The organism is Niallia taxi (assembly GCF_032818155.1).
Lineage (GTDB): Bacteria > Bacillota > Bacilli > Bacillales > Cytobacillaceae > Niallia > Niallia taxi_A.
In genome coordinates, this window is sequence record NZ_CP102589.1 from 420001 (window position 1) to 477671 (window position 57671).

The 57671-nt window shown below is 38.5% G+C and carries 47 protein-coding genes, 7 tRNA genes, 3 rRNA genes, 1 other RNA gene and 1 other annotated feature (2 of these 59 only partly in view); of the genes, 35 read left to right on the forward strand and 23 right to left on the reverse strand.

The window, feature by feature from the left end:
* From recR to tadA, 5 genes are all read right to left on the reverse strand, one after another.
* Positions 1-527: the 5' portion of a recombination mediator RecR gene (gene recR / locus NQZ71_RS02190; RefSeq protein WP_127743016.1), read on the reverse strand. 70 nt of this gene lie to the left of the window's left edge; the window shows 527 of its 597 coding nt (coding positions 1-527); it begins with the start codon at positions 525-527; the stop codon falls past the left edge of the window.
* Between the two features lie 11 nt (positions 528-538).
* Positions 539-859 (reverse strand): YbaB/EbfC family nucleoid-associated protein, encoded by a 321-nt coding sequence (locus NQZ71_RS02195; RefSeq protein ID WP_127743018.1) that lies wholly within the window; start codon positions 857-859, stop codon positions 539-541.
* 82 nt (positions 860-941) lie between these two features.
* Complete coding sequence (gene dnaX, locus NQZ71_RS02200; protein WP_144458496.1) at positions 942-2648, reverse strand: DNA polymerase III subunit gamma/tau; 1707 nt, start codon at positions 2646-2648, stop codon at positions 942-944.
* 168 nt (positions 2649-2816) lie between these two features.
* An RNA gene (gene ffs, locus NQZ71_RS02205) (signal recognition particle sRNA large type) lies at positions 2817-3081 on the reverse strand.
* Between the two features lie 76 nt (positions 3082-3157).
* The gene (gene tadA, locus NQZ71_RS02210) at positions 3158-3679 is read right to left on the reverse strand and encodes a tRNA adenosine(34) deaminase TadA (protein ID WP_144458495.1); all 522 of its coding nucleotides are present in this window, start codon (positions 3677-3679) and stop codon (positions 3158-3160) included.
* A 109-nt stretch (positions 3680-3788) separates the two neighbouring features.
* Between tadA and NQZ71_RS02215 the strand changes: the two genes are divergently transcribed.
* From NQZ71_RS02215 to NQZ71_RS02230, 4 genes are all read left to right on the forward strand, one after another.
* Positions 3789-4352, forward strand: coding sequence for a cysteine hydrolase family protein (locus NQZ71_RS02215; protein WP_144458494.1), 564 nt, complete (start codon positions 3789-3791; stop codon positions 4350-4352).
* Between the two features lie 39 nt (positions 4353-4391).
* A complete protein-coding gene (locus tag NQZ71_RS02220; RefSeq protein WP_275009716.1) occupies positions 4392-5675 on the forward strand; it encodes a glycoside hydrolase family 18 protein in 1284 nt (427 codons plus the stop codon).
* 209 nt (positions 5676-5884) lie between these two features.
* Positions 5885-6544, forward strand: a complete 660-nt coding sequence (locus tag NQZ71_RS02225; RefSeq protein WP_144458492.1) for a deoxynucleoside kinase — start codon at positions 5885-5887, stop codon at positions 6542-6544.
* Positions 6522-7190 (forward strand): deoxynucleoside kinase, encoded by a 669-nt coding sequence (locus tag NQZ71_RS02230; protein ID WP_144458491.1) that lies wholly within the window; start codon positions 6522-6524, stop codon positions 7188-7190. The genes NQZ71_RS02225 and NQZ71_RS02230 overlap by 23 nt, the downstream gene beginning before the upstream one ends.
* A 117-nt stretch (positions 7191-7307) precedes the next feature.
* On the opposite strand, the gene NQZ71_RS02235 is transcribed toward NQZ71_RS02230, so the two are convergent.
* The 4 genes from NQZ71_RS02235 to guaB form a co-directional block, all read right to left on the reverse strand.
* A tRNA-Ser gene (locus NQZ71_RS02235) sits at positions 7308-7400 on the reverse strand.
* Between the two features lie 110 nt (positions 7401-7510).
* Complete coding sequence (gene serS, locus NQZ71_RS02240; protein ID WP_144458490.1) at positions 7511-8785, reverse strand: serine--tRNA ligase; 1275 nt, start codon at positions 8783-8785, stop codon at positions 7511-7513.
* A gap of 83 nt (positions 8786-8868) precedes the next feature.
* Positions 8869-9096 (reverse strand) — a binding site (T-box leader).
* A 256-nt stretch (positions 9097-9352) separates the two neighbouring features.
* Entirely contained in the window at positions 9353-10675 is a 1323-nt protein-coding gene (locus NQZ71_RS02245; protein ID WP_311201039.1) for a D-alanyl-D-alanine carboxypeptidase family protein, read from the reverse strand.
* Between the two features lie 168 nt (positions 10676-10843).
* Positions 10844-12310, reverse strand: a complete 1467-nt coding sequence (guaB, locus tag NQZ71_RS02250) for an IMP dehydrogenase (protein ID WP_144458488.1) — start codon at positions 12308-12310, stop codon at positions 10844-10846.
* A gap of 114 nt (positions 12311-12424) precedes the next feature.
* Between guaB and NQZ71_RS02255 the strand changes: the two genes are divergently transcribed.
* The gene (locus NQZ71_RS02255; RefSeq protein ID WP_144458487.1) at positions 12425-13375 is read left to right on the forward strand and encodes a YaaC family protein; all 951 of its coding nucleotides are present in this window, start codon (positions 12425-12427) and stop codon (positions 13373-13375) included.
* 70 nt (positions 13376-13445) lie between these two features.
* Here NQZ71_RS02255 and rrf read toward each other — a convergent pair.
* The 13 genes from rrf to dnaA form a co-directional block, all read right to left on the reverse strand.
* Positions 13446-13562, reverse strand: a 5S ribosomal RNA gene (gene rrf / locus NQZ71_RS02260).
* A gap of 117 nt (positions 13563-13679) precedes the next feature.
* Positions 13680-16613: ribosomal RNA gene (locus tag NQZ71_RS02265) — 23S ribosomal RNA — on the reverse strand.
* A gap of 230 nt (positions 16614-16843) precedes the next feature.
* Positions 16844-16919: transfer RNA gene (locus NQZ71_RS02270), tRNA-Ala, on the reverse strand.
* A 24-nt stretch (positions 16920-16943) separates the two neighbouring features.
* Positions 16944-17020, reverse strand: a tRNA-Ile gene (locus tag NQZ71_RS02275).
* 81 nt (positions 17021-17101) lie between these two features.
* Positions 17102-18651, reverse strand: a 16S ribosomal RNA gene (locus NQZ71_RS02280).
* The 16S, 23S and 5S rRNA genes sit together here with 2 tRNA genes alongside, the layout of an rRNA operon.
* Positions 18652-18940: 289 nt before the next feature.
* Positions 18941-20017 carry an HD-GYP domain-containing protein gene (locus tag NQZ71_RS02285; protein ID WP_144454959.1) on the reverse strand — a complete coding sequence of 359 codons (1077 nt, stop codon included), beginning with the start codon at positions 20015-20017 and terminating at the stop codon, positions 18941-18943.
* A gap of 197 nt (positions 20018-20214) precedes the next feature.
* Positions 20215-22725, reverse strand: coding sequence for a DNA gyrase subunit A (gene gyrA, locus NQZ71_RS02290; RefSeq protein ID WP_317011235.1), 2511 nt, complete (start codon positions 22723-22725; stop codon positions 20215-20217).
* A 73-nt stretch (positions 22726-22798) separates the two neighbouring features.
* Complete coding sequence (gene gyrB / locus NQZ71_RS02295; RefSeq protein ID WP_127739116.1) at positions 22799-24724, reverse strand: DNA topoisomerase (ATP-hydrolyzing) subunit B; 1926 nt, start codon at positions 24722-24724, stop codon at positions 22799-22801.
* Between the two features lie 73 nt (positions 24725-24797).
* Complete coding sequence (gene remB / locus NQZ71_RS02300; protein WP_127738794.1) at positions 24798-25046, reverse strand: extracellular matrix regulator RemB; 249 nt, start codon at positions 25044-25046, stop codon at positions 24798-24800.
* Between the two features lie 15 nt (positions 25047-25061).
* A complete protein-coding gene (recF, locus tag NQZ71_RS02305; RefSeq protein WP_144454961.1) occupies positions 25062-26180 on the reverse strand; it encodes a DNA replication/repair protein RecF in 1119 nt (372 codons plus the stop codon).
* Between the two features lie 17 nt (positions 26181-26197).
* On the reverse strand, positions 26198-26410 hold the full coding sequence (gene yaaA, locus NQZ71_RS02310; protein ID WP_127738796.1) for a S4 domain-containing protein YaaA: 213 nt from the start codon (positions 26408-26410) through the stop codon (positions 26198-26200).
* A gap of 230 nt (positions 26411-26640) precedes the next feature.
* Positions 26641-27774 carry a DNA polymerase III subunit beta gene (gene dnaN, locus NQZ71_RS02315; protein ID WP_144454962.1) on the reverse strand — a complete coding sequence of 378 codons (1134 nt, stop codon included), beginning with the start codon at positions 27772-27774 and terminating at the stop codon, positions 26641-26643.
* A 186-nt stretch (positions 27775-27960) separates the two neighbouring features.
* Entirely contained in the window at positions 27961-29301 is a 1341-nt protein-coding gene (dnaA, locus tag NQZ71_RS02320; protein WP_213084035.1) for a chromosomal replication initiator protein DnaA, read from the reverse strand.
* Positions 29302-30054: 753 nt separating this feature from the next.
* Between dnaA and rpmH the strand changes: the two genes are divergently transcribed.
* From rpmH to NQZ71_RS02370, 10 genes are all read left to right on the forward strand, one after another.
* Positions 30055-30189, forward strand: coding sequence for a 50S ribosomal protein L34 (gene rpmH / locus NQZ71_RS02325; protein ID WP_127738799.1), 135 nt, complete (start codon positions 30055-30057; stop codon positions 30187-30189).
* Between the two features lie 191 nt (positions 30190-30380).
* Positions 30381-30731: a ribonuclease P protein component gene (gene rnpA, locus NQZ71_RS02330; RefSeq protein ID WP_127738800.1), complete on the forward strand. Its 351-nt coding sequence runs from the start codon at positions 30381-30383 to the stop codon at positions 30729-30731.
* A gap of 98 nt (positions 30732-30829) precedes the next feature.
* Positions 30830-31609, forward strand: coding sequence for a YidC family membrane integrase SpoIIIJ (gene spoIIIJ / locus NQZ71_RS02335; protein WP_127738801.1), 780 nt, complete (start codon positions 30830-30832; stop codon positions 31607-31609).
* Positions 31606-32229 carry an RNA-binding cell elongation regulator Jag/EloR gene (gene jag, locus NQZ71_RS02340; RefSeq protein ID WP_144454963.1) on the forward strand — a complete coding sequence of 208 codons (624 nt, stop codon included), beginning with the start codon at positions 31606-31608 and terminating at the stop codon, positions 32227-32229. The genes spoIIIJ and jag overlap by 4 nt, the downstream gene beginning before the upstream one ends.
* Positions 32230-32598: 369 nt before the next feature.
* Positions 32599-33984, forward strand: coding sequence for a tRNA uridine-5-carboxymethylaminomethyl(34) synthesis GTPase MnmE (gene mnmE, locus NQZ71_RS02345; protein ID WP_275008125.1), 1386 nt, complete (start codon positions 32599-32601; stop codon positions 33982-33984).
* 48 nt (positions 33985-34032) lie between these two features.
* The gene (gene mnmG / locus NQZ71_RS02350) at positions 34033-35913 is read left to right on the forward strand and encodes a tRNA uridine-5-carboxymethylaminomethyl(34) synthesis enzyme MnmG (RefSeq protein WP_144455158.1); all 1881 of its coding nucleotides are present in this window, start codon (positions 34033-34035) and stop codon (positions 35911-35913) included.
* 93 nt (positions 35914-36006) lie between these two features.
* Positions 36007-36726 (forward strand): 16S rRNA (guanine(527)-N(7))-methyltransferase RsmG, encoded by a 720-nt coding sequence (gene rsmG / locus NQZ71_RS02355; RefSeq protein ID WP_144454965.1) that lies wholly within the window; start codon positions 36007-36009, stop codon positions 36724-36726.
* Positions 36727-36970: 244 nt separating this feature from the next.
* Positions 36971-37858, forward strand: a complete 888-nt coding sequence (gene noc, locus NQZ71_RS02360; RefSeq protein WP_144454966.1) for a nucleoid occlusion protein — start codon at positions 36971-36973, stop codon at positions 37856-37858.
* A gap of 422 nt (positions 37859-38280) precedes the next feature.
* Positions 38281-39042 carry a ParA family protein gene (locus NQZ71_RS02365; protein ID WP_127738806.1) on the forward strand — a complete coding sequence of 254 codons (762 nt, stop codon included), beginning with the start codon at positions 38281-38283 and terminating at the stop codon, positions 39040-39042.
* The gene (locus tag NQZ71_RS02370) at positions 39035-39892 is read left to right on the forward strand and encodes a ParB/RepB/Spo0J family partition protein (RefSeq protein ID WP_144454967.1); all 858 of its coding nucleotides are present in this window, start codon (positions 39035-39037) and stop codon (positions 39890-39892) included. Before NQZ71_RS02365 ends, NQZ71_RS02370 begins: the two co-directional genes overlap by 8 nt.
* 29 nt (positions 39893-39921) lie before the next feature.
* On the opposite strand, the gene yyaC is transcribed toward NQZ71_RS02370, so the two are convergent.
* A complete protein-coding gene (gene yyaC / locus NQZ71_RS02375) occupies positions 39922-40542 on the reverse strand; it encodes a spore protease YyaC (protein ID WP_144454968.1) in 621 nt (206 codons plus the stop codon).
* A 313-nt stretch (positions 40543-40855) separates the two neighbouring features.
* Here yyaC and NQZ71_RS02380 point away from each other — a divergent pair, with 313 nt between their 5' ends.
* The 20 genes from NQZ71_RS02380 to NQZ71_RS02475 all read left to right on the forward strand — a co-directional run.
* Positions 40856-41716: a mechanosensitive ion channel family protein gene (locus tag NQZ71_RS02380; RefSeq protein ID WP_144454969.1), complete on the forward strand. Its 861-nt coding sequence runs from the start codon at positions 40856-40858 to the stop codon at positions 41714-41716.
* Positions 41717-41730: 14 nt separating this feature from the next.
* Positions 41731-41928 (forward strand): DUF951 domain-containing protein, encoded by a 198-nt coding sequence (locus NQZ71_RS02385; RefSeq protein ID WP_144454970.1) that lies wholly within the window; start codon positions 41731-41733, stop codon positions 41926-41928.
* Between the two features lie 148 nt (positions 41929-42076).
* Positions 42077-43177, forward strand: a complete 1101-nt coding sequence (ychF, locus tag NQZ71_RS02390) for a redox-regulated ATPase YchF (RefSeq protein ID WP_144454971.1) — start codon at positions 42077-42079, stop codon at positions 43175-43177.
* A 261-nt stretch (positions 43178-43438) separates the two neighbouring features.
* Positions 43439-44590: a glycosyltransferase family 4 protein gene (locus tag NQZ71_RS02395; RefSeq protein ID WP_317011238.1), complete on the forward strand. Its 1152-nt coding sequence runs from the start codon at positions 43439-43441 to the stop codon at positions 44588-44590.
* Positions 44591-44736: 146 nt separating this feature from the next.
* Positions 44737-45027 (forward strand): 30S ribosomal protein S6, encoded by a 291-nt coding sequence (gene rpsF / locus NQZ71_RS02400; RefSeq protein WP_127738813.1) that lies wholly within the window; start codon positions 44737-44739, stop codon positions 45025-45027.
* A gap of 55 nt (positions 45028-45082) precedes the next feature.
* Positions 45083-45595, forward strand: a complete 513-nt coding sequence (ssb, locus tag NQZ71_RS02405; RefSeq protein ID WP_144454973.1) for a single-stranded DNA-binding protein — start codon at positions 45083-45085, stop codon at positions 45593-45595.
* A gap of 42 nt (positions 45596-45637) precedes the next feature.
* On the forward strand, positions 45638-45874 hold the full coding sequence (gene rpsR, locus NQZ71_RS02410) for a 30S ribosomal protein S18 (protein ID WP_182102925.1): 237 nt from the start codon (positions 45638-45640) through the stop codon (positions 45872-45874).
* Between the two features lie 301 nt (positions 45875-46175).
* Complete coding sequence (locus NQZ71_RS02415; protein ID WP_144454974.1) at positions 46176-48149, forward strand: DHH family phosphoesterase; 1974 nt, start codon at positions 46176-46178, stop codon at positions 48147-48149.
* Positions 48146-48595, forward strand: a complete 450-nt coding sequence (rplI, locus tag NQZ71_RS02420; protein WP_144454975.1) for a 50S ribosomal protein L9 — start codon at positions 48146-48148, stop codon at positions 48593-48595. The genes NQZ71_RS02415 and rplI overlap by 4 nt, the downstream gene beginning before the upstream one ends.
* A 138-nt stretch (positions 48596-48733) precedes the next feature.
* Positions 48734-50098, forward strand: a complete 1365-nt coding sequence (dnaB, locus tag NQZ71_RS02425) for a replicative DNA helicase (RefSeq protein ID WP_127738818.1) — start codon at positions 48734-48736, stop codon at positions 50096-50098.
* A gap of 253 nt (positions 50099-50351) precedes the next feature.
* Positions 50352-51644 (forward strand): adenylosuccinate synthase, encoded by a 1293-nt coding sequence (locus NQZ71_RS02430; protein ID WP_127738819.1) that lies wholly within the window; start codon positions 50352-50354, stop codon positions 51642-51644.
* 173 nt (positions 51645-51817) lie between these two features.
* A tRNA-Lys gene (locus NQZ71_RS02435) sits at positions 51818-51893 on the forward strand.
* A 10-nt stretch (positions 51894-51903) separates the two neighbouring features.
* A tRNA-Glu gene (locus NQZ71_RS02440) sits at positions 51904-51975 on the forward strand.
* A 22-nt stretch (positions 51976-51997) separates the two neighbouring features.
* Positions 51998-52073, forward strand: a tRNA-Asp gene (locus NQZ71_RS02445).
* A 57-nt stretch (positions 52074-52130) separates the two neighbouring features.
* Positions 52131-52203, forward strand: a tRNA-Phe gene (locus NQZ71_RS02450).
* 493 nt (positions 52204-52696) lie between these two features.
* Positions 52697-53407 (forward strand): response regulator YycF, encoded by a 711-nt coding sequence (yycF, locus tag NQZ71_RS02455; RefSeq protein ID WP_317011239.1) that lies wholly within the window; start codon positions 52697-52699, stop codon positions 53405-53407.
* Between the two features lie 9 nt (positions 53408-53416).
* Positions 53417-55249 (forward strand): cell wall metabolism sensor histidine kinase WalK, encoded by a 1833-nt coding sequence (walK, locus tag NQZ71_RS02460; protein ID WP_127738821.1) that lies wholly within the window; start codon positions 53417-53419, stop codon positions 55247-55249.
* Positions 55246-56568 (forward strand): YycH family regulatory protein, encoded by a 1323-nt coding sequence (locus NQZ71_RS02465; protein ID WP_260055178.1) that lies wholly within the window; start codon positions 55246-55248, stop codon positions 56566-56568. The genes walK and NQZ71_RS02465 overlap by 4 nt, the downstream gene beginning before the upstream one ends.
* On the forward strand, positions 56555-57367 hold the full coding sequence (locus NQZ71_RS02470; RefSeq protein ID WP_127738823.1) for a two-component system regulatory protein YycI: 813 nt from the start codon (positions 56555-56557) through the stop codon (positions 57365-57367). The genes NQZ71_RS02465 and NQZ71_RS02470 overlap by 14 nt, the downstream gene beginning before the upstream one ends.
* A 7-nt stretch (positions 57368-57374) precedes the next feature.
* Positions 57375-57671, forward strand: partial view of an MBL fold metallo-hydrolase gene (locus NQZ71_RS02475; RefSeq protein ID WP_144454978.1) — the start only. 492 nt of this gene lie beyond the right edge of the window; only the first 297 of its 789 coding nucleotides appear in the window; its start codon is at positions 57375-57377; its stop codon lies beyond the right edge, outside the window.

Consider the following 57671-nt stretch of genomic DNA (forward strand, 5'->3'; position numbering starts at 1 on the left):
ACTGGCAATCCATGTGCTATTCTTGTAATTTTAATTCCTGATGGCTTTAGTAACCGAGAAATGTACATAGCTGTAGCTTCTCCCTCGATATTTGGATTGGTAGCCATTATTACCTCTTCCACATCACTTTCCTGAAGGCGCTTGATGAGGGAAGGAACGTTGATATCCTCAGGACCTATACCATCCATCGGGGAAATCGCACCATGTAAAACATGGTATAAGCCATCAAATTCCTTCATTTTTTCCATTGCAATAACATCTTTCGGGTCTTGCACTACACAGATTATTTGGCGGTTTCTTCTTGTATCCTCACAAATATAGCATGGATCTTGATCTGTTATATGACCGCATACAGAACAATAAGTAAGGTTTCTTTTTGCATTGACGAGTGCTTTCGCAAAGTCTAATACAGTGTCTTCTTTCATATTTAATACAAAAAACGCCAGTCGAGCAGCCGTTTTCGGGCCGATTCCTGGCAATTTCATAAAGCTGTCTATCAGCTTCGATATTGGTTCAGGATAATGCATGGAACTCCTCCTTAGAACATTCCAGGAAGGTTAAGTCCTTTAGTAAATTGCCCCATTGTTGAGTTTGTTAACTCATCCGCTTTCTTCAATGCATCATTTGTAGCTGCCAGCACAAGATCTTGGAGCATTTCTACGTCTTCCGGATCTACAACCTCTTCCTTTATCACTACATCCACTATTTCTTTATGTCCTGTTACGACTACTGTTACCATTCCGCCGCCAGCAGAACCTTCAATTCTTTTGTCTCCAAGCTCCTCTTGAGCTTCCGCCATTTTCTTTTGCATTTTTTGCATTTGTTTCATCATATTTTGCATATTACCCATTCCGCGCATAAGATTACCTCCATTAAATTATAATTATTTATTTCATTTACATATTTTATATAATATGCAAATTTCTATTTCCGTTCAACAATCAGTCCTTCACTTCAAGCAATTCTTCACCAAATAATTTTTTGGCTTCAGCAACAATCGGGTCTTCCGCTTGGTTTTCACCATCTTCTTCGCCCTCACCTGAATGATGGGAGCTATTCAAGAAATCTTCCCTTATTTTTAACCACTGCTCTTCAGGGACTCCTACTAATTTATACCTTCTTCCCAAAAGCTGTTGAAGGGATGACGTAATTGTCTCTATAAATTTAACATTATCTAATGCCATTTGACAGTGGATTTCATATTTAAATTTAATAACAATTGAATCCGTCGAAGCAGCAACTGGTTCCGCTTCATTCAAGAGAGCCGCTTGTGATCTCATCTGATTTTTAACGAGTTGTCCGAGCATATTTCCCCAATTGCTCTTTATATTTTGAAGCTCTTGTTTCGTTGCAGCTTTAAGTATTTCATTGATTTTCCCAGTAGGTGCCTGGAATCCCTTTCGGTTTGACCTCACCTTTTTCTGAGGAGCAGCCTCCTCTGGCGAGCTACTTACACCTGACTGTCTTATTCTTGCTAGTTCTTCTTCTAAATTGTTTATTTTAGAAATAAGTCCCTGTATTTCACTACTTGATGGGGCGCCAGCACTTGCCTCATTTAATGTAACTGCCATTTGGCATAACTTAACGATGGCTACCTCTAGAAAAATTCTGGGATGATTTGTCCACCGCATATCCTGCTGTGTTTTGTTCAACAAGCTGATAAGCTCATATATTTGTTCCTGTCCATAAAGATCAGCTAAGTCTCTGAATTCATCATCAAGCATGACTCTTTCCAATGACTCTTCCAAATTAGGTGCAGTTTTATATAACAGCATATCTCGGTAGAAGAAAATAAAGTCTTCAATAAACCTGGAAGGGTCCTTTCCTGAAAACAGCAATTCATCCAATGATTGAAGTCCTTTAACTGTATCTTTTTCATAAATTGCTTTCGCCAGTTCATTTAAAAACCCTTGTGAAACAGCACCTGTAACAGTTAATGCATCTTCTACAGTAACAATATCTTGACTGTAAGAGATGGCTTGGTCCAATAGACTCAAGGCATCCCGCATTCCTCCATCGGCCGCGCGAGCTATCATCTGAAGAGCCTTATCATCACAGGATATACCAGATTCATCTATGATAAGTCTCATTCTCTTTACAATCGATTGAGCTGTAATTCTTCTAAAGTCAAAGCGTTGACATCTGGAGATAATCGTTAATGGTATTTTATGCGGCTCAGTAGTGGCCAAAATGAAGATTACATGCTTTGGTGGTTCCTCTAATGTTTTTAATAATGCATTGAATGCTCCAATAGAAAGCATATGCACTTCATCTATTATATAAACCTTATACGGGACAGAGCTCGGGGCATATTTCACTTTGTCTCTTATATCCCTTATTTCTTCTACTCCATTATTGGAAGCAGCATCTATCTCTATCACATCAGGAATGGAGCCGTCTGTAATTCCTTTACATGCAGCACACTCGTTGCATGGCTCGCTGATTGGAGCTCTTTCACAGTTTACCGCTTTTGCTAGAATCTTCGCAGCACTTGTTTTACCTGTTCCTCTTGGGCCTGAAAACAAATATGCATGCGTTGTTTTTTGCTGAAGAAGGGCATTCTGGAGTGTTTTTGTTATATGTTCCTGACCTACTACATCAATAAATTGCTGCGGTCTCCAAACTCGATATAATGCTTGGTAATTCATGCTTGCCCCCCTTTCTTTCCGCTCTTATTATTATATCTTATCTATATGTATTTTTACATTAAAACAGTGGTACAAACTTTTATACTAAAAAGTAGTATGGCTTGTAATAATTAAAAAGACTCACTCTTTATCAAAAGAATGAGTCTTTATTATTATAAAGTTAAACTGCCGTGCACCTTTCGTCGACTAGCACCCATAAGCGTTACTTAAGCAGTTAGCTCAGTCCAGGCAACCCTGCGGCACATGGGGGTGTCCACTTAATGCTGCTTCCTTCCGGACCTGACATAGTTCATGGATTCCCATTGCGCAGGACCCGGACGTCAACACCACTTGCTTAAGGCAGACCCTACAGGATACTAGCCTCAGAAAGGAGTTCAGCCTCGCTAGAGCGGATTGCGAGTACAGGGCACCGCTACCTCCCCGCTTAGCACGACAAACTTGATACCAATTTTAATGTGTCATCTTGGACACAAACTAAGTATACTTATATTCAACCAAAAAAGCAATAATTATAAGCTGTTAATTTTTGTAATATCATTTTCGGCTCTTTTTTGTTTCTCCGCTTTCTTTCTTTTACGAAGTTCTCGGAAGAAGTTTGTTAAAAGTTCGCCGGTTTCCTTTTCAAGTACTCCAGGTACTAGCTCACACTGATGATTGAATCGGTCATCCTGAAGAAGATTCATGAAGGTACCCGCACAACCTCCCTTAGGATCACTTGCGCCGTAGACTACCCTTTTAACCCGAGAAAGAAGAATTGCACCAGAGCACATTGCACAAGGCTCTAATGTAACGTACAGCACAGCGTTATCCAATCTCCAGCTTCCTGTTTCTTTACAGGCTAAATCTATTGCCAAAAGCTCAGCATGGGCAATTGCTCTCTGCTCTGCTTCACGCAAGTTATGTGCCTTCGAGATTACTTCCCCATCTAGCACAACAACAGCCCCTATGGGAACCTCTCCCAGATTACCTGCTCTTTTTGCTTCAGCTATAGCAATTCTCATAAAATAATTATCATCTTTTTCTACATTCATTTATTTATCACCCTGTGCTCACTATTGTTTTTATAAAAAGTGTAATTTATTTTCTTAAGTTACTTAAACTAAAGACACATTTGTTATTATTTTAAAAAAGGGGTTACATATGAATAATTCATCTAAAGCACTCTTAATAATCGACATGATCAATGACTTTCGATTTGACCATGGATCCATTTTAGCTGAAAAAGCTTCATTAATTGCAAAAAATATATCCACATTGAAAAATTATTGCCACGAATCTGAGATCCCTGTAATTTATATCAATGATCATTATAGCTTATGGAAAGCAGATTTAGACAAAATCATTGATTATTGCTCTAATGAATACAACGATACTCTTTTTACCCTTCTTACTCCAAAAGAGCAAGATTACTTCTTAATAAAACCAAAGCATTCGGCTTTTTATGGAACTGCTCTAAACACACTGCTTCATCAGCTAAAGGTGGATGAGCTTATTCTAACAGGTATTGCCGGCAATATTTGTGTTCTCTTTACTGCTAATGATGCTTATATGAGAGAATATTCATTGATTGTTCCAGAGAATTGCATTGCCTCAGTAGATGAGCAAGATAATAAATATGCCTTGACCATGATGAAGAATGTCATGGATGCAAAAATATTTAAGTATGATAAAAATAGTATCATGTCATCCCCAATTAACACATAGACTGCAATAAGGAATTTTAACAGCAGGAGGGGATTTCCCATGCAGATACATGTTGTGCAGGCAAACCAGTCATTGACAGGCATTGCTCAAGCTTATGGAACTACTGTAACAAACATCGTTGAGGCGAATGAATTACCTAATCCTAATAGGCTGGTTATCGGCCAAGCGCTTGTCATCCCAATTGTTGGACGGTTCTATTGGGTTCAGCCAGGGGACAGCCTATTTTCTATCTCCAGAAGATTTGGTATTTCATATCAGCAGTTAGCTAGTGTTAACCGCATATCACCAAACAGCCCATTAGCGGTAGGAACCCGCTTATATATACCACAGCAACCGAAAAGAGCAGGAGAATTCAATGCATATGTTGAGCCGCGAGGTACTACAGTAGCTCCTGCGCTTGAATCTTCAGCAAGAGAAGCAGCTCCATACTTAACCTATCTTGCCCCATTTAGCTTCCAAGCACTTAGAAATGGACAACTGAAAGAGCCTCTGCTTGGCAATTTCCCTACTATCGCAGCAAATAATAATAATGTATTGATGATGGTAATCACTAATCAAGAAAATGATCAGTTCAGTGATGAGCTAGGAAGAATCCTATTAAATGATCAAGCAATTCAAAATACCTTTTTGAATAATATCGTGGCGACCGCAAAGAAATACGGATTTAGAGATATCCACTTTGATTTTGAATATTTAAGACCAGCAGACCGGGAAGCTTATAATGCATTTTTACGCAAAGCAAAAGCACGCTTCTCTCAAGAAGGCTGGCTCCTTTCCACTGCCTTAGCTCCGAAAACAAGCGCAGGCCAAAAGGGTAAATGGTATGAAGCTCACGACTATCGCGCACACGGAGAAATTGTAGACTTTGTCGTAATCATGACATATGAGTGGGGCTATAGCGGCGGACCAGCAATGGCAGTTTCACCTATCGGCCCAGTGCGTAATGTTCTTGAGTATGCAATTACAGAAATGCCATCAAACAAAATAATGATGGGACAAAATCTTTATGGATATGACTGGACACTTCCCTTCGTTCAAGGATCTGTCGCAAAGGCAGTTAGCCCCCAAAGTGCAATCCAGCTTGCATCAGATAATAACGTGGCCATACTTTATGACACGAGTGCTCAAGCGCCACATTTCAACTATACAGATGCTCAAGGGCGTAAGCACGAGGTTTGGTTTGAGGATGCAAGGTCCATTCAGGCAAAGTTCGACCTTGTCAAAGAGCTTAATATTAGGGGTGTAAGCTATTGGAAGCTAGGCTTGCCTTTCCCACAAAATTGGCTGTTGATATCTGATAATTTCAATGTGACGAAAAGATGATATCGGTGCTTATGCTTAATAGTTGTCAATTAGTTGCCTTTATAAAAAGGTGACTTTTTTTATTAAGGAAGTGTCACCACATACATTTCTCAGGAAATATCATACAGCTTTAATTAACGATAGTTTATGTCCACAACTGCTTCTCATATGTTAAAATGACTTCATATGTCTTTTTTATTTTTCTAATATATAAATTGGGGGGACAAGCATTGAACAATATCCCTTTTATTACAGTAGAAGGTCCTATTGGTGTTGGAAAAACTTCGTTAGCGAAGCTGATTTCTGACCATTTTCAGTATCACCTATTAAAGGAAATCGTTGAGGAAAACCCTTTTTTAGGAAAATTTTACGAGAACATTGATGAATGGAGCTTCCAAACAGAAATGTTTTTTTTATGCAATCGCTACAAACAACTTAATGATATACAATCCGACTTTTTAGACAAGAATATTCCTGTCGTAGCTGATTATCATATACTAAAGAATTTAATTTTCGCAAAAAGAACTCTGCAAGAGAAAGAACTATCTAAATATATCCGAATTTATGATGTACTGACAGAAGAATTACCTGCACCGAACGTTATCATCTATCTTCATGCTAGTCTTGATACTCTAATGGAACGCATCCAAAAAAGAGACAGAGATATTGAAAAAAACATCAGTCCTCTATATTTGGAGCAATTGTCAGCAGACTATCAAGATGTGATGGAAAAGTATGAAAAGCAGTACCCGAACGTCCAGGTACTTTCATTCAACGGCGATACTTTAGACTTTGTCAAAAACGAGAAGGATCTTGATACTATCATTGATAAAATCAAGCAAACATTAAAATTAGGAGCATATAATCATGAATCTACGCAAGAAATATAATATTCCAAGCAATTCAGTCATTACAATTGCCGGAACAGTCGGTGTCGGCAAGTCGACATTAACTAACGCACTAGCTGATGCGCTTCAATTTCGCACATCCTTTGAAAAGGTTGATACAAACCCATATTTAGATAAATTTTACCATGATTTCAGCAGATGGAGCTTTCATCTGCAAGTATATTTTCTTGCTGAAAGATTCAAAGAACAGAAAAAAATCTTTGAGTATGGAGGAGGCTTCATACAGGATCGTTCTATATACGAAGATACAGGCATATTCGCAAGAATGCACTATGAAAAAGGCACTATGTCTGAAACAGACTACGAAACATATACAAGCTTATTCGATGCTATGGTTATGACTCCGTACTTCCCTCATCCTGATTTATTAATTTATTTAGAAGGCTCATTAGATGATATCCTTGCGAGAATTGATAAAAGAGGACGTACAATGGAGAAAGAGACACCTGTCGAGTATTGGCAGGAAATGCACAGTCGTTATGAAAAGTGGATAGATTCCTTCTCTTCATGTCCTGTACTGCGCCTTAATATTAATGACTATGATGCTACAGAGGGAACTTCTGCAATTGAACCAATACTTGAAAAAGTAGCTGTTATTTTAGAACAAAAAAATCTTGCAAAAAGATAAAGAAGAGGAGACAGCTCCTCTTCTTTTTTTGTATAAAAAAGACCAAAAAAAAGGCCTGCTGTAAACAGCAGACCTTATATCTCCAATATTTATGCGCAATGTTAGAAAAAATAATCATGGAGGAGGAAAGGGGATTCGAACCCCTGCGCGGTTTGACCCGCCTGTCGGTTTTCAAGACCGATCCCTTCAGCCGGACTTGGGTATTCCTCCATCAGACAAAGAATAATATAACACATTGGATTATTATTGTCAACAAAATCTTTATTTTAATATATAGAAGGAGCAACAGCTCCTTCTATATATTATCATGCACTAACTAATTACTTTATAACCTCTCTATTTCCCATATATGGGCGCAATGCTTCTGGAATAAGTACACTGCCATCCTCTTGCTGATAGTTCTCAAGTATTGCTGCAACTGTACGGCCAATCGCAAGTCCAGAGCCATTAAGTGTATGAACATGCTCTGGCTTCCCCTTAGCTTCTCGTCTGAAGCGGATGTTTGCCCTTCTTGCTTGGAATGCTTCGAAGTTACTGCAAGAAGATATTTCTCTGTAAGATCCATAGCTTGGTATCCAGACTTCTACATCGTATTTTTTTGCAGCTGTGAAACCTAAGTCACCTGTGCACATGCTTAGAACACGATATGGCAAGCCTAGAAGCTGCAAGACTTTCTCTGCATTTCCAGTCAATGTTTCCAACTCTTCATAAGAATCCTCTGGTTTAACAAACTTAACCAGTTCTACTTTGTTAAACTGATGTTGTCTAATTAGTCCTCTTGTATCCCTTCCAGCTGAACCTGCTTCTGAACGGAAGTTAGCGCTGAATGCTGCATATTTGATAGGAAGCTGATCACCATCTAAAATTTCATCACGGTGTAGGTTTGTAACAGGTACTTCTGATGTAGGGATTAAGAAGTAATCCTCTTTCTCGATTAAGAAAGCATCCTCTTCAAATTTAGGAAGCTGCCCAGTTCCTGTTAAACTTGCTCTATTAACTAAGAATGGAGGTATTATTTCCTTATAACCATGATCTTCTGTATGAAGATCAAGCATAAAGTTAAACAAAGCTCTTTCTAGTCTAGCACCAAGCCCTTTATAAAATACAAAACGACTTCCTGTTACCTTTGCTGCTCTTTCGAAATCAAGTAAATCCAAATCTGTTGCTACATCCCAATGTGGTTTTGGCTCGAAATCAAACTCTCTTACTTCTCCCCATTTTCTAATTTCCACATTATCATCTTCTGTATCACCAACAGGAACACTTTCATGAGGAAGATTTGGTATACCTAGCATAATTGTGTTCAGTCTTTCTTCCACTTGGCGCAGTTCATCGTCAAACCCCTTGATTTTTTCACCAACTTCGCGCATTTCAAGGATTAAAGCTTCTGCATCCTTTTTCTCACGTTTTAATGTGGCAACCTCCTGGGAAACTTCATTTCTTCTGCTTTTTAATTGTTCTGTTTCCACAATCAATTCTCGTCTTCTTGTATCAAGCTCTTCAAAATGCTCCAATTCAGATAAATCTTCACCACGATGCTGCAGCTGCTCTTTCACAAAATCAAAATTTGCGCGTACAAATTTAATATCAAGCATTTTTTTTCCTCCTTACATTTTCATCTATAGGTACTCTACTTTTGAAATTTTCATAGCAGAACACAAAAAACTCCCGTCCCCAAAAAAGGGACGAGAGTTACCCGCGTTGCCACCCTAGTTGAAAGCATATGCTTTCCACCTTAAAAAAACATAACGGTTTTTTAAACCGAAAACAATTACTTGCCAATTTACCTGGCTTTCCTTGTTTTAACTCTAGGATGGATTCACAGACTATATTCACCGATTCACACCAACCATCGGCTCTCTTGAGAATAAATTATCTTGCTACTATTTCCTATCATTGTAGATACCATATAAAAGTTTTTTTCATCGTACTATAATTATGAACAAAGTTCAACCACTATATACAATTTAGTTCTTTATGGCTTAGCTCCACCATTGAACTAATTATTAATTAGAGATAAGTAGGTGAAGCCTCACATATGTGCTTGGTGGAGCTAAGCCATGAACTCAACCAACCTTTACTTTCCGCAAAATTATAACTTGACCTTATTGGAAATAAATAATAAAAAAAGGATTCCTGTCAACACAGGAATCCTTTTTTTATTAAAACCAGCCTTTTACTGTAGATGAAACACTATCCCAAATGTTTGCAAAGAAGGAACCTACGCCACGCATAGCTAATACGAACCAGTTTGCCTTTTCGACCGTTTCTGCAGCTACAACATCTACACTAGCTTTCTTTTCTCCGTCACTAGTTAAGAACTGAACTGCTTTGCCATCCTTTGTCTCTAAAGTGACCTTTCCAACCTTATCACCTTTTTTGACTGGAGCAGCTATTTCACCATTACTGTTCACCTTTTTATCATCCAGTACAAGCTTTGCCACATAATTTTCTTTATCTGTTTTTTTGATCATTAAATTAACAGCATCACTTGTTTGAATTTTTACCGTGTCTTCTTTACCCTTTGTTACTTTTAACGACTCATTGCCTTTTATTGTATAACCAGCAGGTAGAACTTCTTCTGTACTAAAGTTATTAAAACCATAATCTAACAGCTTAGTTGCCTCTGTGAAGCGGCTGTTTTTAGTTTCACTTTTCATAATAACAGCGATAATTCGTTGATCACCGCGTTTTGCAGTTGCCGTTACATTGTAGCCTGCATAATCAGTAGAACCTGTTTTAAGACCATCTGCTCCCTCATAGCCAAATACCAGTGAAGGCAACAGCCAGTTAAAGTTAGCGTATGTTCTATTATCACGGAATTTAAGTTTTGGCATGCTAGAAGTCTCAAGTACTTCCGGATAATCATTTAATAAATGGTAAGCAAGTTTTGCAACAGCTTTAGCAGACATTTCATTTTCATCTGTTTCGCTGCCAGCAGGATAATTGCCCAATAGATCCGTGTTATTTAAACCAGAAGAGTTAACAAACTTGTAATCTTTAAGTCCTAATTCTTCTGCCTTTTCGTTCATAACATTAATATAGTTTTTTTCTGTTCCAGCAAGAAGTTCAGCCAACGCGACAGTCGCAGCATTCCCTGAGAATATCCCCATTGCTTGATATAGCTCTTTTACTGTATATTCTTCGCCTTCAGTCAAACCAATATTAGACAAACCAGGAGCACCGGATAAACGATGAATATAATTGTTTATTTTAACTTTTTGATCCCAGCTAATTTTTCCTTCTTTGATTGCTTCAAGGACATTATATTCTGTCATCATTTTTGACATGGATGCCACGCCCATTAGTTTATCGGCATTTTTTTCATACAATATCTCACCAGTAGCAGCATCTACTAGTATTGCTGCCCCAGCGTCCAATCCCAAATCGTCATTCTCAGCTGCATTTGCTTGTTGCGGTAGACCTGCTGCCACTGCACTTATAACAAGCACTGTCATAAGTAAGTACAAGGTCCACTTTCTCATTTGTTTCACTAATAAAACCTCCACACTTAAGATTATCTATTAAACTTTAAATTATTTTTTTAATTAAGAATTTCCCTTGTACAGTTTACCATAAAAAAAACAAAAAAAATAGACGGTGATAGAGTTCACCATCTATTGTAATATTCCGTAACAATTGCAAAACTAATATTATGAAATAGAGTAGTTTGGAGCTTCTTTTGTAATTTGAACATCATGTGGATGACTTTCTCTTAATCCAGCACCAGTCATTTTTACAAATTGTGAATGCTCTCTCAAATCTTGAAGGTCCTTAGAACCACAATATCCCATTCCTGAACGAATTCCACCTACCAATTGATAAATAGTATCAGAAAGTGGTCCTTTATATGGTAGACGGCCTTCAATGCCTTCTGGAACGAACTTTTTGTTATCCTCTTGGAAGTAACGGTCTTTTGAACCTTTTTCCATAGCAGACACAGATCCCATTCCTCTATATACCTTAAAGCGTCTACCTTGGAATATTTCCGTTTCTCCAGGACTTTCAGATACACCTGCAAGTAAACTTCCAAGCATTACTGCGTGTCCGCCTGCTGCTAATGCTTTAACGATATCTCCAGAGTATTTAATTCCTCCGTCAGCAATAATGGCTTTGCCATGCTTTCTAGCTTCTGTAGCACAATCATATACTGCAGTGATTTGTGGAACACCCACACCAGCAACAACTCTTGTTGTACAGATTGATCCTGGACCAATGCCTACCTTTACAACATCTGCTCCTGCTTCTATAAGTGCCTTTGTACCTTCAGCAGTTGCCACATTTCCAGCGATAATAGTTAATTCAGGGAAAGCATTTCTAATATCGCTTATGCCGTCTAAAACACCCTTTGAATGGCCATGAGCTGTATCAATTACGATAGCATCCACTTGGGACTTCACTAGTAGCTCAACTCTTTTAATAGCATCAGCTGTAACACCAACAGCCGCACCAACAAGCAGTCTGCCCTGTGCATCCTTTGCAGAATTAGGAAACTCAATTACCTTTTCAATATCTTTAATTGTAATAAGGCCTTTTAAGACTCCATCCTCATTGATAAGAGGCAATTTTTCAATTTTATGTTTTTGCAGAATCTTCTCTGCTTCATCCAATGTTGTACCAACTGGAGCCGTTACTAAGTCTTCCTTAGTCATTACATCGCTAATTTTAATGGAAAAGTCTTCAATGAAGCGTAAATCTCTATTTGTTAAGATACCAACTAATTTTTGATCATCATTGTTGTTAACAATAGGAACACCTGAGATTCGGTATTTTCCCATTAAATGTTCTGCATCAAATACTTGATGATCTGGAGTTAAGAAGAATGGATCAGTAATAACACCACTCTCTGAGCGTTTAACTTTATCTACCTGCTCAGCTTGCTGCTCAATTGACATGTTTTTATGGATAATACCCATTCCGCCTTGTCTTGCAATAGATATTGCCATTTCTGCCTCTGTAACAGTATCCATTCCAGCACTAATCAACGGAATGTTTAATTTTAAATTTGGTGCCAATTCCACTTTTAAGCTGACATCTCTTGGTAATACTTCTGATTTAGCTGGTATCAATAAAACATCATCAAAGGTTAAACCTTCTTTAGCAAACTTACTTTCCCACATTTTAACGCCTCCAATTAGTAAAAAAATATTATTAGTAGGTTATCAATTGGACAAAATACTGTCAAGGTCAGTTTAATAAGTTTCATTTTTCAAAAAATTCAGGAGGCAATACATATGTACAGTTCCTACAAGGGCTGGGATTCATTTAGCTGCTTTTTTTCTGCAGAATACTCCCAACTTTTTCTAAAAAAAAGCTATAAATTACTTCATACAAATGAAATTGAAACAAAGAGCTATCAAAACTGTTATCCATTTATTTATTTTCTAGAGCATGGCAAGCTCTATTATCAGCAAGCAGTTAATTCACCAATTAATATACAGCCTGTTTTGCTATTTTATGGATTTGTTCACTTAATTAAAGCTTGTCTCCTTACAATAGATCCATCTTACCCAAGCAGTACCTCGGTACTGGCACATGGTGTATCTACAAGAAAAAGGAAAAAACAACAATATTTATTTTTTAAGGACGAAATCAAAATTCAAAAGAATGGTCTGTTTGCCTGTATGTCTGAAAATATGTTTCAGCTCCCTTCAATCGAGGGAGAGAAGTTCAAAATGGGAGAGCTCTTACAGCAGATACCTGAACTTAGTGATTTATTCCATATATTCACAAGCAGTCCCTCCTTCCTACCAGTTTCCTTTTCAAATACAGAGGCAATTATTCCGTCTAAGATATTAGACAGCTATTTTATGAGTAAGGACCGTTTTCAGCATTATTTGGAATCACAGCTTGGGAATCCAGTCAAGAATGTTAAAACAAGTAAGACGAGTATTGAAGTTGCTTTTTCTGAACCTTTACAACCAGTTCCTCCCTTCTACTACAACGTCTTGGATAATAAACACTATATTCCAATAGAAAAACGGAGTGTACATCTTCCTGAAATCTTGGTGCATTATTTATTATTATATAATTTAAGCATGATTGCCAGATACGAAATAGAATGGTGGAGTGAGCTTCTCAAGACAATGCCAAATCAGGATTATCCGTATATTGAGTCTTTTTTATCGATCGCAGCAAAAAAAGGGCCTCAACTCATTTATAACTTTTTAGCGAAAAAAATGTAGTTGAATTTCAGATTTTTCTTCAGAGCATTACAAAAAAGCATCTAGTAATGTACTAGATGCTTTTGTTCGTGCCTGGCGACGTCCTACTCTCACAGGGGGAGAACCCCCAACTACCATCGGCGCTGAGAAGCTTAACTTCCGTGTTCGGTATGGGAACGGGTGTGACCTTCTCGCTATCGCCACCAGACTATTATGTTTTTATGAGTTGTTCTCTCAAAACTAAATCATATAGGAAGAAAAACATAAGAACCAAGTAATCTTTTGTCCAGCTTCAAAAGCCTAGGGCTTTTTTCCACTTTTCATTTTAGTTAAGTCCTCGATCTATTAGTATTTGTCAGCTCCACGTGTCACCACGCTTCCACCTCAAACCTATCAACCTGATCATCTTTCAGGGATCTTACTAGCTTACGCTATGGGAAATCTCATCTCGAGGGGGCTTCATGCTTAGATGCTTTCAGCACTTATCCCTTCCGCACATAGCTACCCAGCTATGCCTTTGGCAAGACAACTGGTACACCAGCGGTGCGTCCATCCCGGTCCTCTCGTACTAAGGACAGCTCCTCTCAAATTTCCTACGCCCACGACGGATAGGGACCGAACTGTCTCACGACGTTCTGAACCCAGCTCGCGTACCGCTTTAATGGGCGAACAGCCCAACCCTTGGGACCGACTACAGCCCCAGGATGCGATGAGCCGACATCGAGGTGCCAAACCTCCCCGTCGATGTGGACTCTTGGGGGAGATAAGCCTGTTATCCCCGGGGTAGCTTTTATCCGTTGAGCGATGGCCCTTCCATGCGGAACCACCGGATCACTAAGCCCGACTTTCGTCCCTGCTCGACTTGTAGGTCTCGCAGTCAAGCTCCCTTGTGCCTTTACACTCTACGAATGATTTCCAACCATTCTGAGGGAACCTTTGGGCGCCTCCGTTACTTTTTAGGAGGCGACCGCCCCAGTCAAACTGCCCACCTGACACTGTCTCCCACCCCGATAAGGGGTGCGGGTTAGAATGTCAATACAGCCAGGGTAGTATCCCACCAATGCCTCCACCGAAGCTGGCGCTCCGGCTTCCAAGGCTCCTACCTATCCTGTACAAGCTGTACCAAAATTCAATATCAGGCTACAGTAAAGCTCCACGGGGTCTTTCCGTCCTGTCGCGGGTAACCTGCATCTTCACAGGTACTATAATTTCACCGAGTCTCTCGTTGAGACAGTGCCCAGATCGTTACACCTTTCGTGCGGGTCGGAACTTACCCGACAAGGAATTTCGCTACCTTAGGACCGTTATAGTTACGGCCGCCGTTTACTGGGGCTTCAATTCAGAGCTTCGCGCGAACGCTAACCCCTCCTCTTAACCTTCCAGCACCGGGCAGGTGTCAGCCCCTATACTTCGCCTTACGGCTTCGCAGAGACCTGTGTTTTTGCTAAACAGTCGCCTGGGCCTATTCACTGCGGCTCTCTCGGGCTTGCACCCAAAAGAGCACCCCTTCTCCCGAAGTTACGGGGTCATTTTGCCGAGTTCCTTAACGAGAGTTCTCTCGCTCACCTTAGGATTCTCTCCTCGCCTACCTGTGTCGGTTTGCGGTACGGGCACCTTGAATCTCGCTAGAGGCTTTTCTTGGCAGTGTGGAATCAGGAACTTCGGTACTATATTTCCCTCGCCGTCACAGCTCCGCCTTCACGGTAATGGGATTTGCCTCATTACCAGCCTAACTGCTTGGACGTGCTAATCCAACAGCACGCTTACCCTATCCTCCTGCGTCCCCCCATCGCTCAAACGATTCATAAGGTGGTACAGGAATATCAACCTGTTGTCCATCGCCTACGCTCTTCAGCCTCGGCTTAGGTCCCGACTAACCCTGAGTGGACGAGCCTTCCTCAGGAAACCTTAGGCATTCGGTGGATGAGATTCTCACTCATCTTTCGCTACTCATACCGGCATTCTCACTTCTAAGCGCTCCACCAGTCCTTACGGTCTAGCTTCAACGCCCTTAGAACGCTCTCCTACCACTGACATCATAGATGTCAATCCACAGCTTCGGTGATACGTTTAGCCCCGGTACATTTTCGGCGCAGAGTCACTCGACCAGTGAGCTATTACGCACTCTTTAAATGGTGGCTGCTTCTAAGCCAACATCCTGGTTGTCTAAGCAACTCCACATCCTTTTCCACTTAACGTATACTTTGGGACCTTAGCTGGTGGTCTGGGCTGTTTCCCTCTTGACTACGGATCTTATCACTCGCAGTCTGACTCCCAAGGATAAGTATTTGGCATTCGGAGTTTGTCTGAATTCGGTAACCCGATGGGGGCCCCTAGTCCAAACAGTGCTCTACCTCCAATACTCTTACCTTGAGGCTAGCCCTAAAGCTATTTCGGAGAGAACCAGCTATCTCCAAGTTCGATTGGAATTTCTCCGCTACCCACACCTCATCCCCGCACTTTTCAACGTGCGTGGGTTCGGGCCTCCATCCAGTGTTACCTGGACTTCACCCTGGACATGGGTAGATCACCTGGTTTCGGGTCTACGACCACATACTCTATCGCCCTATTCAGACTCGCTTTCGCTGCGGCTCCGTCTCTTCAACTTAACCTTGCATGTAATCGTAACTCGCCGGTTCATTCTACAAAAGGCACGCTATCACCCATTAATGGGCTCTAACTACTTGTAGGCACACGGTTTCAGGATCTATTTCACTCCCCTTCCGGGGTGCTTTTCACCTTTCCCTCACGGTACTGGTTCACTATCGGTCACTAGGGAGTATTTAGCCTTGGGAGATGGTCCTCCCTGCTTCCGACGGGATTTCTCGTGTCCCGCCGTACTCAGGATCCACTCAGGAGGGAACGAAGTTTCGACTACAGGGTTTTTACCTTCTGTGACTGGCCTTTCCAGACCTATTCATCTACCCCGTTCCTTTGTAACTCCATGTAGAGTGTCCTACAACCCCAAGAGGCAAGCCTCTTGGTTTGGGCTAATCCCGTTTCGCTCGCCGCTACTAAGGGAATCGCGTTTGCTTTCTCTTCCTCCGGGTACTTAGATGTTTCAGTTCCCCGGGTCTGCCTTCAGTTACTCTATGTATTCAAGTAACGATACTATCCCATTACGGATAGTGGGTTTCCCCATTCGGAAATCTCCGGATCAAAGCTTACTTACAGCTCCCCGAAGCATATCGGTGTTAGTCCCGTCCTTCATCGGCTCCTAGTGCCAAGGCATCCACCGTGCGCCCTTTCTAACTTAACTTGTTTTCGGCTAAAGATAAACTTCGCATTTCTTTGTCAGCTTCTTCGCTGTGCTCCTCACGTACTCTCGTACGCCCCGGTGCTCACTCCGTCGCTTCCTCGACCTGCTCGTTTCTCTTTACCCTCAATTTCTCTAATAATTAGAGAATCTAAGATGGCGATTACTCGGTTTTATCTTGGTTTTTCTTCTATATGATTTAGTTTTCAAAGAACAAAAGAACAAAAAAAAATTGGTGGAGCCTAGCGGGATCGAACCGCTGACCTCCTGCGTGCAAGGCAGGCGCTCTCCCAGCTGAGCTAAGGCCCCATATTTAGTGTTTTTTTCATTATATGGTGGGCCTAAATGGACTCGAACCATCGACCTCACGCTTATCAGGCGTGCGCTCTAACCAGCTGAGCTATAGGCCCATATAAGAAAGCATTGCTCTCTCAAAACTGAACAACAAACTGTCAACAATCTATGAATGGAATAAATCCATTTTTCCTTAGAAAGGAGGTGATCCAGCCGCACCTTCCGATACGGCTACCTTGTTACGACTTCACCCCAATCATCTATCCCACCTTAGGCGGCTGGCTCCCAGAAGGGTTACCCCACCGACTTCGGGTGTTACAAACTCTCGTGGTGTGACGGGCGGTGTGTACAAGGCCCGGGAACGTATTCACCGCGGCATGCTGATCCGCGATTACTAGCGATTCCAGCTTCATGTAGGCGAGTTGCAGCCTACAATCCGAACTGAGAATGGTTTTATGGGATTGGCTCGACCTCGCGGTTTTGCTGCCCTTTGTACCATCCATTGTAGCACGTGTGTAGCCCAGGTCATAAGGGGCATGATGATTTGACGTCATCCCCACCTTCCTCCGGTTTGTCACCGGCAGTCACCTTAGAGTGCCCAACTAAATGCTGGCAACTAAGATCAAGGGTTGCGCTCGTTGCGGGACTTAACCCAACATCTCACGACACGAGCTGACGACAACCATGCACCACCTGTCATCCTGTCCCCCGAAGGGGAACGTCCTATCTCTAGGATTGTCAGGAGATGTCAAGACCTGGTAAGGTTCTTCGCGTTGCTTCGAATTAAACCACATGCTCCACCGCTTGTGCGGGCCCCCGTCAATTCCTTTGAGTTTCAGCCTTGCGGCCGTACTCCCCAGGCGGAGTGCTTAATGCGTTTGCTGCAGCACTAAAGGGCGGAAACCCTCTAACACTTAGCACTCATCGTTTACGGCGTGGACTACCAGGGTATCTAATCCTGTTTGCTCCCCACGCTTTCGCGCCTCAGCGTCAGTTACAGACCAAAGAGTCGCCTTCGCCACTGGTGTTCCTCCACATCTCTACGCATTTCACCGCTACACGTGGAATTCCACTCTTCTCTTCTGCACTCAAGTCCCCCAGTTTCCAATGACCCTCCACGGTTGAGCCGTGGGCTTTCACATCAGACTTAAAGGACCGCCTGCGCGCGCTTTACGCCCAATAATTCCGGACAACGCTTGCCACCTACGTATTACCGCGGCTGCTGGCACGTAGTTAGCCGTGGCTTTCTGGTTAGGTACCGTCAAGGTACGAGCAGTTACTCTCGTACTTGTTCTTCCCTAACAACAGAGTTTTACGATCCGAAAACCTTCATCACTCACGCGGCGTTGCTCCGTCAGACTTTCGTCCATTGCGGAAGATTCCCTACTGCTGCCTCCCGTAGGAGTCTGGGCCGTGTCTCAGTCCCAGTGTGGCCGATCACCCTCTCAGGTCGGCTACGCATCGTCGCCTTGGTGAGCCGTTACCTCACCAACTAGCTAATGCGCCGCGGGCCCATCTGTAAGTGACAGCGTAAACCGTCTTTCAACTTTTCTACATGAGTAGAAAAGGATTATCCGGTATTAGCTCCGGTTTCCCGAAGTTATCCCAGTCTTACAGGCAGGTTGCCCACGTGTTACTCACCCGTCCGCCGCTAACTTAAAAAGCAAGCTTTTTAAGTCCGCTCGACTTGCATGTATTAGGCACGCCGCCAGCGTTCGTCCTGAGCCAGGATCAAACTCTCCGATAAAGAGTAAGATTAGCTCAAATGCTAAACTCTAGCTTTTGTTACTTGTTTTGTTTCTATAACGAAAGTTATAAAAACGATTATTGTTGACGTTTGTTTGTTCAGTTTTCAAAGAGCAATATTTAGTTGCTATTAGAAACAACTTTTATATATTAACATATTCTCATATGCAAGTCAACAAATTATTTATGGTTTTTTTACCAACTTATAACTCTCTTGCTGACTTGTATGAGTATATCAGTTTGTTGCATAGAGCGCAATACCTATTTCAAAAAAAAGAAGATTTTTTCTTTTAACTATATTGAAGTACCTCTTCGATATATAGATGCCTGTTCTTTTCCAAATCCATTATTGCTTCATCCTCTAAAATTTTCACAAGTGGTCGTGTAGCAGATCTTCCTTCTACAAATACGACCTCTGCTCTATGTCCATTAGAAAGTCTTATAGTGCTTCCTATTGTATATTGAATAATACTGTTACTTAAAGCCTGTAAAACCACATGGTCAAATTTCCCGAAGTAGTCCTGCTGAAGCTTCTCCAATACCTTGAATGGCGATTGCTTGCTTCTGTACAGCCTTTGAGAAGTCATTGCATGGAAAGTATCTGATACAGCAATAATCTTTGCATATGGATGTATCTTATTATCTGCATTTCCTAATGGATACCCGCTTCCATCCAGCCTTTCATGGTGCTGGAGAATAGCAAGCCTTGTTTCTTTCTTAAGAAGAGAATGCTCTGGCAGCATTTTTAAACTGTAGCTTGTATGTCTTTTTACTTCAGCAAATTCTTCTTCTGTGAGGGGTTCTTCTTTTGTAAGTAAACCAGGAGATATTTTTGACATCCCTGCATCACTCAAACAGCCAGCCATAGCTATTTGAATAGTTTCCCCTTTGTTGTAGCCCATTTTTTGTGCAATAAGGGCACTGATGACACCTACAGCTACTGAGTGCTGGTAGATATACTCCCTCTTATTTGATAAATGATATAAAGAAAAAACTTCTTTACTATACTGCTCAAGATCTTCTAGCAGAGGCAGCAAAATTGCCCGGACAGACGGTATGCTCAAGGGAACACCTGACTGCCAAGAACGAAATTCCTTTTTATATTGACTAACACCATAAAGAAATTTGTCAAAAAAGCTCTCTTCGTCATCTTCTATAAATTGATTTGCCTCTGTTAATTCACTAAGAAGATTTCCATCTATCTGTGTATTTTCAATCTCAACTTTTTTCACTTGGAAAACTTTGAGGAGATTTATATGTTCATCTGTCAGTACAGTTTTAGAAGTGATTATTGGCCTATTTGTCATGCTGAAAACATCTTCTGTTAAGATGCAGCCAGCATTTAATCGGTCAACACTAATATTCATGTAATACTCCACCCTTACAAGGACTTTTATACTATATTTTACTCCACTTTTTAACAGATTGATAACTATATTTTAAAAATAATTATCAAACAACCCCATTTAATAGATATTTTTAGACCCTTTTACCTATTAAAGTATACTCTTCAATAATAAATAAAAACCTTTATACAAAAAAAGAGCCGCCGTTAGGCAACTCTTTACTCTTCTGTTTCCTCAACTTCAGACATCACGCTATCATCTGCCGTTTCTTCAGGAATTTCTGTTTCAGATTCTTCTTCTTTTTCTACTTTAGCAACAGTTGCAACAAACTCACTTTCACTTTCGTTTAGCTTAATCAGCTTAACTCCTTGTGTGCTTCTGCCCATTGTAGAAATATCATTAACAGCCATACGAATCAACACACCACCTGTAGTGATAAGCATAAGATCTTCCTCACCATCTACTGCCTTCATGGAAACTAAAGGTCCATTTTTGTCAGTAATATTGCAGGTTTTGATTCCTTTTCCGCCTCTTCCTTGAATTCTATACTCATCTGCAGGCGTTCTTTTACCATAACCATTTTTCGTAACGATAAGTATTTCAGAGCCTTCCTCAAGAACTTCCATACCGACAACTTCATCATTTGAAGAAAGAGTTATTCCTTTAACTCCAGTAGCTGTTCTTCCCATTGAACGAACATCAGTCTCTGGGAAACGGATAAGCAAACCATTTCTTGTTCCTATGATGATTTCTTTATTTCCATCTGTTAGTCGTACAGAAATAAGCTCATCTCCATCTCTTAAGTTAACTGCAATCAGACCATTGTTTCTGATATTAGCAAAAGAAGATAACGGAGAACGTTTGGAGATTCCTTCCTTCGTCGTGAAGAACAAGAACCAATCATCTACAAACTCTGATACAGGAATGATAGCATTCACCCATTCACCCTTCTCCACACCGAGGAGGTTAATGATTGGAATACCTTTAGCTGTACGGCTAAATTCAGGGATTTCATAGCCTTTCAGGCGATATACCTTCCCTTTATTCGTAAAGAACAAAATCGTATTATGTGTGGAAGTGGTACTAAGCTGTTCCACAAAGTCATCTTCATTTGTTCCCATTCCCTGGATACCTCGCCCTCCACGCTTCTGAGAACGGTATGTAGATGCGGGCAATCTCTTAATATAACCGTTATGTGTTAATGTAATGATGATATTCTCTTCTGGAATTAAATCTTCATCTTCTATGTTTTCAATTCCGCCTGCTACAATTTCTGTACGGCGCTTATCGTTGAAACGCTCTTTTACTTCATTTAGCTCTTCACGAATTATATCGAGCAGCTTTTCTTCATCAGCTAAGATTGACTTCAGCTCTTGAATTAAAGCCACTAATTCTTTATATTCTTCTTCTATCTTTTCTCTTTCAAGTCCAGTCAATCTTTGTAGACGCATATCTAAGATAGCTTGAGCTTGCTTTTCTGACAGACTGAAATTGCTCATTAATCCTTCTCTGGCAATATCCGTTGTTCTGGAACTGCGAATTAAGGCAATTACTTCGTCTAGGTGATCAAGCGCAATACGTAGCCCTTCTAATATATGGGCACGTGCTTCTGCTTTTCTTAACTCAAATTCAGTACGACGGCGGATAATAACCTTTTGATGATCCAAATAATAGACGAGACATTGCTTTAAATTAAGAACCTTAGGTTGTCCATCCACAAGCGCCAACAAGTTAATTCCAAAGCTTGTCTGCATTGCTGTATGCTTATATAAGTTATTCAGCAGTACGTTAGCATTCGCATCTTTACGGACTTCTATAACAACCCGCATTCCATTACGGTCAGATTCATCTCTTAGGTCTGTAATACCGTCAATCTTTTTATCCCTAACCAGCTCAGCAATTCGCTCTACTAGACGAGCTTTATTAACCTGATAAGGAATTTCCTTTACTATAATAACTTCTTTACCATTCGGCTTTACTTCAATATCTACCTTCGCTCTAACGATGATAGACCCTCTGCCTGTTTCGTATGCTTTTCTTATACCAGATCTTCCGACGATCATTCCGCTTGTCGGGAAGTCAGGACCAGGTATGATTTCCATCAATTCAGGAATTGTTATATCGGTATTTCTGCTTACTGCCAAAACACCATCAATAACCTCTCCCAGTTGGTGTGGAGGAATATTTGTAGCCATTCCCACCGCAATTCCGCTTGTTCCATTTACCAGAAGGTTTGGGAAACGAGACGGTAAAACAACAGGTTCCTTTTCTTCTCCGTCGAAGTTTTCTGTGTAGTCAATTGTATCCTTGTTTATATCCCTTAAAAGCTCCATTGCTATTTTGGACATTCTTGCTTCCGTATAACGCATTGCAGCAGCAGAATCTCCATCAACTGAACCGAAGTTACCATGACCATCTACTAACATGTAACGGTAGTTAAAATCCTGTGCCATACGAACCATTGTTTCATATACCGCACTATCACCGTGAGGATGGTACTTACCAATTACTTCTCCAACAATACGAGCAGATTTTTTAAATGGCTTGTCAGAATGCATACCTAAGTCATGCATAGCATATAGTATACGGCGATGAACGGGTTTAAGCCCATCCCGAACATCTGGAAGTGCACGGGAAACAATGACACTCATTGCATAATCCAGGAAGGATGTACGCATTTCCTTGCTTATATTTATTTCTTTAATTTGAGAATTCGGCATATCAGCCATATAGGAACCTCCTTAAGCAAAGCGCAAGGTGCTAAATCTCCTTTAGCACCATAGTCATTCTTTTGCATTTATCTTAAACATCCAGGTTTTTAACATATACCGCATTTTCTTCTATAAAGTTTCTGCGCGGCTCTACTTTATCACCCATCAGCATTTCAAATGTTTCATCCGCTTCTATTGCATCATCTAAGCTTACCTGTAGCAAAACTCTAGTTGCCGGATCCATTGTTGTATCCCACAACTGCTCTGCATTCATTTCCCCTAATCCTTTATAACGTTGGATATTTGGTTTTGGTGATGCAGGCAAGTTTCCAAGCACCTCCGCCAACTGGCGGTCATTATAAGCATACTCGAGCTTTTTCCCTTGTTTAACACTATAAAGCGGTGGTTGAGCAATATAAATATATCCTGCTTCTACAATTTTTCTCATATAGCGGTAGAAGAAAGTGAGCAGCAGTGTTCGTATATGCGCTCCATCGACGTCCGCATCTGTCATAATAACAACCTTATGATATCTAGCCTTAGAAATATCGTAATCTTCTCCAATACCAGTACCAATAGCTGTAATCATAGAGCGAACCTCATTATTTGATAGGATACGATCTAATCTAGCTTTTTCAACATTCAGGATTTTTCCTCTTAACGGTAGAATCGCTTGGAAGTGTCGATCTCTTCCTGATTTCGCCGATCCACCTGCGGAATCACCCTCAACTATAAACAATTCACTTATCGCAGGATCTTTAGAAGAACAATCTGCTAATTTACCAGGTAAGCTGGAAACTTCAAGTGCACTTTTCCTACGTGTCAATTCCCTTGCCTTTTTAGCGGCAATTCTAGCTCTTAAAGCCATTTGACCTTTATCTACAATTTTCCTTGCAACTGAAGGATTTTCAAGTAGGAATTTCTCAAAATGCTCCGCAAAAATTGTGTCAGTTATGGCACGAACTTCAGAATTTCCTAATTTCGTTTTCGTCTGTCCTTCGAATTGAGGATCAGGGTGCTTAATAGATACTATAGCAACTATTCCTTCCCTTACGTCCTCTCCAGACAGGTTTGCTTCAGAATCCTTAAGAACTCCATTTTTTCTTGCATAGTCATTAATCGCTCTAGTCAAAGCCGTTTTAAAGCCGGATTCATGAGTACCGCCTTCATGTGTATTAATATTATTTGCGAATGAGAAAATATTCCCTGTATAGCCATCATTATATTGGAGTGATACCTCAACAGTAATACCTTCTTTTTCTCCTTCGATATAAATCGGCTCTTCGAACAACACTTCTTTATTGCGGTTTAAATGCTCAACATATGACTTTATTCCGCCTTCATAGTGATATTCTTTGTTCTTTTCCATGCCTTCTCTTGTATCTTCTATCGTAATTTTTATATTGCGATTCAAGAAAGCCAATTCTCTTATCCTGTTTGCCAATGTTTCAAAGTCATAGACAAGCGTTTCTTTAAAGATTTCTCCGTCTGGTTTAAATCTTGTTGTAGTACCAGTAACATCTGATTCACCAATGATTTCAAGGTCTGCTTGTGGAACACCTTTTTCATATCTTTGGTAATAGATGCTACCATCACGATGAACAAAGACCTCCAATTCAGAAGAAAGAGCATTAACTACAGAAGCACCAACACCATGGAGACCACCGGAAACCTTATATCCGCCGCCGCCGAACTTACCACCAGCATGCAGGACAGTCATGATTACCTCAACTGCTGGTCTTCCCATCTTTTCCTGAATCCCAACAGGAATACCACGTCCATTATCCTTAACTGTAATGCTGTTGTCTTTTTCTATTATGACATTGATTTCATCGCAGTAACCTGCCAATGCTTCATCAATACTGTTATCTACAATTTCCCATACAAGATGGTGCAAGCCCTTTCCACTTGTTGAGCCTATATACATTCCGGGTCTTTTGCGGACTGCTTCTAATCCTTCAAGTACCTGTATCTGACTTTCATCATAGGATTGTTGCTCCATTGGATCATGTTCCATTGACAAATTGATCACCTTACTTTCTATTGACATCCTAAATTTGCTCTATGCTATCCTACTAGACACACTAACACTAATAATCCTGTGTCGTTAGTCTATACGACCGCCTCTTTAGTGTATTGGAAGCAATTGGAGAATAATAAATGGCATCCTTTGTAATCACAATAGATTTATAAGTATTACGATCGCCACTTATGGTTGTCTCCCTTTGCGTATTTAAAAATTCAGTTGTTATCTCAGAGGAACCAATTGTTTGTTTGTCTAAAATTGTAATGATATCTACAGTTCTTATAAGCACATTATCACCAATATGAACGTACACTATTTCACCTCAAAGCTATTGAATCTTTTTCATCGTTCCTGCTTCCACTTGGAATGTGGAGGCTTCTTTTAATGTTTGATGATCGATTCCATCCACATTCGTCGTTGTCACGAATGTCTGTACTTTCCCTTGGATGGTATTCAAAAGATGAGATTGTCGATAATCATCTAATTCAGAGAGCACATCATCTAATAAGAGGATAGGATACTCGCGGATTTCCGCATGTATGAGTTCAATTTCTGCCATTTTTATCGAAAGTGCTGTTGTTCTTTGCTGACCTTGTGAACCAAATGTTTGAACATCTCTTCCATTAACAAAAAACAGTAAATCATCTCGATGTGGGCCGAATAAGGTCATGCCTCGGTCGATCTCTCTTTTTTTCACATTGGCAAACTTTTCTTCGTATACTCTTCTCATTTTCGACAAATCGAGGTCTTCTGATACATCTGCCGAGGGTTTATACTGAATTTCCAACGTTTCTAACCCTCTTGATATTCCTTTGTGAATCGGAATTGCCCAATTCCCCAGAAGTTCTAAGAACTCAAAACGCTTTGAAATTATTTTCACTGCCATGTCAATGAATTGTTCTGTCAGTATTTCAAGCATGGTATGATCTGACTGCTTATTCATCTGCAGCTGCTTTAAGTATGTATTCCGCTGCTGCAATATCTTTTGGTACTGGCTCATATCATGCAAGTAGACAGGTGATATTTGCCCTATCTCCATATCAATAAATCTTCTTCTGATTTGGGGACTTCCCTTAACAAGATTAAGGTCTTCAGGTGCAAACATCACAACATTCATATTGCCAATATATTGGCTTAACTTTCGCTGCTCAATATGATTGTACTTAGCTTTTTTTCCTTTTTTAGACACAACTAACTGCATGGGTAAGGGCCCATGTGCTTTTTTTAATCTACCTTCTATTTTAGCATAATCTGAGTCCCAACGAATAAGATCTTTATCGTTTGAAGTTCTGTGGGATTTAGCCATAGCTAAAACATAGATAGATTCCATCACATTTGTTTTCCCTTGTGCGTTTTCTCCCAGAATAACATTGACCTTGTTTTCAAATTCAACCTCTAGGTCCTCATAATTACGGTAATTCCTCAAATGCAGCTGCTCAATAAACATAAGGGATCATCCTTTTTTTACAGAACTGTGAATGTGCCAATAGAAGGGATTTCAATCTTGTCGCCTGCCCTTAATTTTCTGCCTCTGCGCTGATCCTGTTCTCCATTGACATACACTTCATGTTCACTTAAAAACCATTTTGCCATTCCACCAGATTGAATAATGTCTGCAAGCTTTAGAAATTGGCCTAACGTTATATACTCCGTATCAATCTTAATTTGATTGTTCATGTTTTCACTCTTTCAAGTTTAATCGTATCTCTCTATTTTACTAAATATTTGATGGATACACAAAGAAAACTGAAATATTTCTATAAATTAGTAGTATTCAGCACATTAATAAGAGAGTTTGACGATGTTTTTTTTAAAAAAATATACATAAAACCAACTTCACCATAATAAATATCTTTTGAAGGAAAATAGGATGCCCCACTCGGGACACCCTATTTAAAAGCGGCTGCTTAGTATGTTCTCACTGGAAGGATAAGCTGTAAGATCGAATCATCGTTTAACGGATTAATGACAAACGGTCGCATTGCACCAGTGAAATTAATTTTTACTTCTGTTCCCTCTAAAGCTTTTAAAGCATCCATCATGTATTTTGCACTAAAAGAAATTTTTAGTTCTTCTCCATGAATCGACTCACTAACAAGCTCTTCAACAACTTTACCGATTTCTGGTGTAAAAGAAGAAATTTCAATTACATCTTGACCAATAGTTGAGAATTTAACGACGTTATTGCGCCCCTCTCTCGCCAACAAGGAAGCACGATCAATAGCTTGTAAAAATTCCTTAGCATTAACAACGATCTCTGTTTTGCTTTCTGTCGGGATAAGACGGTTTGTATCAGGGTAATTTCCTTCAAGAAGACGAGAGAAGAATAAAATATGCTTCGCCTTGAATAGAATTTGGTTTTCTGTAACAACAATTTCAACTGGCTCATTATGATCATCTAATATACGGTTCAATTCATTTAAACTTTTTCCTGGAATAACAATATTAAATGCCTGTTCCGTATTTGCATCTATTTTTGCTTTTCGTAAAGCAAGACGATGGCTATCTGTTGCAATACAGATTAAATCATCATTTTCAATCTTCCAGTTTACACCTGTCAACACCGGGCGTGTTTCTGAGGTGGACACCGCAAAAACAGTTTGCTTAATAATATTTTTTAACAGGTCAGTTGGAATCTTAAAGATATTTTCTTCTGAGATTTGTGGTAAGTGCGGATATTCCTCTGAATCAAGACCGTTTAAGTTAAACTCAGATTTTCCCGAGCGAATTACTGTTTGCAGGTTATCTACCTCAAGCTCTACTTGACTTGTAGGAAGCTTCTTTACGATTTCACTAAAGAATTTTGCTTGCAGCACAATTGATCCAGGACGTTGAATTTCAACAATAACCGTCTCGTTTTCTTCTTTAGGAATAAAAGATTCAATGGAAATATCAGAATCACTTCCTGTTAGAGTTACACCTTCTTCTGTCGCTACGATTTTTATACCTGTAAGAATAGGAATCGTCGTTCTGCTAGTTATTGCTTTCATTACATCTTGCACACTTTGAACAAGATGTTCTTTTTGGATGATAAATTTCATAATTGATCCTCCGTTATCATAGTTTTTAATTGCGTATTTTATAATAATATTTCTTTTAAAAGATCGTAGTAATAGTAGTAGGCCCTGTTAATTTGTGGATAACTTGATTTTTCAAAGGAAACACAGTCTATCCACATGTGGATAGACTGTGTCTAAGTTAGTGAAAGTTATACACAGTATTCAGCTTTATACTTTTAGTAATTCATTGATTTCCTTCAGCTGCTTTTGCAGGATGGAATCAGATACTAGTAGTTTTGAGATCTTTTCATGTGCATGGATAACTGTAGTGTGATCTCTTCCACCGAATTCTTCGCCAATCTTCGGCAGGGAAAAGTCAGTAAGCTCACGTGATAAATACATGGCAATCTGTCTTGGAAAAGCAATGGACTTCGTTCGTTTTTTGGCTTTGAAATCCTCTAGTTTTACACTGAACTGCTCCCCGACTACTTTTTGTATATCATGTATTGTTATTACGCGCGGCTTTGAGCTAGGGACGATATCTTTTAATGCCTCTGCCGCAAGATCAGCATTAATGTCTTTGTTGATTAAAGAGGAATAAGCAACAACTCTTATGAGCGCTCCTTCTAGTTCACGAATGTTGGAATCGATTTGATTCGCGATATACAGCATAACCTCATTTGGAATATCCAAACCATCTGCTTTAGCCTTTTTTCGGAGAATCGCTATTCTTGTCTCCAAATCAGGAGGAGTAATATCCGTTATAAGTCCCCATTCAAATCGTGAACGAAGCCTGTCTTCCAAAGTCGGAATCTCTTTTGGTGGTCTGTCACTGGATATGATAATTTGTTTGCTTTCCTCGTGCAGTGTGTTAAATGTATGGAAAAATTCTTCTTGTGTCGATTCTTTTCCAGCAAGGAACTGAATATCATCTATTAGAAGCACATCGACATTCCGATATTTGTCACGGAATTCAGCGCCTTTATTGTCTCGAATACTATTGATGAACTCGTTAGTGAACTTTTCTGAAGATAAATAAACAACCTTCGCCGCAGGGTTATGATCTAAAACATAATGTCCGATTGCATGCATTAAATGGGTTTTTCCAAGTCCTACGCCACCGTATATAAATAGCGGATTATAGGCTTTTGCTGGTGCTTCCGCTACTGCCAGTGAAGCAGCGTGGGCAAACCGGTTTCCAGACCCGATTACAAATGTATCAAAGGTATATTTTGAATTTAGTATTGTTTGTTCAGTTGTTTCTTCCTCTTTTTTCTTTTGTTTAGAGGAGATTTGAAGATCAAATTCTTCTTCCTTTTGATTACGAGGAATTATGAACTTTACACCAAGTTCTTCACCAGTTATTTCATAAAGAATGTCAGAAATAAGCTGGGAGTACCGTTCTTCCAACCAGTCTCGAGCAAATTCGTTAGGAGCTGTTACGATTAAGCTATCACCTTGAAGGGCATGAGCCTTCGTTGCTTTTAGCCATGTATCAAAGCTTGGTTTGCTGATTTTTTTTTCGATATTGCCTAAAGCTTTATCCCATAGATCCGCAATATTTTCCAACCAATTTCCCTCCTTTTTCTTTTTATTTGCGTGCTGAAAAGAACAGATATTTTAAATAAGTGCTAATCTGCCAGTATTATTAATTATGATCTGTGGAAAAATATATAATAAGGAAGTAAAGTAGCATTTCGACAGTATCCACTATTTGTGGACAACTCTTTCAAGAGATGTCTAATAAACTGTCCACATCTTATCCACACTCTGTGGATAATTTAGTTATACACAGAAATTATTCAAATGTGAAAACAAAACTATAATATCAAAAAATCATAATAACTGCAATGGTTTTTCATATCTTATCCACAAGTGAAACAAGTTGTTGATAATAAATGTCCACAGGTTATTAGTTTGTTAAAAACCTGTAAATAAGTATTGTGGATATTAAAAAAAATGTCGAAATTTTATCCACAGTCATCAGACTGGTTTTTTTTCGACAAAAATTTAGGGGATCTTATTGCTTGTAGTAAAGAATTGAGGAGCAAGTGAGGAACCTTTCAAAAGTGTAAAAGGACAGCCGTATTGACAAAAAGCTATGAATTCCTTATTATTACTATTCAGAGTGAAATAAAGTGCGTAGCATATGTTTTACAGAAGTTTTCCCATGTTATAGAACATTAGGCAATTAAAAATTGTTTTTAGAGAGAACGATAAATAAAGCATAAAACAAATGAATGGTTGACAATCAATCGACTATGTTTATATAATTGTAAGGACTGTCTGTAACAGCTATTCCTCAGGGAGGTGTCATATACAATGAAAAGAACTTTTCAACCAAATAAACGTAAAAGAAGTAAAGTTCACGGATTCCGCAGCCGCATGAGCAGTCCTAATGGACGTAATGTTTTAGCTCGTCGTCGACGCAAAGGAAGAAAAGTATTATCAGCTTAGGCCACTGAAACGTCAGTGGTCTTTTTTTGATAAAAAGGACTGTAAAAGTACAAGCTCTTAGAATAAATTGCTAGAGCTCATACTATAATGGAAATATAAACTCCTGGTTTTGAAGCAAGGATGTTTCTATGTTGGAATGTACATAAATAATATAGATTCGGAAAGTATGGAATAAATAAGGAGTAAATGATTTGAAGAAAGAATATCGCGTAAAAAAAAGTAAAGAGTTCCAAGAGGTATTTAAAAAGGGACAATCATTTGGCAACAAACAGTTTGTAGTTTATAAGTATAAAAAAAGTGGACAAGATCACTTCAGAATAGGGCTCTCTGTTAGTAAAAAAATAGGAAATGCTGTCATGAGAAATAAAATTAAGCGATTTATTAGACAAGCTTTCCTTGAAATCGGGGACCTTATAGAAAATGAAGCCGATTATGTCATCATTGCTAGAAAGCCATTAGCAGAAATGGAATATGAAGAAACGAAAAAGAGCCTCCTTCATGTTCTCAAAATAGCAAAGGTGCTAAAAAGAAAGATTCATTGAAAATTCAAGTTAAGCGTTTCCTATATGAAGAGATTAGGATACAATGAAGCCATAAGCTAATTTAGGCTCTATTATCTATTAACAGGAGGATATGACGGTTGAAGAAAAAATTAGGATTGCTATTTGGTCTATTATTTTTAATGGCTATTTTAACTGGGTGTACAGAGTTTAATCAGCCAATCACTTCAGACAGTGAAGGCTTTTGGAATGAATATATTGTTTATCCATTGTCTATGCTTATCATCAAAACAGCAGAAATTGCCGGCGGAAACTTTGGTGTTTCCATAATTATTGTAACAATTTTGGTTCGCCTTGTAATCTTGCCATTAATGATTAAGCAAACAAAAAACAGCAAAGCAATGCAGGCAGTACAGCCTGAAATGGAAGCATTAAGAAAGAAATACAGCTCTAAGGATCAAAAGACACAGCAAAAGCTCCAAGAAGAAACAATGAAGCTTTTCCAAGAAAACAAAGTGAATCCACTGGCTGGATGTTTTCCATTAATCGTTCAAATGCCAATTTTAATCGGATTCTACCATGCAATCTCACGTACAAGAGAAATTGCGCAACATGAATTCTTATGGTTTAACTTAGGTCAGCCAGATCCATTCTACCTGCTGCCGATTATTGCAGGGATAACGACATTTATTCAAACAAAAATGACAATGGCTGGTACTGCAGGCCAAAACCCGCAAATGGTTATGATGCAATATATTATGCCTATCATGATCTTAGTATTTGCAATTAACTTCCCAGCAGCACTTTCACTATATTGGGTTGTAGGTAATATTTTCACAATTATCCAAACGTATTTCATTAAAGGACCAGAGTTGAAAAAGCCTGGCCAAACAGGAAAATTGGAGGGAGCTAAAAAGTGAGAGAAGTAACTGCTACAGGACATTCCGTCGAAGCAGCAGTGGAATCAGCTTTAGCTCAGCTTAAGACAACAAAGAATCAAGCCGAAATCATTGTTGTTGATAAAGGAAAAAAAGGTTTTTTAGGAATTGGTGCCCGCTCGGCAACTGTAACGGTAAGGAAGCTTGAAACGCCTGCTGAGTCAGCAGAACAGTTTTTGCGAGAAGTATGTGACAAAATGGGAGTGGATGTATCCATTTCGGTAAAAAAAACAGGTAGAAATATCTTTTTTGAATTACAGGGGGACAAAATTGCCCTTCTTATTGGGAAAAGAGGCCAGACACTAAATTCGCTTCAATATTTGACTCAATTGGCTATAAATAAAAATTCCTCCGAATACTTAAAGGTATCGCTCGATGCAGAAAACTATCGGGAAAGAAGGAAACAAGCCCTTATACAGCTTGCTGAACGGACAGCTTATAAAGCCCTCAAGTTAAATAAGGAAATTACTCTGGAGCCCATGCCATCGAATGAAAGAAAGATTATTCATAACGCTCTTACAAAAAGGAAAGGTATCAGCACCCATTCCTCAGGAGAAGATGCGTTCAGGCATATTATTATCTCTCCAGAAAAAAAGAAATAAATAAAAAAGGACAATCCTCTACTTCGGGGATTGTCTTTTTTTGTGCTTCTTACTATTTTAAACTTCAAAATTCCCCCTAAAAAACAAGCGCTTCAACAATAAATAGAAAAATATTGCCCCATTCTTTATAAAATCTGTGAATTATTTGTCTGAACAGCGCTATTTTTGGTGCGTTTTATTGTTATTCACATGTGGATAAGATAAAATAGTAATAATGAATTTAATAGTAATGTGGATAAGTGTGTGGATTTTTTTCTTTTTTAAAAGCTGTGGATATGATAATCTAATCTATTGTAACAATAAAATGAGTGTTGATAAGTTTACGTCAATTTTTTATATAAATAGATCTTTATGACTTGAGGTGAAAGAATGGAATTTGATACTATAGCCGCAATCTCCACACCGATGGGAGAGGGTGCGATTGCAATTGTAAGAATGAGTGGACCAGAGTCATTTTTGATTGCAGATAAGGTATTTAAAAGCATCGGTAATAAAAGAATAAAAGATGTAGCGAGCCATACAATTCATTATGGCCATATTGTAGACCCTGGCACAGAAGAAATAATTGAAGAAGTTATGATTTCAGTGATGAAGGGGCCAAGAACATTTACAAAAGAGGATGTTATTGAAATTAACTGTCATGGCGGAATGGCTTCTGTTAACCGACTTCTGCAATTGCTTGTTACGAACGGGGCAAGACTTGCAGAACCAGGAGAGTTTACAAAAAGAGCTTTCCTTAATGGTAGAATCGACTTGTCCCAAGCGGAAGCTGTGATGGATCTGATCAGAGCAAAAACAGATAAAGCGATGAATGTAGCATTAGGTCAAATGGAAGGAAGACTTTCTAAGCTAATCAGAAGCTTAAGACAAGAAATTCTCGAAACACTTGCCCAAGTGGAGGTTAATATTGATTATCCTGAATATGATGATGTAGAAGAAATGACACATCAGCTTATGCTTGATAAATCTAAATTTGTCCAGGAAGAGATTAGAAAGCTTCTCCAGACATCCCAGCAAGGGAAAATTTTGCGAGAAGGGCTTTCTACCGTTATTGTCGGCCGTCCAAATGTAGGGAAATCATCCTTGTTGAACAGTCTTGTCCAAGATAGTAAAGCAATTGTGACAGATATTCCTGGCACAACACGTGATGTAATAGAAGAATACGTAAATGTGCGCGGCGTACCTCTCCGCCTTTTAGATACAGCGGGTATCCGTGAAACTGAGGATATTGTAGAAAGAATCGGGGTTGAGAAGTCAAGGAAGGTATTGAAGGAAGCCGATCTTATCTTGCTAGTTCTCAATTACTCAGACGAATTAACTGAAGAGGATATCAATTTATTTAAGGCAATAGAGGGAATGGACTATATTGTCATTGTTAATAAGACAGACCTTCCACAGAAAATTGACATGGAACGCATAAAGGAATTATCAGCAAATCAAAAGATGGTTACAACTTCATTGCTGCAGGATAAAGGTATTAATCAGCTTGAGGAGGCAATCTCAAGTCTGTTCTTTGAGGGTGTCATTGAAGCAAGTGATATGACGTATGTGTCTAACACAAGACATATATCCCTGTTAAACCAAGCGCTTCAATCGATTAATGAAGCTATTTCCGGTGTTGAAATGGGAACACCAATAGATATTGTCCAAATAGATTTAACTAGAACTTGGGAATTACTTGGTGAAATTATTGGTGATAGTGTACACGAAAGCCTAATTGATCAGCTATTCTCCCAATTTTGTTTAGGGAAATAAAAGAGATTTTTAATTTTGCATAAAAAGATGCTATTAGGAGGCACCATGATGCAGTACGAAGCAGGAAATTATGACGTTATTGTGATTGGAGCAGGACATGCTGGCTGTGAAGCAGGTCTTGCTGCCGCAAGATTGGGCGCCAACACATTAATGTTGACGATAAATTTAGATATGGTTGCTTTTATGCCGTGTAATCCCTCTGTAGGGGGTCCAGCTAAAGGGATCGTTGTTAGGGAAATTGACGCACTTGGCGGAGAGATGGGAAAAAACATCGACAAGACCTATATTCAAATGAGAATGTTGAATACAGGGAAAGGGCCAGCAGTAAGGGCTCTTCGTGCACAAGCTGACAAATACATGTATCAGCACGAAATGAAAAAAACGCTGGAAAACCAACCAAATTTAACTTTGGTTCAAGGAATGGTTGAACAGCTTATCGTAGAAGACAATACTGTAAAAGGTGTTATTACTAAAACTGGAGCAACTTATACTGCAAAAACGGTTGTAGTAACGACAGGAACTTATTTACGTGGCGAAATTATCCTGGGCGAGCTGAAATATTCAAGCGGTCCGAATAATCAGCAGCCATCTATTCGTTTGTCAGAGCATTTACAGGAGCTTGGGTTTGATCTTGTTCGTTTTAAAACTGGCACACCTCCACGTGTCAACAGTCATTCAATTGACTACAGCAAAACGGAAATTCAGCCAGGAGACGATGTTCCAAGAGCATTTTCCTATGAAACAACAAAGTATATTACGGAACAATTGCCATGCTGGCTTACTTATACAAATGAAACGACACATCAAATTATTGATGACAACTTGCACCGTTCTCCGATGTATTCTGGAATGATTAAGGGAACAGGTCCACGTTATTGTCCTTCTATTGAAGATAAGGTCGTTCGCTTTAATGATAAGCCAAGACATCAAATTTTCCTTGAGCCAGAAGGAAAAAACACACAGGAAGTTTATGTACAAGGCTTGTCAACAAGCTTGCCTGAGGATGTCCAGCAAGAAATTCTTCGTACCATTCCAGGACTTGAAAATGTTCAAATGATGAGAGCGGGCTATGCCATTGAATATGATGCGATTGTCCCTACACAGTTATGGCCGACATTGGAAACGAAAAAAATTAAGAACCTGTATACTGCAGGACAAATTAACGGAACATCAGGTTATGAAGAGGCTGCTGGTCAAGGTTTAATGGCCGGAATTAATGCTGGATTGAATGCTACGGGCAAAGAAGAACTAATCCTAAGTCGTTCAGATGCATATATCGGAGTATTAATTGACGATCTTGTCACTAAAGGAACGAATGAACCGTACCGACTGCTGACATCAAGAGCTGAATATCGTCTTTTGTTACGTCATGATAACGCTGATTTGCGCTTAACAGAGATCGGTAATGACATTGGATTAATTCAGGAAGAAAGATACAAGATGTTTACTGACAAGAAAAAGCAGATTGAGCAAGAACAGAACCGCTTAAAAGAAATTATTCTTAAGCCGAATGAGCAAGTTCAAACTGTTATAAGAGAACAAGGTGGCAGTGAGCTGAAAGATGGGATTAAAGCAGCTGACCTGCTAAGAAGACCAGAAATGAATTACAAGCATATTCAATTATTGGCACCAAGTGATGTTGCTCTATCAGAAGAAGTAACAGAACAGGTGGAAATCCAAATTAAGTATGAGGGCTATATTGAAAAATCATTGCAGCAGGTAGATCGCCTTAAGAAAATGGAAAACAAAAAAATACCAGAAAACATCGATTATGATGCTATTTCTAGCCTTGCAACAGAAGCTAAGCAGAAGTTGAAAACTGTGCGACCATTATCTTTAGCACAGGCTTCTAGAATCTCTGGAGTAAATCCTGCAGATATATCCATACTATTAGTATATTTGGAACAAGGGCGCATTGCACGAGTATAAACAAATGATAGCTTTTTGCCTGATATATTCTCAGGCAAAAAGCAGTCCTGTTTTTAAGTATACATATGAATTTTGGATGGAAAGGGAGCAGTCATGAATACAGAACTATTTAAGCAAATGCTCCAAGAGAAAGGTTTGGAGCTTTCAGACAGGCAAATGGAACAGTTTAAAATTTATTTTGAAACACTTGTAGAGTGGAACGAAAAAATGAATTTGACTGCCATTACAGAACAATCTGAAGTATATTTAAAACATTTTTATGATTCAATAACAGCTGGTTTTTATGTAGACAGCTTAAAGTCGCCTATTCATATTTGTGATGTTGGTGCGGGAGCAGGTTTTCCCAGTATTCCTTTAAAAATTGCTTTCCCACAGCTTAAAGTAACAATTGTTGATTCACTGAACAAAAGAATTCAGTTTTTAGAACATTTGGCTAAATCGCTAGAGCTTAAAGAAGTTCAGTTTATCCACGATCGTGCTGAAACCTTTGGACAAAATAAGGAATATAGAGAATCCTTTGATATGGTTACAGCAAGAGCTGTTGCACGTTTATCTGTTCTAAGTGAACTTTGTATGCCATTAGTGAAGATAGGGGGATCATTTGTTGCGATGAAAGCAGCAAGTGCACAGGAGGAAGTGGAAGCTGGTAAAAAAGCAATTGCTCTTCTGGGAGGCAAGCTTGTCGAAACACATTCCTTCACTCTTCCAATTGAAGAAAGTGAGCGTAACATTCTCGTCATTGCAAAAGAAAAACAAACGCCTAAAAAATATCCAAGAAAACCAGGCACCCCGAACAAGGAACCAATTGAATGAATATATGCTATGGTAACATAGCTTATATTTATTCCGAAATAGTGAACAAATAAGCTTTGGCAGTTACTTTTTTCAAGCGATTATCTTATTTTTTGTACTATATCATTTTTTCTATCTACTATATAATATAACTATAAAAAGCACATTAAATGAAAATTCAAGAAGTTTCTTATTATATTTAATATATTGCAGTAAAAGTTTGAATTTATAAATAATAGGGAGTTTCGTAAAGGTGGTGCAGGTTTTGAAGCCTTCTTTCTCACGCTTTTTTGGCCTAGGCGAAAAAGGAAATAACACAGAAGAAAGTCAATTCGAGACGGTAGACGCTAATGAGGAGCTTGAAAAAATGGTGAATAATGAAGAGATCAATAGATTGCCAATTAGTCAGATTGTTCCAAACCGTTTTCAGCCAAGAACTGTATTTGATGATGAAAAAATAGAAGAATTATCAAGAACTATCCATACACATGGTATTATACAGCCTATCGTTGTCCGAGAATTTGATAGAGGTAAATATGAAATAATAGCTGGTGAAAGACGCTGGCGTGCAATGAAAAAACTAGGGTGGGAAGAAGCTCCTGCTATCATCAAAAATATGAGTGATACGGAGACTGCCTCTGTTGCATTGATAGAGAACCTTCAACGGGAAGAATTATCCCCAATAGAAGAAGCTGTTGCATATGGCAAATTACTAGAACTTCATAACCTGACGCAAGAGGCGCTTGCCCAGCGTTTAGGCAAGGGGCAATCGACAGTAGCCAATAAGCTAAGACTGCTGAAATTACCTGAGGAAATTCAGGAAGCACTATTAAACAAACAAATTTCAGAGCGTCATGCCCGTTCCTTGATTCCATTGAAAGAAAAGGAAAAACAGCTTAAGCTTCTTGAAGAGATATTAGAGAAGAATTTAAATGTTAAGCAGACAGAGGAACGTGTTGCCAAAATGCTGGAGCAGGCAGAGCAAAAGCCAAAGCCAAGAAGAAAAGCTTTCAGCAAGGATATGCGTATTGCAGTTAATACAATTCGACAATCCCTTACAATGGTTTCAGACAGTGGTATTAACTTGAATGCTGAAGAAGAAGAGTTTGAAGACTTTTATCAATTCACTATTAAAATTCCAAAAAAGAAATAGCTATTATAAAATGAATATAAATAATTCACTGTGAGAATATTAACCAATTAGGTTTCAATGTCTCACTTTTTTTTTGCCCAAAATAGCATTTTTTATGAAAATCTGGCTAACTGCCTTTATTCTTTTAACAGAAAAATAGGCTTTCTGCATCATATAGATTGTAAAAATCTAGAGCTATGCTTCTATATATGATAAAGTCTATTAAAAAATGACGATATTTAGAAGTTTTCATGATAAAATAATAGTTGATTGTACTAGTTCTCTTTCTTTTTTAGGAAAAGGATCGGTTCATAATCACTGAAAATAGGTTTTAACACCTCATTTTTCAATAAAATAACTTTTTCATGTCATATTTAAATAAATAAAAATACAACATCTTCTAATAACAGAAGGTAATTAATGTAGTAAAGGTAGGTGACATCATGGGGAAAGTAATAACGGTAGCTAATCAAAAAGGAGGAGTCGGAAAAACGACGACTTCAGTCAATCTTGGCTCTTGTTTAGCTTATATCGGTAAAAGAGTACTTTTAGTTGATACAGATCCACAAGGAAATGCCACTAGCGGTGTTGGTATTGAAAAAGCAGATGTAGATCATTGCATTTATGATGTATTAGTTGATGATATTGAAGCAAGCCAAGTCATCAAAGCAACAAATGTAGAAAACCTTGATGTAATACCGGCAACTATTCAATTGGCTGGTGCAGAAATAGAATTAGTTTCTACTATCTCCAGAGAAGTCCGCTTAAAACGAGCTTTAGAAGAAGTTAAAGACAGATATGATTATATTCTGATTGATTGTCCGCCGTCATTGGGATTGCTAACAATTAATGCTTTAACCGCATCAGATGCAGTCTTGATACCTGTACAATGTGAGTATTATGCATTAGAAGGACTAAGTCAGTTATTGAACACAGTAAGGTTAGTGCAAAAGCATTTGAATCATGAGCTTGCGATTGAAGGTGTTTTACTGACAATGCTGGATGCTCGCACAAACTTAGGACTGCAAGTAATCGAAGAAGTTAAGAAGTACTTCCAGGATAAAGTATTTAAGACGATTATCCCTCGAAATGTACGATTAAGTGAAGCGCCAAGTCATGGTGAACCAATCATCATCTATGATCCAAAATCTCGTGGAGCAGAAGTATATTTAGAGTTGGCAAAGGAAGTGGTTACAAGTGGCTAAAGGATTAGGGAAAGGTCTTGACGCTTTTTTTCCAAGCATGGAAGTAGAAAAGGAAGAAGTAATTAAAGAATTAAATATAAAAGAATTACGACCAAACCCTTATCAGCCAAGGAAAGTTTTCGAGAAAGAAGCCATTGAAGAACTGAAAGCATCAATCTTGGAGCACGGTATTCTGCAGCCAATCATTGTCCGCAAAAGCATTAAAGGCTTTGAAATTGTTGTTGGAGAGCGACGCTATCGCGCTGCAAAAGAGGCTAATTTGGATGTTGTTCCGGCAGTAGTAAGAGACCTGTCAGAACAGCAAATGATGGAGCTTGCCGTATTAGAAAATCTTCAGCGTGAGGATTTGTCCCCAATTGAGGAGGGACATGCTTATCAACTGTTGATGAAAAAGCTAAACTTCACACAAGAAGAGTTGGCGAAGCGACTAGGCAAAAGCAGACCGCATATTGCCAATCATGTGAGATTATTATCTTTACCATCAGCCATCCAAGAAATGATTACAGATGGAACGATTTCAATGGGGCATGGAAGGGCCTTGCTCGGATTAAAAAACAAAGAGAAATTGCCGCTTTTAGTTGAAAAAACAGTCAAAGAAGGCTTGAATGTACGACAACTAGAATATTTAATCCAACAATTGAATGAAGATGTTTCACGTGAAACAAAGGATGCAAAAAAAGAACCGAAAAATGTCTTCATAAAGGAACAAGAATCCTTCCTTAGAGAAAGATTTGGTACTACTGTTAATATCAAACAGACAAAAAACAAAGGCAAAATCGAGATAGAGTTCTTTTCTGAAAATGATTTGGAAAGAATTTTGCAGCTGTTGGATAGTGATCAGGAAATTTAAAAAAGAAACCAATTTGGTTTCTTTTTTTGTTATATAGGACGTTCTTGGAGGGAGGTGTATTCCTCTTGGCTTTCAGAGTATCTATAGCGTAAGCTGCTTTGATAGATTCCCTTTGAAATGGTTTTAGCCATATCGAGGACAAGGCTAAGTCTCGTATTTTGCAGAACGAGAAATTCCATGAACCCACTGATATTAACAATACCTGTAATATGAATTTCACCGACCGGCGGAAGCTCCTTTTTCACTCCGCTTCCTGGTTTAACTGGACCATCACCAATTTGTACAACACCTACGCTTTTCATTCTGCCTAAGCAGGCGTCTATTCCAATGATGAAGGCATTCGCATGATTGTCTTTAATTTCAGTGATTTTTTCTTCTAAATTTAAAGCATGAATAGGATCATTCAACGTGCCATATACAAAAAAAGAGCCCAGCTTTTTTTCAGCTAATAACGTCCCAACAAGGGGACCAAGGGAATCACCAGTAGAGCGGTCTGTTCCAATACAAATAAATACTATTGGTTGTCCGGAAGAAGCAGGTGGCAACTGCTTATATAAAGCATCAGCCAGTTTGTAAGAGGCTAACTGCTCATTATGAGCAATTCTAATTGGGAGTTCATTTTTATCAAATATATTGGTATAGATGCTCATTAAATCTACTCCTTTACGCTACGAAACTATAATAAGCGAGGCAGTTTCAGCTTTTAACGGTATTCAAGAAAGTTAAAGTAATAACATTATACGGATATATATTAAAAACTATACATCTTCATGCCAAATCTGTGATAAAGAGGGAAAAAGTAAGGGGGGAATTATCCGATTGTAAGTATATATACCTATGAAATAACAGGTAGGTTATTACTTCAAAGTAAATTTATAAACTGTTAAAATAGGTGAAAGGCAGCTATTCAATTTAGAGATAAGTTCTTGAAGAGTAGGAGAAAGAAGCAGCAGAGGTGAGATAATGAATAATATTGAAGAACAAGTGAACGATAGTGTGGATGTCCTTACAGATGAAAATATATGGATAAATTTAGGACAAGGGGCTTTAAAGATTTTTGTTATAATCTTGATTAGTATCGTTGTGACAAGAGTTGCCAAAATTGCTGTACGAAATATCTTTAAAGTAAGAACACATTCTGCACTTAGAATATCAGAAAGAAGAGAAGCTACATTAGTTAAACTACTGGAGAATACCCTTACATATGTTATCTATTTTATTGCCTTAATGATGATTCTAGGCACATTGAAAATTGATGTGAAGGGTTTGCTTGCAGGAGCGGGGATTGTTGGCTTAGCTGTCGGTTTTGGTGCCCAAAGTTTAGTGAAGGATATTATTACAGGTTTCTTCATTATTTTTGAAGATCAGTTTTCCGTAGGCGATGTTGTGCAAATCGGTCAATTTCAGGGTGTTGTAGAGGAAATTGGCTTAAGAACAACGAAAGTAAAAAGTTATACTGGTGAAGTGAATATTATACCGAATGGAAGTATAATGGAAGTAACAAACTTTTCATTAAACAACAGTAAGGCAGTTGTTGATGTCAGTATTGCGTATAAAGGTGATATAGATAGGGCTGAACAAGTAATCAAAGATCTTATTGAAACATTGCCGGAAAAATATGAGCAAATTGTTGGTGTTCCAGAGCTGTTAGGTGTTGAAAATATTATGGCGGCAGAGGTAGTTATAAGAGTTGTCGCAGAAACATTGCCAATGCAGCATTATACAGTCGCTCGTGCATTAAGGAAGGAAATCAAGAATGTTCTCGATGAGAATGGGATTGAAAGTCCATATCCAAAATTAATGATGTACTCGAAACCAGAATAATTTCAGGAGGAAATATGGAACCGAAAGAGTTTGCTATCAATGATATTGTTGAGATGAAAAAAGCTCATCCTTGTGGTACAAATCGTTGGAAAATTATAAGGATGGGGATGGATATCCGCATTAAATGTGAAGGCTGTGAGCACAGTGTTCTTATCCCAAGAAGAGAATTTTCACGAAAAATGAAAAAAATGTTAGTAAAGCATGAAGAATAATTCATGCTTTTTTTATGGAAAAAGGACTGTTGCATAAGCAAGGCTACTTGTCTTTTTTGCAGGTTAAATCTATAATTGGTAAAGGTTTAAGTACAAACGAAACTAATTTCTGCCAACAGAAGCAGGTTTAATATAAGGGAGTGACATTATGGCGTTAACTGCTGGAATAGTAGGGTTGCCGAACGTCGGTAAATCTACATTATTTAATGCAATAACACAGGCTGGTGCAGAATCAGCAAACTATCCATTCTGTACAATTGATCCGAATGTGGGAATTGTAGAGGTACCAGATCCAAGATTGAATAAATTGACTGAGCTTGTTCAGCCGAAGAAGACAGTACCAACAACTTTCGAATTCACAGATATTGCTGGAATCGTTAAGGGTGCAAGTAAAGGGGAAGGTTTAGGTAATAAGTTCCTTTCTCATATCCGTGAAGTGGATGCTATTTGTCAAGTTGTCCGCTGCTTTGCTGATGATAATATTACACATGTTTCTGGAAAAGTAGATCCAATCTCTGACATCGAAACAATCAATCTAGAATTGATTCTTGCAGATTTAGAATCTGTTGAAAAAAGAATTGGCCGTGTAGGAAAAATGGCTAAACAAAAAGATAAAGAAGCATTAGCTGAGTTAGAAGTGCTTGAGATATTAAAAGCTGCTTTTGAAGAAGAAAAGCCAGCTAGAGCTGTTGAGTTCACTGATGAGCAAGCTAAAATTGCGAAAAACCTTCACTTATTGACAATCAAGCCAGTATTATATGTGGCAAACGTTGGTGAAGATGAAATTGGTGATACAGAAAACAATGAATATGTACAGCGAGTTAGAGAATTTGCTGGTAATGAAAATGCTGAGGTTATTGTTATCTGTGCAAAGATTGAAGAAGAGATTGCTGAGCTTGAAGGGGAAGAAAAGGCAATGTTCCTTGAGGAGCTTGGAATTGAAGAGTCAGGTCTTGACCAGCTGATAAGAGCAGCATATGATTTGCTAGGCTTGGCAACATATTTCACTGCTGGAGTTCAAGAGGTTCGTGCTTGGACATTTGTTCAAGGAATGAAAGCACCTCAGTGTGCTGGCATTATCCATTCCGATTTCGAAAGAGGTTTCATTAGAGCGGAGACTGTTTCATATGATGACCTTATTGTGAGCGGTAATATGGTTGCTGCAAAAGAAGCAGGTAAAGTTCGTCTTGAAGGAAAAGAGTATATTGTTAAAGACGGAGATATTATTCACTTCCGCTTTAATGTTTAATAACTGAATTTATATGAGTGAAAGACCGTCTTTATACTTTTAAAGGCGGTTTTTACATTTTCTTTAGCTCATTCGACAAAAAAGCTCTCCATAGGGAGCAGACAGTCAGGAAATATCTTGGAAAATCCTTATGAATAATTAGCTGAATTCGACAATGTGATAAAGAGGATACTTTTACAGTGCGTTTACATGCCCCTTTCAAACTGGTGCTATTATTCCTTTAGAGGGACCATAATACATGTTCCAAAGGGGGATTTTTAGGTGAAAATTGCAATTTTTACAGATACCTATTTTCCGCAAGTCAATGGGGTTGCTAACTCTTTGAAAAGGCTAACAGATCACTTAGAAAAAAGGCAAATTCAATATCAAATTTATGCACCTGAAGTGGAAGATGCTCCGGTTTATCCAAACATTAACCAGTTTTTTAGTATCCCGGTCTTTTTATATCCCGAATGCAGAACTGCTTTAGCTAATCCTAAAAAAATCAAAGCTAAGGTACAGGAATTTAACCCAGATATTATACATATTGCTACACCGTACATGATGGGTCTATATGGACTATTTTGCGCCAAAAGGCTTCATATTCCAGTTGTTTCCTCCTACCACACTCATTTTGACCAGTATTTAGAGTACTACAAAGCCTCTTGGCTGCTGCCTGTTCTCCATAAATACTTGAAATGGTTTCATGAGTCCACATTAAGGACCTTTGCACCTTCAAACGAAACAAAATCAAAACTAATCGAGCTTGGCTTCCACTCCTTATCAATATGGGGAAGAGGGATAGACTGCACTCAATTCCGCCCTATCGCTACAACTTATGCTATCAGACAAAAATACAATATACAGGAGGAGTTTATTCTTTTGTATGTTGGAAGATTTGCTCCAGAAAAAGACCTGAGCACACTTTCATCCATAATGGACTCTGTTCCTGATAACTGGAATAAAAAAGTACATTGGCTGCTTGCAGGAGACGGTCCTAGTTTGCCTGAATGGAAACGGAAAGCAGCCGATTGGAATAATGTTACACTGACCGGTTATTTAAAAGGAGAAGAGCTATCAGAGGCTTATGCAAGTGCTGATTTATTTGTATTCCCTTCTACAACAGAAACATTTGGTAATGTCGTACTAGAATCATTGGCATCAGGAACTCCAGCTATCGTTTCAAATTCAGGGGGTGTGAAAGAATTAGTGGAGGATGGTACAACAGGGAGAGTTTGTACAGCAAAAAGTGCGGGCGAATTCACAAGGGCAATTATTGAGCTGCTTGCAGATCAGGAAAAAAGAAGTTTATTTGGCATAGCAGCCAGAAAATATGCATTAAGTCAGTCATGGGAAAGTATTCTTGATAACTTAATTGGAGAATATGAAGAGGTGCTAATAAATAGCAGAGGAGAACAAAGGATTTATGCATAAATGCAACTGAATATTTACATTCTCAGCAATTCTTTTTAGTATTCATTGCAAATCTATTCCCAATATGCTATAATTTCATCTTGTGAGTAATGTATAAATTGCTCCTTGCCCAATCGGGCCGTTTAGACCAAAAGGAGGTGAAAGTGATGAAAAAGTACGAAATTATGTACATCATCCGTCCAAATATTGAAGATGAAGCTAAAAAAGCTCTAGTTGAGCGTTTTAACGGTATTCTTGCTGATAATGGAGCGGAAGTTGCTGAATCAAAAGAGTGGGGTAAACGTCGTCTTGCATACGAAATCAATGATTTCCGCGATGGCTACTACCAACTTGTGAAAGTTAACGCTGCACCAGTAGCAGTTGAGGAGTTCTCTCGTTTAGCTAAAATTAACGAAGATATCATCCGTCACATTGTTATTAAAGAAGAAGCTAAATAATAAATAGAATGTATTCATGTTTCACGTGGAACATGATGGAAGGGAGTTGAAACTGATGATGAACCGTGTTGTTCTTGTTGGCCGACTGACGAAGGATCCTGAACTGCGATACACACCGAGTGGAGCTGCTGTTGCAACTTTCACACTTGCGGTCAATCGTACTTTTACGAACCAACAAGGTGAAAGAGAAGCAGACTTTATCAATTGTGTAATCTGGAGAAAACCTGCAGAAAATGTAGCTAATTTCTTGAAGAAAGGAAGCTTAGCTGGCGTTGACGGCAGACTTCAAACACGCAGTTATGAGGGACAAGATGGAAAGCGTGTCTATGTTACAGAAGTGCAAGCAGAAAGTGTTCAATTTCTTGAACCTAGAAACAGCAACTCTGGAAATAGAAATGACAACATGAATTATAGTGCACCAAGGGAACAAGATAATCCTTTCGGAGGCTCTAATAATTATCAGAATCAGCGACCTCAAAATAAAAACAATGATTATACAAGAATGGACGAGGATCCATTTGCTAATAGCGGTCAAATCGACATTTCAGATGATGACTTGCCATTCTGATAATCGACAATAAATAAAAAAAGGAGGGAAATTGACATGGCAATGGGCGGACGCAGAGGCGGACGTGCTAAGCGCCGTAAAGTATGTTACTTTACAGCTAACGGCATTACGCAAATCGATTATAAAGATGTAGATCTTCTTAAAAAATTCATCTCTGAGCGTGGTAAAATCTTACCTCGTCGTGTAACTGGTACAAGTGCAAAATATCAACGTAAGTTGACTATTGCAATCAAACGTTCACGTACTATGGCTTTACTTCCATACGTAACTGGTGAATAATAAAAAAACACATTAGGTTAACTCCTAATGTGTTTTTTTATACTTAACGGTAAATTAATTTTGTGAATATATTATATGTTTGAATGACCTAGTATAAAATAGTAAAATAACATGGAGGGTATCCTTATATTTTTCTTATGCTAACAGGGTGTTAAAATCGCGTTTATGAATAGAAGAATTGGTGGAAATACTATGTATGTATAAGTATTTTTCGTTCTTACTTATTTATCGAGATACGGTATAATAGTGGCATAAAGAACTGTATACATATTAAATTAACTATATTAGGAGTGAATAAATATTGCCTGCTTTTTTGGAAAAGGGATCAATTCGCTATCCATTAATTTGTCTGATTGGCATAACTCTGATCCTCCTTGGTATCATCTCCTTTTATAATTGGCTATTTGCCATTTTAGGGTTACTTCTTTCTGTTATCCCTTTCTATTTCATCATTCAGATGAATGTGCGGCAAAGGAAGGAAACGGAAGAATATATTACGACCCTTTCCTACCGTGTGAAAAAGGTCGGAGAAGAGGCATTAATGGAAATGCCGATTGGGATTATGCTCATTAATGATGAATACTATATTGAGTGGACAAATCCATATTTAGCGTACAGCTTTACAGAGGACAGCTTAGTCGGAAGATCATTGTATGATGTGTCTCCATCAGTTATTCCCCTTATTAAACAAGAGGTGGAAACAGAAATTATCACACTTCATAATCGTAAATTTAGAGTTATCCATAAAAAAGAAGAGCGACTCCTCTACTTTTTTGATGTAACAGAACAGACTGAGATAGAGAAGCTTTACGAGGATGAAAGAACAGCAATTGCCATCATCTTTTTAGATAATTATGATGATCTTACACAAGGAATGGATGACCAAACGCGAAGCAGCTTAAATAACAGTGTTACCTCCATCCTAAATAAATGGGCAACAGATAATGGTGTATTATTAAAACGGATATCCTCAGAACGTTTCTTTGCAGTATTTAATGAAAATATTCTTCAACATCTTGAAAAGGATAAATTCACGATTTTGGATGAGGTAAGAGAGCTAACTTCAAAGCAGAATGTACAGCTGACATTAAGTATTGGAGTCGGTTCAGGAGTTTCCTCCCTGCCAGAGCTAGGAACTATCGCTCAATCAAGCCTTGATTTAGCTTTAGGCCGAGGCGGCGACCAAGTGGCTATTAAACAGCCTAATGGAAAAGTGAAATTCTATGGTGGTAAAACAAACCCTGTTGAAAAAAGAACAAGGGTGCGAGCCAGAGTTATATCACATGCCCTTAAGGAATTGATAACGGCAAGTGATAAAGTATTCATCATGGGCCATAAGCATCCTGATATGGATGCAATAGGGGCTGCGATCGGTATTAATAAGATTGCACAGATGAATAAGAAAGAAGCTTATATCGTCCTTAATCCGAATGAAATTGATTTAGGTGTAAGAAGGCTTCTCGAGGAAATAAAAAAACATGAGACATTATATGAAAGATTTATTACACCAGAGCAAGCGCTGGAAATGGAGACAGATGAGAGTTTATTAATTGTAGTAGATACACATAAACCCTCATTAGTTATTGAGGAAAGGCTTATCCATAAAATTGAGGATGTTGTGGTTATTGACCATCACAGACGTGCAGAAGAATTTATAGAAAATCCGTTGCTTGTCTATATGGAACCATATGCATCTTCAACTGCAGAGCTTGTTACAGAGCTGTTGGAATACCAGCCGAAGACAGCTAAAATTGAAATGTTAGAAGCTACTGCACTATTAGCAGGTATCATCGTAGATACTAAAAGCTTTACACTTAGAACAGGTGCTAGAACCTTTGATGCTGCCTCGTATTTGAGAGGGCAAGGTGCTGATACTGTATTAGTACAAAAGTTCTTAAAAGAAGATATTAGCAATTATGTAAAGAAGGCAAAAATAATTCAAAATGTCATTTTCTATAAACCTGGTGTAGCTATTGCTAAGGCACAAAGAAATGAAAATAGTGATAATGTTTTAATTGCCCAAACAGCTGACACCTTATTAACAATGGATGGTATTTATGCCTCATTTGTTATTTCACCAAGAGCTGATGGGCAAATAGGCATAAGTGCAAGGTCATTAGGGGATATAAATGTACAGATTATTATGGAAAGTCTTCGAGGCGGCGGCCATTTAACAAATGCTGCAACACAGCTCTCCGATATGACAATAGAAGAAGCTGAGGCGAGGCTTAAGCTGGCAATTGATGAATATTTCGAAGGGAGAAAAAAGGAATGAAAGTAATATTTTTAAAAGACGTTAAAGGTAAAGGGAAAAAAGGGGAAGTTAAAAATGTAGCTGATGGTTATGCGCAAAACTTCCTATTAAAGCAAGGGCTTGCTGTTGAAGCAAATGCAGGTGCTGTTAGCACTTTAAATGCACAAAAGAAAAAAGAAGAAAAATTGGCAGCAGATGAGCTTGAAGAAGCAAAAGCATTAAAGGAAAAAGTAGAAAAGCTTACAGTTGAGCTTACTGCTAAATCAGGAGAAGGCGGAAGATTATTTGGTTCTATCACTAGCAAGCAAATTGCTGATGAGTTGAAGAAAAAGCATCAAATTAAAATTGATAAACGTAAAATTGACTTGAACGATGCGATTCGTTCATTAGGTGTAACAAAGGTTGCTGTTAAGCTTCACCAAGAGGTTACAGCTACACTTAACGTCCATGTAAAAGAATTAAGCTAATATTGGAAGTACCATTTATCTTTAAACATGATAGAATAGAATAGGTTTGAAAAAATGTGATACAGGCATCCTGATCACATTTTTTCTTTTAGTATATATTGATGTTATCCTCTCCCAATAAAGGAGGTTTTAAATTTTATGAGTGAAATGCTCCATGATAGAGTACCCCCGCAAAATATTGAAGCAGAGCAAGCAGTACTTGGGGCGATATTCTTAGAACCACAAAGCTTAACACTTGCTTCGGAAATTCTTATTCCTGAGGATTTTTATAGAGGGGCACACCAAAGAATCTATACAGCAATGCTGAAGTTAAATGACGGAGGAAAGGCTGTTGACCTTATAACTGTCACTGCAGAGCTATCTGCAGGTAATAATCTTGAGGATACTGGCGGTGTCAGCTATTTAAGTGAACTGGCAGCGTCTGTTCCTACCGCAGCTAATATTGAGTATTATGCGAAGATAGTTGAAGAAAAATCGTTGCTGCGAAGACTGATACGGACAGCTACTGATATAGCACAGGATGGCTATGCTCGGGAAGATGAAGTAGAGGTGCTTTTGAGCGAGGCAGAAAAAAACATACTTGAGGTTGCCCAGAGAAAGAACGCTGGGGCGTTCCATAATATTAAGGATGTATTAGTACGAACATATGACAATATTGAGCTCATGCATAACCGCCAAGGTGATATAACTGGTATTGCTACAGGATTCGCAGAGCTTGATAAAATGACAGCTGGTTTCCAACGAAATGACTTAATTATTGTAGGGGCGCGTCCTTCTGTTGGTAAGACGGCCTTTGCCTTGAATATCGCTCAAAACGTAGCCACAACTACTGGTGAAAATGTAGCGATATTTAGTCTTGAGATGGGTGCAGAGCAGCTTGTTATGCGTATGCTATGTGCGGAGGGAAATATTGATGCACAACGTCTTCGTACTGGGTCATTGACTGACGAGGATTGGGGCAAGCTGACTATGGCAATGGGAAGCCTGTCTAATGCCGGTATATTCATTGATGATACCCCAGGGGTTAAAATCACTGATATCCGTTCTAAGTGCCGTAGGCTAAAGCAGGAGCATGGTCTTGGGATGATTCTAATTGATTACTTGCAGCTTATCCTTGGAAGCGGGCGTTCTGGCGAAAACAGACAACAGGAAGTTTCAGAAATTTCCCGTTCTCTTAAACAGCTTGCCCGTGAGTTACAGGTACCAGTTATTGCATTGTCTCAGCTTTCTCGTGGAGTAGAGCAGAGACAAGATAAAAGACCGATGATGTCTGATATAAGGGAATCAGGAAGTATTGAGCAGGATGCAGATATCGTGGCATTCCTGTATCGTGATGACTACTATGACAAAGAATCAGAAAGCAAAAATATCATTGAAATTATCATCGCTAAACAAAGGAATGGACCAACTGGAACAGTACAGTTAGCCTTTGTGAAGGAATATAATAAATTCGTCAATTTAGAACGGCGTTTTGATGATCCTTCCATGCCACCTGGCGCATAATCAAAATAAAAAGCAGATTGGTTGTTTTAAAGCCAATCTGCTTTTTTATTTGAAAAAACCAGCTATATTTCAAGTTTGATAGCTTGGTAAATAGTTAGTAAAATCTATATTAGTAGAATGATTACGAACATAAATTAATTTTCTTGTTTTGAATGTTCGTGTTTTGTTGACTTTTGCATACGAAAATTGGTAAAATAGGTTTGTTTGATAATAAATATAAATATTATAGTAACCTTTGGAGGTGCTTTGGAATATGTCATCAGTCGTGGTTGTTGGAACACAATGGGGAGACGAAGGTAAAGGAAAGATTACTGACTTTTTGTCAGAAAATGCTGAAGTTATTGCTCGCTACCAAGGCGGTAATAATGCAGGTCACACAATTAAATTCAATGGTGAAACATATAAATTACACTTGATTCCATCTGGAATATTCTACAGCGAAAAAATCTGTGTTATCGGTAATGGAATGGTAGTAGATCCGAAAGCGCTACTAACTGAATTAAAATATTTGCATGATAGAGGCGTAACGACAGATAACTTAAGAATTAGCAACCGTGCTCATGTAATCCTACCTTATCATTTAAAACTAGATGAAGTGGAAGAAGAGAGCAAAGGTGCTAATAAAATTGGTACAACTAAAAAAGGAATCGGTCCTGCTTATATGGATAAAGCAGCTAGAATTGGTATCCGTATTGCAGATCTTCTTGATAGAGAAATCTTTGAAGAAAAGCTTGAGCGTAACCTATTAGAGAAAAACCGTCTTCTTGAGCGCATTTATGAGACAGAGGGCTTTAAATTAGAGGATATTCTTGATGAGTATTATGAATATGGACAGCTAATCAAACATTATGTTTGTGATACTTCTGTTGTTTTGAATGATTCCTTAGATGAAGGCAGAAGAGTATTGTTTGAAGGGGCACAAGGCGTAATGCTTGATATCGACCAAGGTACGTATCCATTCGTTACTTCTTCTAACCCTGTTGCTGGTGGAGTTACAATTGGTTCTGGTGTTGGTCCAACGAAAATCAAGCATGTTGTCGGAGTTTCTAAAGCTTATACAACAAGGGTTGGTGATGGTCCTTTCCCTACAGAGCTTGATAATGAAATTGGTCACCAAATTAGGGAAGTTGGTCGTGAATACGGTACAACAACAGGAAGACCTCGTCGTGTTGGCTGGTTTGATAGTGTCGTTGTACGTCATGCTCGCAGAGTTAGCGGCATTACAGACCTTTCTCTGAACTCTATCGACGTTCTGACAGGTATTGAAACACTTAAAATCTGTGTTGCTTATAAATACAATGGAGAAGTAATGGAGGAGTTCCCTGCAAGCCTTAAAGTATTGGCACAATGTGAACCAGTATTCGAAGAGCTTCCAGGCTGGACAGAGGACATTACTGGCTGCAAATCACTAAGTGAATTGCCTGCAAATGCACGTCATTACTTAGAAAGAGTTGCACAGCTTACAGGTATTCCGTTGTCTATTTTCTCAGTAGGACCAGACAGAAGCCAAACAAATGTTGTTCACAGTCCATGGAGACAAAGCTAAAAAAAGATTATTTTATGTGAAGGAGCCGCTTTTAAGAGCGGCTCCTAAATATTTTTTTAATTTTTTTTGTAAAAAGTATTGCCATTTATATAATAAGCATGGTAATATAAAAAGCGTCGCCAATGAAGCGAAATAAAGCAGAAAAAAATCTGCAAGTTCTCTTTAATAATAGCGAGTCATTAGCTCAGTTGGTAGAGCATCTGACTTTTAATCAGAGGGTCGCAGGTTCGAATCCTGCATGACTCACCATTTCTAATATGGCCCATTGGTCAAGCGGTTAAGACACCGCCCTTTCACGGCGGTAACACGGGTTCGAATCCCGTATGGGTCATTTTATATATATAGATTTATCTGGTCCCGTGGTGTAGCGGTTAACATGCCTGCCTGTCACGCAGGAGATCGCGGGTTCGATTCCCGTCGGGACCGCCATTTTTGTTTCATATGCTTTCTGCATATTTCACATAAATTATATAGAAATATTAATGTGGCTCAGTAGCTCAGTCGGTAGAGCAAAGGACTGAAAATCCTTGTGTCGGCGGTTCGATTCCGTCCTGAGCCATCCTTTGAAAAAACAACTATACAATTGCTATAGTTGTTTTTTTATTTGCCCAAATCATTACTTTAACAATAATACAATTCGATTACAATAATGCAACGTTTCCAAGATAGGGATTGAAAGTATGTTAAAATGATAGAAGGCATGATTTTATGCAGTTCTAGAGGACTGAATCAATGAAATAAAAAAAGGCGGTGAGAGGCAAGTAAATGCCTATCAACCGCAAAAAAGGAAAATGAAACTACATCTAATTAAACGATTGAATATACGAAAAGGTTTCATTAATATAGAAAATTTATTAACCCTCTATTTTGGAGGGTTTTTCAAATTATAAGGAAGCAAGTATTGCTTAATAGTTGTAATGAAATAGTGGAAGTAGAGTAGAATAGAAAAAAAGTGAATATATAAAATGAAAATGGTAAAGTAGAAAGTAGAACAAACCCTTGAAATAACATAACTTATAATAGACAGATTACATTGAAGGAGATAAGTGTGCATGAATAAAAAAATACTTGTAGTAGATGATGAAAAACCGATTGCGGATATTCTGCAATTTAATCTAAAAAAAGAAGGATTTGAAGTTCATTGTGCTTATGATGGCAATGCAGCCTTAGAAATGGTAGAAGAAGTACAACCAGATTTAGTTTTACTTGATATCATGCTTCCACAGCGAGATGGGATGGAAGTATGTCGAGAGATTCGCAAGAAGTATGAAATGCCAATCATTATGCTAACAGCTAAAGACTCTGAGATTGACAAAGTACTTGGACTTGAGCTCGGTGCAGATGATTATGTCACAAAGCCTTTCAGCACAAGAGAGCTGATTGCCCGCGTAAAGGCGAACTTGAGACGTCATCAGCAGGTTCCAGCTGCTTCAGAAGAGGAAAATGAATCAAACGAGATTGAAGTAGGATCTTTAATCATTCACCCGGATGCTTATATCGTTTCTAAAAGAGGAGAAATGATTGAGCTCACACATCGTGAGTTCGAGCTTCTTCATTATTTGGCTAAACACATTGGTCAGGTAATGACGAGAGAGCATTTGCTGCAAACAGTGTGGGGATATGACTATTATGGAGATGTGAGAACAGTGGATGTAACTGTGCGAAGACTGAGAGAAAAAATAGAGGATAACCCAAGTCATCCATCCTGGATTGTAACGAGAAGAGGCGTAGGGTACTACTTGCGTAATCCTGAACAGGAGTAATAGATATTAATGAAAAAAGTTAGTTTTTTTAGATCAATTCATGTAAAGCTAATGATAATAATTGTATTGCTCATACTTATATCGATTCAGATTATCGGTGTGTACTTTGTCCAAAAGCTTCAGTCTACATTAATTGAAAACTTTAAGACCTCTATTCAGGAAAAGGTAAATATTCTATCCATTTATATGGAGGAGCAGCTCGTAAAGGAGCGTCCTGTTGAAGGCACGGGAACAACACTTGAAGATGATGTAAAAAGGCTGTTAAGCGAAAATAATAATGCTACAGATATTCAAGAAATTAGAGTAATCACTAATAACTCGATTATTATTGGGACATCAGATCCCGAAAAACAATCATTGGTCGGCCAGAGAATGGTGGATACTAAAGTTAGAAGGGCTATGTCTAATTCCTCCCAATCGAATTCTTTCATTCGGGTCGAAAACAATAAAAAGGAATATGTCCTAATTACACCGATTCGTCCACAGGGCGGGGAGACGGTTGGAGTTATTTATACGGTCGGGAAAATTCAAGAAGTGTATGACAGTCTTGATAATATTAACAGCATCTTTCAAAAAGGAACTGTTATCACTCTGATTGTTACTGCAATACTTGGAATATTACTGGCTAGAACAATTACTAGACCGATTTCGGACATGCAAAAGCATGCCTTTGCCCTTTCAAAAGGGAACTTCTCTCAAAAGGTTAAAGTGTACGGCTTTGACGAAATTGGTCAACTGGCAATTACCTTTAACAACCTAACGAAAAAACTTCAAGAGTCACAGGCTTCTACTGAGAGTGAAAGAAGGAAGCTGTCATCTGTTTTATCTTATATGACAGATGGTGTTATTGCTACAGACCGGAAAGGCAGAATTATCCTTATAAATGAGCCTGCCGCTAAAATGCTGGACGTTTCACGTGAAACAGTCTTGTCTGAGCCGATTATACATTTACTTGGCTTAAAGGATAAATATACTTTTGATGAGCTTTTAGAAGAGAGAGAATCAGTAATTCTTGATTATAGTACAAACTATGAACCATATATTCTTCGGGCAAACTTTTCTGTTATTCAAAAGGAGACTGGTTTTGTTAATGGTTTAATAACTGTTCTTCATGATATTACAGAGCAGGAGAAAATTGATATGGAACGGAAAGAGTTTGTGGCAAATGTATCGCACGAACTCAGGACGCCGTTAACGACAATGAGAAGCTATGTTGAGGCACTTGCAGAGGGAGCCTGGCAGGATGATGGACTTGCCCCTAAATTTTTAGAGGTCACGCAAAATGAAACAGAACGAATGATTCGTCTTGTGAATGATTTACTTCAGCTTTCTAAGCTTGACAGCAGGGACTACAAGCTGAATAAAGAATTAGTTGATTTTATTGTTTTCTATAACAGGATTATTGATAGATTCGAGCTGACAAAGGAACAGAATGTCACTTTTGAACGGAAGCTGCCAAAACATGTAGCCTTTGTAGAAATTGATGAGGATAAATTAACACAAGTTCTTGATAATATTATTTCAAATGCAATGAAGTATTCCCCAGAAGGCGGCAAAATTACCTTTACCATAAAAGAGCAAGAGCAGCAGTTAATTGTAAGTGTTGCAGATAACGGTGTCGGTATACCGAAGGAAAATATCAGCAAAATCTTTGATCGCTTTTACCGTGTTGACAAAGCGAGAACCAGAAGACTTGGTGGTACAGGCTTAGGTTTGGCTATTGCAAAGGAAATGGTTGAAGCACACGGGGGAAGAATTTGGGCATCGAGTAAAGAAGGAAAAGGAACGAAAATTTCCTTTACACTCCCTTATATTCAATCAGAAGAGGATGATTGGGTATGAATATGAATTATGAAAATGTAAAAAGTCTAGTACTAACAATATTAGTGATGCTGAGTCTGCTTATGTATTATCTACTATGGACAGATCAAGGTAATACAGCAGAAGATCCGAATGATAATATTGTTGAAACAGAGAAAATTGGCAGCAAACAAGAGGTCGCAGACATTGTTCGGCCCGATAGAATTTTCCAGCATATAGATGGAGAAATATATGGTACAATTTCAATGGATGAAATTAATTCTGTACTTAACGTTTTAAAAACAGTTGAATACGGAAGCCTAACAAATATTTCCGAAGAAATAAACGACATCCCTAACTTTATTGAAGATGAAGAAAACAGCATGGAAATTCGGTTTCCAGGTCAAATTCCTTTTAGCCTTTACCGAGATATTCTTCAAATGGATGAAAGTAATTTGTTTAATTTTGATACTATCCTTGTGTCCTATAATCTTGTAAAAGAGGATGAAGGAGCAGTTTACTTTATTTCAAAGAAAGAAGGCAAGGTGTACAAAAGCAGTATATCTGTAAGTTATATTAATAACATTAAAGACTTCCAGGATAACATTACTGCAGAGGATACTTCCTATAATCCTTACTTCAGCTATCAGACAGATAATAATCTGATCTACTTGCCAAAAGGAAAAACAGAAATAAATAAATATATATATAAGAGTGAAACAGTGGATTCCTCGAGGCTGAAAAATGCAATGTTCAGCGTTCCTAGTAATGCTCAAAAGAGTGTGGAGACGAATGAAGAAGTGTATACAGATGAGTCAAGCATGCTGAGAATAGAAAAGGACACTCATGTCGTCAAATTTCTAAAACCATCTGGGACCCTTACAAATGAGTTAAGTCCAAATCAAATAATTGAAAACAGTATTGATTTTGTAAATGATCATGGCGGCTGGGTCAATAATTATTTATTTGTAGATAATAATGATAAGAATATGGTTAATTTCCGTATTTATGATGAATCTGGTTTTCCAGTATTCAACTTAAAAAAGGATTTATCTACTATCCAGGTTTCATGGGAAAATAATAAAGTAGAACAATTCATTACAAGCAATGTGGCTATAACACCAAATCCAATTGATGCGACAGCCCAAAAGCTTGATTCAGGCAGTTCTGTATTAAAGGAAATACAATCCTCGAAAAATTTTGATCCTAATAAGCTGGAGGATATCGTGTCAGGCTATGATATGGTAATAACCAACCCAAGCTATGCTTATTTAGAGCCAAGCTGGTTTTACTTATATAATGGAGAATGGCATCAGTTAGGAGAAGGCGAGACAGGGGGCAGTAAAAGTGGATTGGAGTAAAATTAAAACTATTTTTATTGTTGCCTTCTTGCTTTTGGATATTTATTTGATTTATGAATATACAAAGCTGAAAAAAGATACACAGCAATTTGAGACCGAGGAGCCAGAAACACCAATCTCCAAAACTTTAGCACTTGATGGAATTAAGTATGACGAGGATAAGTTTCCATCTGATATCGAAAAAGGCCAGTACTTAACTGCTAAATCAATGACGTTCAGTGATGAAGATTTGGAGAAGCTGGAAAAGAGTACACTAAGCGGCCAAAGCATAAAAGTCCAAGATTCCATCATGCTTCAATCTATTTTAGAAAAACCAATCAAGCTAAGTGATGATTTTAAGAAGGAAGAATTAGTTGAGTATATTAGAAGTCATATTTTAAACGGTGATCAATATGTCTTTTGGGAAAAGAAGGACAATACAATCACCTATTATCAACAGTATAATGGCAAAACACTATATCATAACTTAAAAGGGGAACTAACCTTTTTAGTAAATGAAGAAAATAACATCGTATCCTATAATCAAACCTATCTGCAGGACATTAAAGAATTTGATGAGAAGGAAACGTTAGTAAAGCCGTTAGAGGCTATTTACGCGCTCTACAAGAATGCCTACTTGGAAATGAACACATACATCTCCAATGTAGAGCTTGGCTATTATTCACAGCAGAATGCACCATCTGTGCAGCTGCTGGCACCAACTTGGAAAATTACTTTAAAAGGACAGAAAAATCTCTATGTCAATGCGTTAAATGGGGAGATTATAAAGCCAGGGATGGAAGAGACGAAATTGGAGTGAACAAAACATGCATTTTAGTGTTCTCGCGAGTGGGAGTACAGGCAATGCTATTTATGTAGAATCAGGGGAACATGCATTTTTAGTTGATGCAGGTTTGAGCGGAAAACAAATGGAAACATTGTTTCAAGGCATTGATCGAAAAATGGACAAGCTTTCGGGTATATTTGTTACACATGAACATAGTGATCATATTAAAGGTGTTGGAATTATTGCAAGGAAGTATAACCTGCCGATTTACGCGAACGAAAAAACGTGGAAGGCAATGGAGCCCTTGATCGGGACAATTCCTGTTGAGCAAAAGTTT

Coding starts and splice junctions, on each gene's coding strand:
- NQZ71_RS02195 (WP_127743018.1), bottom strand. CDS start 859: ATGCGCGGAATGGGTAATATGCAAAATATGATGAAACAAATGCAAAAA.
- dnaX (WP_144458496.1), bottom strand. CDS start 2,648: ATGAATTACCAAGCATTATATCGAGTTTGGAGACCGCAGCAATTTATT.
- tadA (WP_144458495.1), bottom strand. CDS start 3,679: ATGAATGTAGAAAAAGATGATAATTATTTTATGAGAATTGCTATAGCT.
- NQZ71_RS02215 (WP_144458494.1), top strand. CDS start 3,789: ATGAATAATTCATCTAAAGCACTCTTAATAATCGACATGATCAATGAC.
- NQZ71_RS02220 (WP_275009716.1), top strand. CDS start 4,392: ATGCAGATACATGTTGTGCAGGCAAACCAGTCATTGACAGGCATTGCT.
- NQZ71_RS02230 (WP_144458491.1), top strand. CDS start 6,522: ATGAATCTACGCAAGAAATATAATATTCCAAGCAATTCAGTCATTACA.
- serS (WP_144458490.1), bottom strand. CDS start 8,785: ATGCTTGATATTAAATTTGTACGCGCAAATTTTGATTTTGTGAAAGAG.
- NQZ71_RS02245 (WP_311201039.1), bottom strand. CDS start 10,675: ATGAGAAAGTGGACCTTGTACTTACTTATGACAGTGCTTGTTATAAGT.
- guaB (WP_144458488.1), bottom strand. CDS start 12,310: ATGTGGGAAAGTAAGTTTGCTAAAGAAGGTTTAACCTTTGATGATGTT.
- NQZ71_RS02255 (WP_144458487.1), top strand. CDS start 12,425: ATGTACAGTTCCTACAAGGGCTGGGATTCATTTAGCTGCTTTTTTTCT.
- NQZ71_RS02285 (WP_144454959.1), bottom strand. CDS start 20,017: ATGAATATTAGTGTTGACCGATTAAATGCTGGCTGCATCTTAACAGAA.
- gyrA (WP_317011235.1), bottom strand. CDS start 22,725: ATGGCTGATATGCCGAATTCTCAAATTAAAGAAATAAATATAAGCAAG.
- gyrB (WP_127739116.1), bottom strand. CDS start 24,724: ATGGAACATGATCCAATGGAGCAACAATCCTATGATGAAAGTCAGATA.
- recF (WP_144454961.1), bottom strand. CDS start 26,180: ATGTTTATTGAGCAGCTGCATTTGAGGAATTACCGTAATTATGAGGAC.
- yaaA (WP_127738796.1), bottom strand. CDS start 26,410: ATGAACAATCAAATTAAGATTGATACGGAGTATATAACGTTAGGCCAA.
- dnaN (WP_144454962.1), bottom strand. CDS start 27,774: ATGAAATTTATCATCCAAAAAGAACATCTTGTTCAAAGTGTGCAAGAT.
- rpmH (WP_127738799.1), top strand. CDS start 30,055: ATGAAAAGAACTTTTCAACCAAATAAACGTAAAAGAAGTAAAGTTCAC.
- mnmE (WP_275008125.1), top strand. CDS start 32,599: ATGGAATTTGATACTATAGCCGCAATCTCCACACCGATGGGAGAGGGT.
- mnmG (WP_144455158.1), top strand. CDS start 34,033: ATGCAGTACGAAGCAGGAAATTATGACGTTATTGTGATTGGAGCAGGA.
- rsmG (WP_144454965.1), top strand. CDS start 36,007: ATGAATACAGAACTATTTAAGCAAATGCTCCAAGAGAAAGGTTTGGAG.
- NQZ71_RS02365 (WP_127738806.1), top strand. CDS start 38,281: ATGGGGAAAGTAATAACGGTAGCTAATCAAAAAGGAGGAGTCGGAAAA.
- yyaC (WP_144454968.1), bottom strand. CDS start 40,542: ATGAGCATCTATACCAATATATTTGATAAAAATGAACTCCCAATTAGA.
- NQZ71_RS02380 (WP_144454969.1), top strand. CDS start 40,856: ATGAATAATATTGAAGAACAAGTGAACGATAGTGTGGATGTCCTTACA.
- NQZ71_RS02385 (WP_144454970.1), top strand. CDS start 41,731: ATGGAACCGAAAGAGTTTGCTATCAATGATATTGTTGAGATGAAAAAA.
- ychF (WP_144454971.1), top strand. CDS start 42,077: ATGGCGTTAACTGCTGGAATAGTAGGGTTGCCGAACGTCGGTAAATCT.
- rpsF (WP_127738813.1), top strand. CDS start 44,737: ATGAAAAAGTACGAAATTATGTACATCATCCGTCCAAATATTGAAGAT.
- ssb (WP_144454973.1), top strand. CDS start 45,083: ATGATGAACCGTGTTGTTCTTGTTGGCCGACTGACGAAGGATCCTGAA.
- rpsR (WP_182102925.1), top strand. CDS start 45,638: ATGGGCGGACGCAGAGGCGGACGTGCTAAGCGCCGTAAAGTATGTTAC.
- rplI (WP_144454975.1), top strand. CDS start 48,146: ATGAAAGTAATATTTTTAAAAGACGTTAAAGGTAAAGGGAAAAAAGGG.
- dnaB (WP_127738818.1), top strand. CDS start 48,734: ATGAGTGAAATGCTCCATGATAGAGTACCCCCGCAAAATATTGAAGCA.
- NQZ71_RS02430 (WP_127738819.1), top strand. CDS start 50,352: ATGTCATCAGTCGTGGTTGTTGGAACACAATGGGGAGACGAAGGTAAA.
- yycF (WP_317011239.1), top strand. CDS start 52,697: ATGAATAAAAAAATACTTGTAGTAGATGATGAAAAACCGATTGCGGAT.
- walK (WP_127738821.1), top strand. CDS start 53,417: ATGAAAAAAGTTAGTTTTTTTAGATCAATTCATGTAAAGCTAATGATA.
- NQZ71_RS02465 (WP_260055178.1), top strand. CDS start 55,246: ATGAATATGAATTATGAAAATGTAAAAAGTCTAGTACTAACAATATTA.